Origin of the sequence: Gluconacetobacter sacchari, assembly GCF_014174255.1 — a bacterium.
In the GTDB taxonomy this organism is placed as follows: Bacteria; Pseudomonadota; Alphaproteobacteria; order Acetobacterales; family Acetobacteraceae; genus Gluconacetobacter; species Gluconacetobacter sacchari.
Genome location: NZ_JABEQJ010000014.1, coordinates 1 through 57,671, shown reverse-complemented (window position 1 = coordinate 57,671; position 57,671 = coordinate 1). Strand labels below are relative to the sequence as shown.

General features: G+C 70.1%; 50 protein-coding genes. 25 read left to right on the top strand and 25 right to left on the bottom strand.

Going from position 1 to position 57,671, the window contains the following annotated elements; translation table 11 throughout:
• Positions 1–101 precede the first annotated feature (101 nt).
• A complete protein-coding gene (locus tag HLH48_RS11850; protein ID WP_182997719.1) occupies positions 102–833 on the top strand; it encodes an SDR family NAD(P)-dependent oxidoreductase in 732 nt (243 codons plus the stop codon).
• A gap of 46 nt (positions 834–879) precedes the next feature.
• On the opposite strand, the gene mscL is transcribed toward HLH48_RS11850, so the two are convergent.
• A complete protein-coding gene (gene mscL, locus HLH48_RS11845; protein WP_182997718.1) occupies positions 880–1,341 on the bottom strand; it encodes a large conductance mechanosensitive channel protein MscL in 462 nt (153 codons plus the stop codon).
• Between the two features lie 197 nt (positions 1,342–1,538).
• Here mscL and rpmE point away from each other — a divergent pair, with 197 nt between their 5' ends.
• From rpmE to HLH48_RS11830, 3 genes are all read left to right on the top strand, one after another.
• Complete coding sequence (gene rpmE, locus HLH48_RS11840; protein ID WP_114726912.1) at positions 1,539–1,769, top strand: 50S ribosomal protein L31; 231 nt, start codon at positions 1,539–1,541, stop codon at positions 1,767–1,769.
• 195 nt (positions 1,770–1,964) lie between these two features.
• Positions 1,965–2,453 (top strand): Hsp20 family protein, encoded by a 489-nt coding sequence (locus HLH48_RS11835; RefSeq protein ID WP_182997717.1) that lies wholly within the window; start codon positions 1,965–1,967, stop codon positions 2,451–2,453.
• A 216-nt stretch (positions 2,454–2,669) separates the two neighbouring features.
• Positions 2,670–3,248 (top strand): DUF1013 domain-containing protein, encoded by a 579-nt coding sequence (locus HLH48_RS11830; protein WP_182997716.1) that lies wholly within the window; start codon positions 2,670–2,672, stop codon positions 3,246–3,248.
• Positions 3,249–3,288: 40 nt separating this feature from the next.
• Here HLH48_RS11830 and HLH48_RS11825 read toward each other — a convergent pair whose 3' ends face one another.
• Entirely contained in the window at positions 3,289–3,459 is a 171-nt protein-coding gene (locus HLH48_RS11825) for a YdcH family protein (RefSeq protein ID WP_182997715.1), read from the bottom strand.
• Positions 3,460–3,634: 175 nt separating this feature from the next.
• On the opposite strand from HLH48_RS11825, the gene HLH48_RS11820 reads away from it, so the two are divergent.
• Genes HLH48_RS11820 through HLH48_RS11810 form a run of 3 tightly spaced genes read left to right on the top strand, consistent with a single transcriptional unit; the run spans position 3,635 to position 5,564 of the window.
• Complete coding sequence (locus tag HLH48_RS11820; RefSeq protein WP_182948433.1) at positions 3,635–3,835, top strand: DUF465 domain-containing protein; 201 nt, start codon at positions 3,635–3,637, stop codon at positions 3,833–3,835.
• Positions 3,836–3,888: 53 nt separating this feature from the next.
• The gene (purE, locus tag HLH48_RS11815; RefSeq protein ID WP_264813024.1) at positions 3,889–4,416 is read left to right on the top strand and encodes a 5-(carboxyamino)imidazole ribonucleotide mutase; all 528 of its coding nucleotides are present in this window, start codon (positions 3,889–3,891) and stop codon (positions 4,414–4,416) included.
• Positions 4,413–5,564 (top strand): 5-(carboxyamino)imidazole ribonucleotide synthase, encoded by a 1,152-nt coding sequence (locus HLH48_RS11810; protein WP_182997714.1) that lies wholly within the window; start codon positions 4,413–4,415, stop codon positions 5,562–5,564. Before purE ends, HLH48_RS11810 begins: the two co-directional genes overlap by 4 nt.
• On the opposite strand, the gene HLH48_RS11805 is transcribed toward HLH48_RS11810, so the two are convergent.
• Positions 5,559–6,503: a helix-turn-helix domain-containing protein gene (locus HLH48_RS11805; protein WP_182997713.1), complete on the bottom strand. Its 945-nt coding sequence runs from the start codon at positions 6,501–6,503 to the stop codon at positions 5,559–5,561. The two genes, HLH48_RS11810 and HLH48_RS11805, sit on opposite strands and share 6 nt — an antisense overlap.
• Before the next feature lie 198 nt (positions 6,504–6,701).
• On the opposite strand from HLH48_RS11805, the gene HLH48_RS11800 reads away from it, so the two are divergent.
• The 3 genes from HLH48_RS11800 (at position 6,702) to HLH48_RS11790 (ending at position 9,884) form a co-directional block, all read left to right on the top strand.
• Positions 6,702–7,667, top strand: coding sequence for a thiamine pyrophosphate-dependent dehydrogenase E1 component subunit alpha (locus HLH48_RS11800; protein WP_182997712.1), 966 nt, complete (start codon positions 6,702–6,704; stop codon positions 7,665–7,667).
• A 63-nt stretch (positions 7,668–7,730) separates the two neighbouring features.
• Positions 7,731–8,759 (top strand): alpha-ketoacid dehydrogenase subunit beta, encoded by a 1,029-nt coding sequence (locus tag HLH48_RS11795; RefSeq protein ID WP_182997711.1) that lies wholly within the window; start codon positions 7,731–7,733, stop codon positions 8,757–8,759.
• A 3-nt stretch (positions 8,760–8,762) separates the two neighbouring features.
• A complete protein-coding gene (locus HLH48_RS11790; RefSeq protein WP_182997710.1) occupies positions 8,763–9,884 on the top strand; it encodes an acetoin dehydrogenase dihydrolipoyllysine-residue acetyltransferase subunit in 1,122 nt (373 codons plus the stop codon).
• Positions 9,885–9,924: 40 nt separating this feature from the next.
• On the opposite strand, the gene HLH48_RS11785 is transcribed toward HLH48_RS11790, so the two are convergent.
• The 17 genes from HLH48_RS11785 to HLH48_RS11705 form a co-directional block, all read right to left on the bottom strand.
• Complete coding sequence (locus HLH48_RS11785; RefSeq protein WP_182997709.1) at positions 9,925–10,338, bottom strand: TadE/TadG family type IV pilus assembly protein; 414 nt, start codon at positions 10,336–10,338, stop codon at positions 9,925–9,927.
• The gene (locus HLH48_RS11780) at positions 10,335–10,814 is read right to left on the bottom strand and encodes a TadE/TadG family type IV pilus assembly protein (RefSeq protein WP_182997708.1); all 480 of its coding nucleotides are present in this window, start codon (positions 10,812–10,814) and stop codon (positions 10,335–10,337) included. The genes HLH48_RS11785 and HLH48_RS11780 overlap by 4 nt, the downstream gene beginning before the upstream one ends.
• Positions 10,811–12,046, bottom strand: coding sequence for a pilus assembly protein TadG-related protein (locus tag HLH48_RS11775; protein WP_182997707.1), 1,236 nt, complete (start codon positions 12,044–12,046; stop codon positions 10,811–10,813). Before HLH48_RS11775 ends, HLH48_RS11780 begins: the two co-directional genes overlap by 4 nt.
• A 14-nt stretch (positions 12,047–12,060) precedes the next feature.
• Positions 12,061–12,813, bottom strand: a complete 753-nt coding sequence (locus HLH48_RS11770) for a tetratricopeptide repeat protein (RefSeq protein ID WP_182997706.1) — start codon at positions 12,811–12,813, stop codon at positions 12,061–12,063.
• Positions 12,814–12,847: 34 nt separating this feature from the next.
• A complete protein-coding gene (locus HLH48_RS11765; protein WP_182997705.1) occupies positions 12,848–13,795 on the bottom strand; it encodes a type II secretion system F family protein in 948 nt (315 codons plus the stop codon).
• Positions 13,792–14,754: a type II secretion system F family protein gene (locus HLH48_RS11760; protein ID WP_182997704.1), complete on the bottom strand. Its 963-nt coding sequence runs from the start codon at positions 14,752–14,754 to the stop codon at positions 13,792–13,794. The genes HLH48_RS11765 and HLH48_RS11760 overlap by 4 nt, the downstream gene beginning before the upstream one ends.
• Entirely contained in the window at positions 14,754–16,157 is a 1,404-nt protein-coding gene (locus tag HLH48_RS11755) for a CpaF family protein (RefSeq protein WP_182997703.1), read from the bottom strand. Before HLH48_RS11755 ends, HLH48_RS11760 begins: the two co-directional genes overlap by 1 nt.
• A complete protein-coding gene (locus HLH48_RS11750; RefSeq protein ID WP_182997702.1) occupies positions 16,154–17,392 on the bottom strand; it encodes an AAA family ATPase in 1,239 nt (412 codons plus the stop codon). Before HLH48_RS11750 ends, HLH48_RS11755 begins: the two co-directional genes overlap by 4 nt.
• A gap of 3 nt (positions 17,393–17,395) precedes the next feature.
• Positions 17,396–17,728: a CpaD family pilus assembly lipoprotein gene (locus HLH48_RS11745; protein WP_182997701.1), complete on the bottom strand. Its 333-nt coding sequence runs from the start codon at positions 17,726–17,728 to the stop codon at positions 17,396–17,398.
• 11 nt (positions 17,729–17,739) lie between these two features.
• Positions 17,740–19,119 (bottom strand): type II and III secretion system protein family protein, encoded by a 1,380-nt coding sequence (locus tag HLH48_RS11740; RefSeq protein ID WP_182997700.1) that lies wholly within the window; start codon positions 19,117–19,119, stop codon positions 17,740–17,742.
• Positions 19,116–19,928 carry a Flp pilus assembly protein CpaB gene (gene cpaB, locus HLH48_RS11735; protein WP_182997699.1) on the bottom strand — a complete coding sequence of 271 codons (813 nt, stop codon included), beginning with the start codon at positions 19,926–19,928 and terminating at the stop codon, positions 19,116–19,118. Before cpaB ends, HLH48_RS11740 begins: the two co-directional genes overlap by 4 nt.
• Positions 19,929–19,941: 13 nt before the next feature.
• The gene (locus tag HLH48_RS11730) at positions 19,942–20,490 is read right to left on the bottom strand and encodes an A24 family peptidase (protein WP_182997698.1); all 549 of its coding nucleotides are present in this window, start codon (positions 20,488–20,490) and stop codon (positions 19,942–19,944) included.
• Between the two features lie 19 nt (positions 20,491–20,509).
• Complete coding sequence (locus tag HLH48_RS11725; RefSeq protein ID WP_182997697.1) at positions 20,510–20,740, bottom strand: Flp family type IVb pilin; 231 nt, start codon at positions 20,738–20,740, stop codon at positions 20,510–20,512.
• A gap of 201 nt (positions 20,741–20,941) precedes the next feature.
• Positions 20,942–22,066 (bottom strand): glycosyltransferase family 4 protein, encoded by a 1,125-nt coding sequence (locus HLH48_RS11720; RefSeq protein ID WP_182997696.1) that lies wholly within the window; start codon positions 22,064–22,066, stop codon positions 20,942–20,944.
• Positions 22,067–22,149: 83 nt separating this feature from the next.
• Complete coding sequence (locus HLH48_RS11715; RefSeq protein WP_182997695.1) at positions 22,150–23,889, bottom strand: heparinase II/III family protein; 1,740 nt, start codon at positions 23,887–23,889, stop codon at positions 22,150–22,152.
• A 61-nt stretch (positions 23,890–23,950) separates the two neighbouring features.
• Positions 23,951–24,628 (bottom strand): ribulose-phosphate 3-epimerase, encoded by a 678-nt coding sequence (rpe, locus tag HLH48_RS11710; RefSeq protein ID WP_182997694.1) that lies wholly within the window; start codon positions 24,626–24,628, stop codon positions 23,951–23,953.
• Positions 24,629–24,704: 76 nt separating this feature from the next.
• Positions 24,705–25,997 carry an RsmB/NOP family class I SAM-dependent RNA methyltransferase gene (locus HLH48_RS11705; RefSeq protein ID WP_182997693.1) on the bottom strand — a complete coding sequence of 431 codons (1,293 nt, stop codon included), beginning with the start codon at positions 25,995–25,997 and terminating at the stop codon, positions 24,705–24,707.
• 138 nt (positions 25,998–26,135) lie between these two features.
• Between HLH48_RS11705 and HLH48_RS11700 the strand changes: the two genes are divergently transcribed.
• The 6 genes from HLH48_RS11700 (at position 26,136) to HLH48_RS11675 (ending at position 32,944) form a co-directional block, all read left to right on the top strand.
• Entirely contained in the window at positions 26,136–26,891 is a 756-nt protein-coding gene (locus tag HLH48_RS11700) for a YggS family pyridoxal phosphate-dependent enzyme (protein WP_182997692.1), read from the top strand.
• Positions 26,892–26,957: 66 nt separating this feature from the next.
• A complete protein-coding gene (locus HLH48_RS11695) occupies positions 26,958–28,949 on the top strand; it encodes a potassium transporter Kup (RefSeq protein ID WP_182997691.1) in 1,992 nt (663 codons plus the stop codon).
• The gene (gene hemW / locus HLH48_RS11690) at positions 28,939–30,135 is read left to right on the top strand and encodes a radical SAM family heme chaperone HemW (RefSeq protein WP_246387268.1); all 1,197 of its coding nucleotides are present in this window, start codon (positions 28,939–28,941) and stop codon (positions 30,133–30,135) included. Before HLH48_RS11695 ends, hemW begins: the two co-directional genes overlap by 11 nt.
• Before the next feature lie 38 nt (positions 30,136–30,173).
• Positions 30,174–31,310: a nucleoside hydrolase gene (locus HLH48_RS11685; protein ID WP_182997689.1), complete on the top strand. Its 1,137-nt coding sequence runs from the start codon at positions 30,174–30,176 to the stop codon at positions 31,308–31,310.
• 3 nt (positions 31,311–31,313) lie between these two features.
• Positions 31,314–31,760, top strand: coding sequence for a DUF1489 family protein (locus tag HLH48_RS11680; protein ID WP_182997688.1), 447 nt, complete (start codon positions 31,314–31,316; stop codon positions 31,758–31,760).
• Positions 31,748–32,944 (top strand): lytic transglycosylase domain-containing protein, encoded by a 1,197-nt coding sequence (locus tag HLH48_RS11675; protein WP_182997687.1) that lies wholly within the window; start codon positions 31,748–31,750, stop codon positions 32,942–32,944. Before HLH48_RS11680 ends, HLH48_RS11675 begins: the two co-directional genes overlap by 13 nt.
• A gap of 7 nt (positions 32,945–32,951) precedes the next feature.
• Here HLH48_RS11675 and HLH48_RS11670 read toward each other — a convergent pair whose 3' ends face one another.
• Entirely contained in the window at positions 32,952–34,847 is a 1,896-nt protein-coding gene (locus tag HLH48_RS11670) for a glycoside hydrolase family 3 C-terminal domain-containing protein (RefSeq protein ID WP_343065413.1), read from the bottom strand.
• 302 nt (positions 34,848–35,149) lie between these two features.
• On the opposite strand from HLH48_RS11670, the gene HLH48_RS11665 reads away from it, so the two are divergent.
• The 6 genes from HLH48_RS11665 (at position 35,150) to HLH48_RS11640 (ending at position 49,180) form a co-directional block, all read left to right on the top strand.
• Entirely contained in the window at positions 35,150–35,671 is a 522-nt protein-coding gene (locus HLH48_RS11665; RefSeq protein WP_182997686.1) for a DUF3576 domain-containing protein, read from the top strand.
• A 49-nt stretch (positions 35,672–35,720) separates the two neighbouring features.
• Positions 35,721–38,333, top strand: a complete 2,613-nt coding sequence (leuS, locus tag HLH48_RS11660) for a leucine--tRNA ligase (RefSeq protein WP_182997685.1) — start codon at positions 35,721–35,723, stop codon at positions 38,331–38,333.
• A 4-nt stretch (positions 38,334–38,337) separates the two neighbouring features.
• A complete protein-coding gene (locus HLH48_RS11655) occupies positions 38,338–39,087 on the top strand; it encodes a hypothetical protein (protein WP_264813078.1) in 750 nt (249 codons plus the stop codon).
• On the top strand, positions 39,084–40,100 hold the full coding sequence (gene holA, locus HLH48_RS11650) for a DNA polymerase III subunit delta (protein WP_182997684.1): 1,017 nt from the start codon (positions 39,084–39,086) through the stop codon (positions 40,098–40,100). Before HLH48_RS11655 ends, holA begins: the two co-directional genes overlap by 4 nt.
• Positions 40,101–40,841: 741 nt before the next feature.
• Positions 40,842–47,897 (top strand): type I polyketide synthase, encoded by a 7,056-nt coding sequence (locus HLH48_RS11645; protein WP_182997683.1) that lies wholly within the window; start codon positions 40,842–40,844, stop codon positions 47,895–47,897.
• Positions 47,894–49,180 carry an aminotransferase class I/II-fold pyridoxal phosphate-dependent enzyme gene (locus HLH48_RS11640; RefSeq protein ID WP_182997682.1) on the top strand — a complete coding sequence of 429 codons (1,287 nt, stop codon included), beginning with the start codon at positions 47,894–47,896 and terminating at the stop codon, positions 49,178–49,180. Before HLH48_RS11645 ends, HLH48_RS11640 begins: the two co-directional genes overlap by 4 nt.
• Here HLH48_RS11640 and HLH48_RS11635 read toward each other — a convergent pair.
• The 4 genes from HLH48_RS11635 to HLH48_RS11620 all read right to left on the bottom strand — a co-directional run bounded on the left by HLH48_RS11635 (position 49,153) and on the right by HLH48_RS11620 (position 54,366).
• Positions 49,153–50,346: a capsule biosynthesis protein gene (locus HLH48_RS11635; protein ID WP_182997681.1), complete on the bottom strand. Its 1,194-nt coding sequence runs from the start codon at positions 50,344–50,346 to the stop codon at positions 49,153–49,155. The genes HLH48_RS11640 and HLH48_RS11635 overlap by 28 nt on opposite strands.
• Complete coding sequence (locus HLH48_RS11630) at positions 50,340–51,551, bottom strand: glycosyltransferase family 4 protein (protein ID WP_246387267.1); 1,212 nt, start codon at positions 51,549–51,551, stop codon at positions 50,340–50,342. Before HLH48_RS11630 ends, HLH48_RS11635 begins: the two co-directional genes overlap by 7 nt.
• The gene (locus tag HLH48_RS11625) at positions 51,548–53,239 is read right to left on the bottom strand and encodes a capsular polysaccharide export protein, LipB/KpsS family (RefSeq protein WP_182997680.1); all 1,692 of its coding nucleotides are present in this window, start codon (positions 53,237–53,239) and stop codon (positions 51,548–51,550) included. The genes HLH48_RS11630 and HLH48_RS11625 overlap by 4 nt, the downstream gene beginning before the upstream one ends.
• 119 nt (positions 53,240–53,358) lie before the next feature.
• Positions 53,359–54,366, bottom strand: coding sequence for an NAD-dependent epimerase/dehydratase family protein (locus HLH48_RS11620; RefSeq protein ID WP_182997679.1), 1,008 nt, complete (start codon positions 54,364–54,366; stop codon positions 53,359–53,361).
• A 244-nt stretch (positions 54,367–54,610) separates the two neighbouring features.
• On the opposite strand from HLH48_RS11620, the gene HLH48_RS11615 reads away from it, so the two are divergent.
• The 3 genes from HLH48_RS11615 to HLH48_RS11605 all read left to right on the top strand — a co-directional run.
• The gene (locus tag HLH48_RS11615; RefSeq protein ID WP_182997678.1) at positions 54,611–56,137 is read left to right on the top strand and encodes an LTA synthase family protein; all 1,527 of its coding nucleotides are present in this window, start codon (positions 54,611–54,613) and stop codon (positions 56,135–56,137) included.
• Between the two features lie 323 nt (positions 56,138–56,460).
• The gene (rfbB, locus tag HLH48_RS11610; RefSeq protein WP_182997677.1) at positions 56,461–57,531 is read left to right on the top strand and encodes a dTDP-glucose 4,6-dehydratase; all 1,071 of its coding nucleotides are present in this window, start codon (positions 56,461–56,463) and stop codon (positions 57,529–57,531) included.
• A 35-nt stretch (positions 57,532–57,566) separates the two neighbouring features.
• Positions 57,567–57,671, top strand: a 105-nt coding sequence (locus tag HLH48_RS11605) for a sugar phosphate nucleotidyltransferase (RefSeq protein WP_246387275.1), incomplete at its 3' end; no start/stop codon positions are given.

Genomic DNA, 57,671 nt, shown 5'->3' with positions numbered 1-57,671 from the left:
CTGGTGGACGATGGCTGACGGGGCCGGTACCCTGTCAACTCCCGACAGGACGGGGCGTTTGCGTGACGTTCCCTGCTACCCTGATGCCAAGGATGAAATCCATGACCCAACGCGTCGCCCTCGTGACCGGCGGCAGCCGTGGAATCGGTGCCGCCATCGCCGCGAAACTGGCGGAAGACGGCTTCGACGTCGCCGTGACCTATGCCAGCAACGCCGTCGCCGCCGCCCAGCTCGTGAGCCGGGCGGAAGCCCTGGGGCGCCGGGCGGTGGCGATCCAGGCCGACGGCGCCACCATTCAGGGCAATATCGACGCGATCGGCCAGACCGTGGCGGCGCTGGGCCGGCTGGATGTGCTGGTGTGCAATGCCGGAACCTATCCGTACGGACCGATCGGCGAGATGAGCGTGGAGCAGATCGACCGGACTCTGCACCTGAACCTGCGCGCGGCGATGGTGGAAACCATGGAGGCCGTGAAGCATATGGGGGCCGGGGGCCGGCTGGTCTATATCGGCTCGGCCTTCGGCGCGCGCGCGCCCCTTGCCGGGATCTCGCTCTATTCCGCCACCAAGGCGGCGCTGGGCGGGTTTGCCCGGGGGGTGGCGCGGGACCTGGGCGGGCGGGGCATTACCGCCAACGTGGTGGAGCCCGGCCCGATCGACACCGACCTGAACCCGGCGGACGGGCAAGGGGCGGACCTCATCCGGAGCTTCACCGCCACCGGCAGCTATGGGACGGTGTCCGACATCGCGGAGATGGTGTCGTTCCTGGCCAGCCCGCGCGCCGGCTACGTCACCGGTGCCTGCATCGCCGTGGATGGCGGCCTGACGGCATGATGTCCCTGCCGCCATCCGCCAGGGCGGATGGCGGCGGCGCCCCGTCTCAGGGCGTGGTCTTCTGCGCGGCCAGCAGGTCGCGAATGTCTTCCAGCAGCACCTCGCTGCGCGGCGGCGGCGGCGGCGCGGCCGGGGTCGCCGGCTTCGCGGTCAGCCGGTTCACGACCTTGACCACCCAGAAGATGACGAAGCCGATGATGATGAACTGGATCAGCGCGTTGAGGAACAGCCCGACATTGATCGTCACCGCACCGGCCTTCTGCGCTTCGGCCAGGGTCGCCAGATGCGGCCCGCGCAGGGTGAAGAAGACGTTGGTGAAGTCGATGCCGCCGATCAGCAGCCCGATGAACGGGGTGAAGATATCCTTGACCAGGCTGTTGACGATCGCGGTGAAGGCCGCGCCGATGATGACGCCGACCGCCAGGTCGACGACGTTTCCGCGCATCAGGAAAGTGCGGAATTCCAGAAGCCATCCCGGGGTATGGATGGACGGGGCCTTGACGGACATGAAGCCTCCTTGTGCATTGCAGGCAGACGATTGATAGCAACGCGGACGATACCATATGAAAGGGAAAATGCCGTACGAGACCGTGCAGCGCGATATTTCGCGTGGCAGATAGGCGTTGATCCGGCGCGGTGCGTCATCTATACGGCCATGCAAACGCCCCCGGTCGGCATCGGCGGGCCCAGCATGAAGGTTTGATGATGAAATCCGGCATTCACCCCGACTATCACGAAATCAACGTCATCATGACCGATGGCACCGAATACAAGACCCGGTCGTGCTACGGCCAGCCCGGCGCGACGCTGCGCCTGGACATCGACCCCAAGTCGCATCCCGCGTGGACCGGCGTCCAGCGCATGCTCGACACCGGGGGCCAGGTGGCCAAGTTCAACAAGAAGTTCGGGGGCCTCGGCCGCCGCGCCAAGGCGTAAGCCCCACGGGGGCGACGCCCCCGCCGCCACGTTATCATGTTCGCGGAACCCTGCCCCTTGAACCGGGGGGCGGGGTTTCTCACATCAGGGATACGGAAACGCCATCCGGGTTTCCGCCAGCCAGGCGCCGGTCCGCTCGTCGAGGGGCCATCATCGCGCCTGCTGAATCGAACCTTGCTGTCGAGGAGGTTGACCATGACCTATGATTTCGCGCCGCTGTTCCGCACCGCCATCGGTTTCGACCGTCTGGCCCGGCTGGTGGACAATGCGGCCCAGAACCCGGCCGCGCCGTCCTATCCCCCGTACAATATCGAGAAACTGGGCGAGGACAGCTATGTCCTGACGATGGCTGTCGCGGGTTTCGGCCCCGAGGATATCGAGCTGACGGTGCAGGACAACATGCTGGTGGTGGCCGGCCGGCTGGCCAGCGCCACGCCGGAAGGCGAGGTGCTGCATCGCGGCATCGCCACGCGTGCGTTCGAGCGCCGGTTCGTGCTTGCCGACCATATCGTGGTCGACAGCGCGGACATGACCAACGGCCTGCTACGCGTCGCCGTGCGGCGCTTCGTGCCCGAGGCGCTGAAGCCGCGCCGCATTCCCGTCGGCAGCGGAGCGCCCAGGCTTCCGGCCGATGCCGCGTCGGCGCCCGCCAATGACGGCGCCACGGCAGAACACGCGGCCTGAAACGCAGGCGATCGACTGGGGCCGGATGCATGTCCGGCCCCTTTTTCGTGGAACGAACGGCCCGGGCGCCCTTGACCCCTCGCCCCGAACGGCCCCATATCCATGGTCAAGTCATTGCGCGTCTTGCAGGCACGCAGGGGTGGACCGGGTTTCGGTACGCTGACATGGAACGGGTGCCTGCGTGGCGCCACCATAGCGCAGTTAGGACCCGTTATCATGAATGCACTGCCCCTGATGCCGAAGGCCACCGCCGTGTGGCTGATCGAGAAGACGGCTTTGACCTTTACCCAGATCGCCGAATTCTGCGGCATGCATCCGCTGGAAGTCCAGGCCATCGCCGATGGCGAGGTCGCGCAGGGCATCGTCGGGTACGACCCGGTAGCCAACCATCAGGTACGCCCGGAAGACATCGCGCGGTGCGAGGCCAACCCCGACCTGCGGCTGAAAGTGCTGTCGACGCCCAACCCGATCCATCGCCGCGCCAAGGGCGCGCGCTATACCCCCGTCGCCAAGCGCAACGACCGCCCCGATGCGATCGCCTTCATCCTGCGCAACTTTCCGCAGCTTTCCGAGCCGCAGATCGTCAAGCTGCTGGGCACCACCAAGGATACCATCGCCAAGGTCCGCGACCGCCAGCATTGGAACAGCACGAACATCAAGCCGCGCGACCCGGTGATCCTGGGCCTGTGCAGCCAGACCGACCTGAATGCGATGGTCCAGGCGGCGAACGAGCGCCTGACCCGCGACGGGCAGGCCGTCCCCCTGCCGGTGGAAATCGGCGAGGAGGCCGGCTGATCGAGAGGCTGGGCGGGCATGTCATGCCCGCCCGGGCCGGTCACGCCGGATGGGAGAGCCGCTCGATCTCTTCCTTGATCCGCAGTTTCTCCACCTTCAGGCGGTGCAGGACGCCGTGATCGGGCGCGGGGCGATGGTCTTCGTCGACGATCCTGTCATCGAGGCGCGCGTGGCGCAGGCGCAGACTACGGATTCTGGGTTCGTGGGACATGATGCCTCCAGCGAGTTTGCGTTTCCGACACCCGGCAGCCTAAGCCAGCCGCGCCGGGACGGCGCATGTTAAAATCGCAGGACTGGCGGAGGTGGCCATGCGCGCCGCCCGGGGATCTCGCCATACCGGCAGGAATCGATAGAATGGACGCCGACCACCAGCCAGACGGGGTACCATGCTGACCGACCGGGACACCGTGCTTCGCAAGCTGCACGAACTGCGCAGCGAACATCGCGACCTTGATACCGTCATCAGCCGGCTGGCGCTGCATCCGATGGATCAGCTCCAGCTCCAGCGGCTGAAGAAGCGCAAGCTGCTGCTGAAGGACGAGATCGCGTGGCTGGAAAGCCACCTGATCCCCGACAGCATCGCCTGACGCCGCCGGTCCGCCGCCCCCTTCCCTCTCCGCCGTCTCGAAAGCCTGCCAGCGTGACCGATACGCCTCTCTCCCCTTCCCCCCATTCCGCCGCGCCGTCCGGGCCCCGGGTCGGGCTGATCATGGGCAGCCAGTCCGACTGGGAGACGATGCGGCATGCCGTGTCGGTGCTGGAGGCGCTGGGTGTCGCGCACGAGGTGCGGATCGTCTCGGCGCACCGCACGCCGGACCGGCTGGCCGATTATGCCCGGACCGCCGCCGGGCGCGGGCTGTCGGTCATCATCGCCGGGGCCGGCGGGGCTGCCCATCTGCCGGGCATGTGCGCGGCCTGGACCATCCTGCCGGTCCTGGGCGTACCGGTGGAATCCCACGCCCTGAAGGGGATGGACAGCCTGCTGTCGATCGTCCAGATGCCCGGCGGCGTGCCCGTGGGCACGCTGGCCATCGGCAAGGCGGGCGCGACCAATGCCGGCCTGATGGCCGCCTCGATCCTGGCGCTGAACGATGCCGCCCTGTCGGCCCGCCTGGCGGCCTGGCGCCAGGCGCAGACGGATGCGGTCGCGGACGGCCCGGCCCGATGAGCACGCCTGCCCCCCTGCCGCCCGGCGCGGTGCTGGGCATCGTCGGCGGCGGCCAGTTGGGCCGGATGTCCGCCATCGCCGCCGCTCGGCTGGGCTATCGCGCCCATATCCTGACCAGCGAGCCGGACGGCCCGGCGGCGCAGGTCGCCCATGCCGTCACCATCGGCGGCTATGACGACCCCGACACCTTGCGCCGCTTCGCGACGGCGGTGGATGTCGTGACCTTCGAATTCGAGAATGTCAGCGCCGACGGGCTGGAACTGCTGGCCGCCCTGCGGCCGGTGCGCCCGTCGGGCGATATCCTGCGCATCAGCCAGGACCGGGTGGCCGAAAAGACGTTCCTGGCCGGGGCCGGCATCCCGGTGGCGCCCTGGCGCGCGATCGGCGCGCCGGACGACCTGCCGGCCGCCCGGGCCGGGCTCGGGCTGCCCTTCATCCTCAAGACCACGCGCCTGGGCTATGACGGCAAGGGGCAGCGCCGTGTCCATCGCGACGAGGACATGCGGGACGCCTTCGACGCGCTGGCACCGCATCCGCTGGTCGCGGAGGGGATGGTCGATTTCGCCTGCGAGGTCAGCGTGATGGTCGCGCGCGGGCTGGACGGCGCGGCGGTGACTTTCGACGTGACGGAAAACCGCCATCGCGACGGCATCCTGGACCTCAGCCTCGCCCCGGCGCGCGTGCCGGAGGCGGTCAGCGAGCAGGCGCGCGCGATCGCGCTGCGCGTCGCCGCCGCGCTGGACCTGGTGGGCCTGCTGGGCGTGGAGATGTTCGTCGATCGCGACGGGCGGGTGCTGGTCAACGAGATCGCGCCGCGTCCGCACAATTCCGGCCACTGGACCATGGACGCCTGCCCGGTCGACCAGTTCGCCATGCATGTGCGCGCCGTCGCCGGCCTGCCGCTGCCGCCGGCCGTGCGGCATTCCGACGCGGTGATGAAGAACCTGGTCGGCCCCGGCGACATGGCGCTATGGCCGGCCATCCTGGCGACTCCGGGCCTGCTGCCGCACCATTACGGCAAGCAGGAGGCCCGGGCCGGCCGCAAGATGGGGCATGTCAACGTGCTGTTCCCGGCCGGCGCGCTGCCGGGGGAATTCGGGGTCGATGCCGCCCTGGGGCCGCTGGGTGGAGATTGCGGCCTGTTATAGATCGGCCTCGATCGACAGCGCCCTGATCTTGCGGTGCAGGGTCGAGCGGCTGATGCCCAGTTGCCGCGCCGCCGCGCTGACATTGCCCCGCGCCGAGGCCAGGGCGGTCTCGACCACCGCCTTTTCGGCCGCGCGGAAGCCGTCCGGACGCGGCCCCCGCTCGTCCAGAAGGCAGAATTCCAGCGCGTCGCCGTCCTTCAGGCCCATGTCCCGGCGCGCTGCATGGGTGGCCCCCACGACCCGCCGGTCGGCGTCCAGCGCCAGCAACGGGGCGGAACTGCCGTCATCCGCCCCCATCGTCACGATCATATGGCCGCGATAGAGGTCGCCGAAGCAGCGTGCCTCGATCCGCCGGGCGGCCTCGGTGATCGTGTTGCGGATCAACGCCACATCGCGGGCATCGGGATCGGGGTGGTACGAGCTGGCATCCAGCGCCCCGGCCAGGCGGCCCAGCGCGTCATAGACCGGGACCGCGGTACAGGTCAGATAGCGCAGGTTCACCCGCCAGTGCTGGTTCATATGCACCGTGACCGGCCGCTGCTCCGCCAGGCAGGTGCCGATGCCGTTGGTGCCTTCCTCGCGCTCGTCCCACCGCGCGCCGGGCCACAGGTGCCAGCGCCGGCAGCCGCGCTCGGTGTCCCGCGCCGTGCGGCGGGTCAGCACCGTGCCCGTCCGATCGGCGAGCAGGACCGCGTAGTCCATGTCGCGCACGATCGCGTGCAGCCGGTCCAGTTCGGCATCGGCGAAGCGCAGCAGCGGCCCGGCCTCGTCGCAGGACTGACGCAGTTCGAAACATGACAGCAGGTCCGACAGGCCCGACTGGGCGGGGTCGAGGGCGTAATCGCCCTCGCAGCGTTGCCAGGACGCGGCGAGCAGCGTCCGGGCGGCAGCGGCCGGAACGGGGCCGGCCATTCGGAGGGAGAGGGTCTGCGACATCATCCGTCTCTTTCGTACGGTTACGGTCGATGCCTGTTTAACCCGTCCGGTCTGTCGCAGGAACGCGACAGGCCGGACGGATGGCGTCACATATTCGTTAGGTGAATGGCAGTCTTTCTTGTCGCCGGGCGCGATCGGCGTTCCCCTCTGCACGACGGATATCGGAATTCGATATCCCCGGAATAACAGGGAAGATTTCCAATGCAGATCGCACGGGAAACATTGCTTCGCTCCTATCGCGCCATGCGTACGATCCGCGACTTCGAGGAGCGGCTGCATGTCGAATTCGCCACCGGCGAGATCCCCGGCTTCGTCCATCTCTATTGCGGCGAGGAGGCCTCGGGCGTCGGCGTCTGCGCCAACCTGACGGACAGCGACACCATTTCCAGCACGCATCGCGGCCATGGCCACTGCATCGCCAAGGGGGTCGAGGTTTCGGGCATGATGGCCGAGATCTATGGCAAGAGCACAGGCGTCTGCCGGGGCAAGGGCGGATCGATGCATATCGCCGACCTGTCGCGCGGCATGCTGGGCGCCAACGGCATCGTCGGCGGCGGGCCGCCGCTGATGTGCGGCGCCGCCCTGTCGCACAAGGTCCTGAAGGACGGCGGCGTCGCGGTCGCCTTCTATGGCGACGGCGCGTCGAACGAGGGCAGCACGCTGGAGAGCCTGAACCTGGCCACGGTGTGGAAACTGCCGGTGGTCTTCGTGGTCGAGGATAACGGTTATGGCGAGGCCACCGGGTCGTCCTTCGCCGTGGCGGGCACGCAGAAGGCGCGCGCCGAAGGGTTCGGCATGCCGTACATGGAATGCGACGGCTCGGATTTCTTCGCGGTCCACCAGACGGCCGGCGAGGCCATCGCCCATGCCCGCGCCGGCAACGGGCCGGTCATGCTGCATGTGCATCTGGCTCGCTGGTACGGCCATTTCGAAGGCGACGCCATGTCCTATCGCGCCGCCGGCGAGGTCGCCGAAGCCCGGCGCGACCATGATTGCCTGGTGCTGTTCCGCCGGAAGGTGACCGAGGCCGGCCTGCTGGACGATGCGGAACTGGACGCGATCGACGAATCGGTCCGCGACGAGATCGAAAGCTCGGTCGTCGCCGCCAAGGCGGCGCCGCTGCCCGAGGCCGCCGACCTGCTCGCCGACGTCTATGTCCGCTACTGAGCGCCCCGCCGCCCTCTCCCGCGCGCCGGAAAAGAGACCCAGACAAGAGACAATGAGACAATCATGAGCAAGAAGAGCTTTCGGCAGGCCATCAACGAGGCCCTGCGACTGGAAATGCGCCGCGATCCGCGCGTGATCCTGATGGGCGAGGACGTCGCCGGCGGCCAGGGCGGCTCGGCCGGCACGGTGGATGCCTGGGGCGGCGTGCTGGGCGTCACCAAGGGCCTGTATACGGAATTCGGTCCCGAGCGGGTGTTCGATACCCCGATCACCGAGGCATCCTATATCGGGGCCGCCGCCGGGGCCGCCGCCACGGGCCTGCGCCCGGTGGCCGAACTGATGTTCGTCGATTTCGTCGGGTGCTGCCTGGACCAGATCATGAACCAGGCCGCCAAGTTCCGCTACATGTTCGGCGGCAAGGCCCGCACGCCGCTGGTGATCCGCGCCATGTTCGGCGCCGGCTTCAACGCGGCCGCCCAGCACAGCCAGGCGCTGTATCCGCTGTTCACGCATATTCCGGGCCTGAAGGTCGTCATCCCGTCCTCGCCCTACGAGGCCAAAGGCCTGCTGATCGAGGCGATCCGCGATGACGACCCGGTGATCTTCCTGGAACACAAAGTGATGTACGACGACGAGGAGGAGGTGCCCGACGAGGCCTATACCATCCCGTTCGGCGAGGCGAACCTGACGCGCGAGGGCGACGACGTGACCATCGTGGCCTTCGGCCGGATGGTGAAGCTGGCGAACGAGGCGGCCGACCGGCTGGAACGCCAGGGCATCGGTTGCACCGTGATCGACCCCCGCACCACCTCGCCGCTGGACCGCGACACCATCCTGGACTGCGTGGCCGATACCGGGCGGCTGGTGATCGTCGATGAATCCAGCCCGCGCTGCAACATGGCCGCCGATATCTCGGCCCTGGTGGCGGAGGAGGCGTTCGACGCCCTGAAGGCGCCGATCCGCCGGGTGATCCCGCCCCATACGCCGGTGCCCTTCGCGTCGGTGCTGGAGGCGCTGTACCTGCCCGACGCCGCGAAGATCGAGGCGGCCGTGAAGGCCGTCATGAACCATAACGTCACCGAGGCGGCCTGAACCATGAATGCTTCCATCACCCCCATCACCATGCCCAAATTCGGTCTGGCGATGACCGAGGGCAAGCTGGCCGGCTGGATGGTGCGCCCCGGCGCGACCGTGCGCGCGGGCGACGACCTGGCCGACATCGAGACCAGCAAGATCACCAACGCCTATGAGAGCCCGGCGGCCGGCATCCTGCGCCGGCAGGTGGCGCAGGAAGGCGAGACGCTGGCGGTCGGCGCGCTGATCGGCGTGCTGGCCGACGCCGAGGCCACCGACGCGGAGATCGATGCCTTTATCGCGCGGTTCAACGCCGAATTCTCGGCCGGGTCGGCCGAGGACGCCGAGGAGGCGCCGCCCGAGCCGAGCGTGATCGACGTCAAGGGCCGCGCGCTGCGGGTGCTGGATATCGGGCATGGCGATGGCGACCCGATCGTGCTGATCCACGGCTTTGGCGGCGATATCGGCAACTGGCTGTTCAACCATGCCGCCCTGGCGGAAGGCCGGCGCGTCATTGCCTTCGACCTGCCCGGCCATGGTGGGTCGGGCAAGGATGTCGGGGACGGAACGCTGGCGTTCTTCTCCACGGTGGTGGTCGACCTGCTGGACACGCTGGGCATCGACCGTGCCCATCTGGTGGGCCACTCGCTGGGCGGCGGCGTCGCGCTGACCACCGTGAAGAACGCGCCGTCGCGCGTGGCCTCGCTGGCCCTGCTGGCGCCGGCCGGGCTGGGTCCGGACGTCAACATGGCCTTCATCGACGGGTTCATCACCGCCGACCGGCAGAAGACGCTGATCCCGGTCCTGTCCTATCTGGTCCATGACAAGGGGCTGATCGGCCGCAAGATGGCGGACGACGTGCTGCGCTACAAGCGGCTGGACGGTGCCGTCGATGCCCTGCGCCGGGTCGCGGCGGCGAATTTCGCCGATGGAAAGCAGACCGACACCCTGCGGCCGGTGCTGGAGAGCGCGCCGCCGACCCTGATCATCTGGGGCAAGGACGACGAGATCCTGCCCGCCAGCCACGCGGCGGGCCTGCCGGAGGCGGTTACGGTGGTGATCCTGCCCGACACCGGCCATATGCCGCAGATGGAGCGGTCGGACGACGTCAACGGCCGGATCCGGGCCTTTCTGGCACGCTGAGGCTGGACGGCCGGGCGTTGCCCCCTGGGGCGGCGCCCGGTCACGGCACTGACGGATAACAGGCGGAAACCGACAGCGACGGCGACACGAACGGGAAGGACAGGCCGGACCAGAGGTCCGACCGGATGCGGACGATGACGAACCATCCGCCCTGGATGGACACGCCGTGGCAGGACGGGGCGCTATCATCCACCGACAGGGCCGCGACCGCGCCCGGCAGCGCCCAGTCCGCCGCCTGGGCCGAGGCGAAGGCGAGCGGATCGTCGCGGCACGGACCCACGGCCACGCAGCGGGCCGTCAGGTCGGCCGTCATTTGCAGGCAGTCGCGGGTCCACCATTGCAGCCCCAGTTCGATCCCGCCCACCAGCATCATCAGGAGAACGCCGGCCACGAGGGCGAATTCGATGGCGGCCGCCGCGCGCCCGTCGCGTGCCAGGCCGCGCCCGTGCTTCATTGCAGCCTGACCGTCGCCGCCCCGGTCAGGTCCGTCGGCGCCACCATCGCATAGACCGGCATCAGCGGGCTGTAGCTGTAGGAGGCCGCGATGGACATGTAGGTGCCGGGGCTGGTCCCGTCGGCGCAGGTTCCGTCCGCCGGGACCGCGACCAGGCGGCTGACCGGTCCCGGCTGGATGCAGTTCGTGGTGGCGGAACCGACCGTGGCCCGCATCCCCGGCAGGCCGCCGATGGCCAGCACCACGTTCCGGACCGCGCCGGGCGAGAGCGACGCCTGCGTGCCCGACTCGTTCTGCTCCACCGCGAAGGCATAATGCGCCCCGCCTTCGACCGCCGAGAGCACGACCATCCGATACCAGAAGGCCAGCGGGAAATCCGCCAGCGCCGCGAGCATGGCCAGCAGGACCGGGGTGACCAGGGCGAATTCCAGCAGGGCCACGCCGGCCCCGCGCCGGCGATTGTGGACCTCGCTCATTCCACCAGGCTCGCGACGCCCGGCAGGTCGGGGATCGGCGTCATGCCCGGCGCCTGACAGTCGGCATCGGCGAAGCCGGCGCCGCCGGGAAGCGTTATCGAGGCGGCGACGGCATAGAGGCAATCGCCCGCCGCCGCGTTGTCGCCGTCGAGGACCAGGCTGGCCCGTGGGGCGTACAGCGTGCCGGTCAAAACGGTGGCCGCCCCGCCGGCGAGCTGGAACAGCCCGCCGGTCGCGGCGAACAGCAGCCCGGCGGCGGGACCCGTGGCGGGCGCCGCCAGATGGAGCGCGGCATTACCGTCGATGGTGACGTTGCCGTTGACGATGAACGTCACCCCCGTCCCGGTCAGCGTCGTGCCCGCATGCACGCTGAAATCTCCGTCGATGTCGTAGATGCCGGGGGCCAGCGTATATGACCCGGCATCGGGCGGCCACGCATAGGCCGCCCCGGCCGGGGGCGGCGTCAGCATCGTCTGCCCCCGCGGCAGGCCGACGGTGCGGGACGGGACGGCCAGCAGCGGACCATAGAGAGCCGCATAGGGATCGGCCGCCTGCGCCGCGTATTGGATGCAGGTCAGCGCCGGGCAGACATCGTTGCCCTCCGGCCCGATCGTGCCGCCCGCGACCAGGTTCGCGACATCGACGGCGGAAACCGCGCCCAGGGTCATGGTGCCGTTGGCGCGCAGGTCGCACCCGGCCATCCGCAGGCTGGCGCCGTCGTCCAGAACCGTTTCGCCCGCGCCGGACAGGGCGAGGAGGCAGGCATGGCCGCCATGGGCGCGCGGCAGGAGCCGCGCCACCGCGCGGGCCGCGACCGGCTGGGTGCCCGAGGTCAGGAACAGGGCACTGAACAGGCGCGGCACGGTCTTGACGATCGTGACCGCGAGGGTGGCCGGCGCGATGAACGTGATGGTCGCCGCGTAGGCCCCCGCCGTGTCGGTCAGGGTCGTCGCGCCGTCCCCGCCCCGGAGTCCGGCCGGCAGGCCGTTCAGCTCGGCCACCGACGCCGCGACGTTCAGCGCCTCGGACGCCTGGCCGCCGGCCCCGTAGCGCGCGACGCCCGCCAGGGCCGCGAGATCGGCGATGCGCTGCACCTCCTGGCGCGTCATCGCCCAGTAGGCGATATCGATCCCGAGGCCCAGCACGGCCAGCAGCGCCGGCAGGGCCAGCGCGACCAGCAGCGTCACCGATCCGCGCGATCGCCTGCCGCCCTTGCCCCTGCCCCTGGTCACCTCGCCGTGCATCGTCAGGGCGTGGCGTTGCGGGACGGCGCTCCGGCGGCGCGCGCCGCCATGTAGCCCGACAGGGCATCGGCGACCTGTCGCGGCGACAGGTCCGACGACAGGATGCGCGCGGCCGCGTCATGCTGGCCGCCCATCGCCAGCACCGCCGCCAGGTCGTGCCGTAGCTTGGCGCCCGCGCCGGCATCGTCCGCGAAGGGGCGCACCAGGCGTTCGGCGGCGCCGGCATTGCCGCTCATCGCCAGGGACAGCGCCAGGTTGACCTGCGCGCCGATCATCTGCGGGTTTGCCGCCAGGGCCCGGCGATAGGCCGCCTGGGCATCGTCATGGCGGCGCAGCAGGTCGCGCGCCACGCCCATATCGTTCCATGCGGCGGCGTTGCCCGGGTCCCGGTCGATCGCGGACTGGAACTGCCGTTCGGCCTCGGCCGGATAGGTCGCCAGCAGGCACCGGCCCAGCCCCAGATGGGCGGCGGCGAGGTCAGGGCGGCGATGCAGGGCGGCACGATAGCTCCATTCGGCCTGTTCCAGCCGCCCCAGCGCGGTCAGCGCGTCGCCCTGGATCAGGGAGGCCGCCGCATCCGTCGGGTCGTCGGCCAGGCGGGCGGTGGCGGCGCGCAGGGCGATCTGCGGCGCGCCGCCGCGCAGCGCCGCCCGCGCGACGTCGAGGGAGGCGCCCTCGCCCCGATCCTGTCCGCCGCCGGCACAGGCGGAAAGGAGCCCGGCCATGAGCGCCATGACAGCCCATTTCGTATTCATGACCCGTTTCACGAAGGATTTCCCATCCACGGACTCACCGGCCCTGATGGTGAAGCACATGCATCACCTGAATTCCGGCGGGGCCGCCGGCGATGAGGAACACGCAGGGCATGATGAACAGCACGGTCGGCAGGGTCAGAAGTACGCCGAGCCGCGCGGCCCCGGCCTCGTAGCGGGTCAGGATATCCTGGCGCAACTCGGCCGCCAGCCCGCGCAACGCATCGGTGAGCGGGGTGCCGTATTGCTGCGTCTGGAGCAGGGTGGCCGACAGTCGCCTCAGCCCGTCGATCCCGGTGCGGGTGCCCAGATTGGCCAGCACCTGGCCCGTATCGGCGGTCACGGCCAGTTCGCCGGCCGTCACGGCGAATTCGCCGGCGATCGCGGGACAGGCATCCTGCAATTCGATGCCGACCTGCGCGATCGCCGGCCCCAGCCCGATACCGGCCTGGGTGCAGATCACCATCACGTCCAGCGCGTCGGGCAGGCCGCGCTCGACCTGCCGCAGGTAGCGGCGGCGCCGCGCCCGCAGGATCGTGTCCGGCAGCAGCAGGCCGCCGATCGCGGCGGCGGCCACGAACGCCCGGTGGAGCAGCGGCGGCATGCCGCCCCCCACCCGGGAGAGGAGGAGCGCCATCAGCAGCGGCGACAGCGTCGCCAGCAGGATCTTGAGCCCGATGAGCAGGCCGATGGCGCCGGCGCCCCGCACGCCCGTCGCGGCCAGCGAGGCGCGCAGTTCGTCCAGCGTGCCGGCGGACAGCAGGCCCCGCTGGACGATCCATTGCCCCATCGCCGCGATCAAGCGCAGCGACGACCGGCCCAGTTCCCTGACGCCGGCCACGGCGGGGCGTGCCGCCGGGCGCCCGCGCAGGTCGCGCAGTCGTCGCCCGATCCGCCGCTGCCGCCGCGCGTGCGCGCCCAGCAGCGCGGCAGCCAGCAGCGTGGCGCCGGTCGCGACGCAGAGCGCGGGGCGCAGGCCGGTCATGTCAGCGTCCGGCGGATGATCGCGCGCATTGTGACGACACCCATCGCCAGCGATCCGGCGGCGAGGGACAGGATCGCGTGCCCCGCCGGGTCGGAAAACAGCAGGCGGATATAGGACCGGTTCGTCAGCCACAGCAGCAGGCCCAGCACGGCCGGCAGCACGGCCAGCACGGCGGCGCTGGCCCGTGCCTCCGACGCCAGGGCATAGCCGCGGGCCTTCAGGGCCAGGCGTTTGCGAATGACATCGGCCAGCCCTTCCAGCGTCGCGCGCGGCGACGCGCCGGTCTGGGCCTGCAATGCCAGGGCGGTGGCGAAGAACCGATATTCCGGCAGGCCCGACCGGGCGGCCATCTCGCGCAGGCATTCGTCGAGCGGCACGCCGATGGAAAATTGATGCAGCATGCGGGACATTTCCGGCCCAGTCGGCTCCGGCGCCTCGCGCGCCGCGCCGCGCATCGCCTCCAGCACCGGAATGCCGACACTGACGGCACGGACGATCGCCGCCAGTATGTCGGGGAACTGCCGTAACTGCCGCGCCTGCCGCCGTTCGGTCATCCAGCCGAAGGCGGCGCGGCACAGCAGGACGCCGCCGGCGATCGAAAGCGGAATGGAAACAATGCCCGGAATGTCGGTCGTCACGGTCAGGAAGGCGCCCGCCGCGACGGCCGCGACGGCCGGCACGATCCACCAGGGAACGGGGTACAGATCCGCCCGCGCCAGATCGGCGCCCAGCAGCCCCAGCGCCCGCACGGCCAGCGGACGGCGCTCGCGACGCCGCGGCCTGAATGCCGACAGTTCGGTCGCCCGGGCCGGGCGGCCGGCGCGCGCCACCGCCGCCACCCGTGCGTCGCGCCTGCGGTCGCGCGCCCGCGATCGCAGGGCCAGCAGCACGCAGGCCATCATGGCCGCGAGCCACAGGCCCCACGGAAGCCACGGCAGCGCCGCGGGAAGCCCGCCCATCAGCATGCCTCGCCGGCCTGTTCGAGCGCCGCCTGCCAGTCATGCTCCAGGCCCGAATAGAGCAGCCGCCGCAGAAAGGCCGGCGGCCCGCGATTGACCCGATAGCGGCCCGCCAGGCGGCCATCTTCCTCCCCGCCCTGGATCTCGAAGCGGAAAATGTCGTTCAGGGTCACGATATCGCCGTCCAGCCCGCAGATTTCGGTGACCTGGACGATGCGCCGGCCGCCGTCGCGGTGGCGTTCCATCTGGATGACCAGGTCGACGGCGCCGACGATCTGGGCGCGGATCGCGCGTGGGGGCAGGCCCATATTGCCCATCTGCACCATGTTCTCGATCCGCGTCAGCGCGTCGCGGGCGGTGTTGGCGTGGACCGTCGACATGCTGCCGTCATGGCCGGTATTCATCGCCTGCAACATGTCGAAGGCCTCCTGCCCCCGGCATTCGCCGATGATGATGCGGTCGGGGCGCATGCGCAGCGCGTTGCGCATCAGGTCCCGCTGGGTGACTTCCCCGCCGCCTTCCAGGTTGGCCGGCCGGGTTTCCAGGCGCACCACATGCGGCTGCTGCAAGCGCAGTTCGGCGGCGTCCTCGATCGTGACCACCCGCTCGCCGGCATCGATCATGCGCGACAGGGCGTTCAGCAGCGTCGTCTTGCCCGCGCCCGTGCCGCCGGAGACGAGGATGTTGAGCCGCGCCCGGGCAGCGAGCCGCAGGACGCGCGCGACCGGCGCGCTCAACGAGCCCAGTGCGATCAGCCGATCGAAATCGATGATCGCGCCGCCGAATTTCCGGATCGTCAGGTAGGGACCATTCAGCGCCAGCGGCGGGAAGACGATATTGACGCGCGAGCCGTCGCGCAGTCGCGCGTCGACCATCGGGCTGGATTCATCGACCCGCCGCCCGACGGCGGAGGCGATCCTCTGGCAGACCGCCGCCAGGTGGGCGGCGTCGCGGAAGCGCACTCCCGACGCGACCAGCCGGCCTCCGGTCTCGACGAAGACCTGGTCGGGCCCGTTCACCATGATTTCGCTGATCGCCTCGTTGTCGAGCAGCGGCTCCAGCGGCCCCAGCCCGAGCATGTCGAAGACCAGGCCCTCGGCCAGCGCCCGCTGCTCGCGGCTGTTCAACTGGATGCGCCGCTCGGTCGCGATCTCGGCGACCAGGCGCTCCATATCCGTCAGAAGCCGCTCCGGCGCCATGACGGCGACGGCCGCCGGATCCAGCCGGTCGAGACAGATCGCGCGCAGGTCGGCAAGAATCGGCGGCGGCACGCCAGGCTCGGGCGATGCGTCCTGGCGTGGAAACGTCCGCGCGCGGTCGGCCCGCGCAACCGGACCCGGCGCGGGCGGCGGGGCGCCGCCGACCGCGCGGCGGCCGAAGGCGGGCGGGCGAAATCCCGTCATCGCCGGCCCCGCGACAGCAGGCGGCGCCCCAGCCCGCCGGCCGCCCCCCTTCCGGGCGCCACCGACATGCCGGCCCCGCCATCGAGCATGCCCACCCCATCGACCTGGCGTGCCAGTTCGAGCATCGCATCGCGAAACGGACCGCGCGTGGCCACCGCCGCCTCGCCCAGCGTTTCGGCCGTTCCGACCTGGCGCGGCAGGTCGGGAATGCTGAGATCGACATGGCTTTTCAGGGCGTCCTCCACCTGGCGACGGTTGAGCGCGCCCGGCCGGCCCGTGCGGTTCAGGACCAGGACCGGCCGCTGTTTCTGCATGGGGCCGGGCGGCAGCGCCAGCAGGCGCAGCGTCTCGCGCACCGAGGCCAGGGTCGGCTCCAGGACCAGTACCCGCTGATGCACCTCCATCAGCAGGTCGCGGCCGAACCGGTTGGGGACGAACGGCACGTCCGCCACCACGACGTTGTAGCGATGCCGCAGCACGCCCAGCAATGCGCCCGTCGCGCCGGGCGCGCAGGCGACGTCGGCCATGAAATCGAGGCGGCCCGCCAGCACGTGCAGTCTCTCGGCCACCGGGACGGCCGCGCGCTCGACCAGCAGGACGTCGATCCGCTCCGGCGCTTCCAGCGCCTGGCACAAGCCCGTCCCGGCCTCCACGTCCAGCAGCAGGGCGGTCATGCCCCGATAGAGGTCGGCATCCAGCAGCGCCGTATGGCGATGCATCGCCACGCCGAACAGCCACGCCAGATTGGTCGCGATGGTCGAGGCACCCACCCCGCCCCGGGCGCCGGTCACCGTCACGCATCGTCCGCCGGTGTCGCGCTCGGGACTCTGCCCCACCAGCACGGGACCGAATTCACGCGCGATCTTCTCGCGCGTCAGCGGGCGCGGCAGATATTCCAGCACGCCCAGGCCGCGCGTGACCTCGCGGTAGAAATCCGCGCTGTCCAGGCTGCCAACCAGCAGCACCGACAGGTCGGGCTCGACGACATGGGCCAGTTCGCGCAGGGCGCTGATCGGCTGCTTTTCGTCCCCGATATCCACGATGAGGATTCGCGGCGTCGGTTGCCGGCGCAGTACGGCGGTGGCGGTGCGGACGGAACCGCGGCGCAGGTCGATCGGGGGGCCGACGAAGGTGCCAAGACCCTCGCGAATGAGCGCCTCGGTCGCCGCGTCGCCGACGAAGCCCATCAGGAACGGCCTGTCATGCCGGCCCGCGCTGTCCATCCCGCCCGTCATCGCTCAATATCCGTACGCGGCGGCGGACGCGCCGCCATTGCCGCCGATGGCGGACCCCGATCCCATGACCCCGGTGGTGATTCCGCTGGTGACCGGCAGCCGCTTCGGCTTGTCCTGCCGGATCCGGTCGATGGCCAGGACGGGTGCCTCCGCGTCCGTTCCTTGCGCCGACTGGCCGTGCGCCAGATCGCGCGGGTCGGCCACCATCGCCGCCAGGTTCGCCTGGTTGGCACCGGAGGGATGCCATGCATCGGGCCTGCGATAAGGGTCCAGCACGGCGCAGCCGGCAAGAAGGGCGAGGACACAGGAAAGCGCGATGCGCCGGGACTGTCTCATGCCGCGCTCCTTCATTCGACGAAGAAACCCGCGCTGCCGGGAACGGGGACGGGTCGGGCGGGCTGCGTGGGCGCGACCTGCCGCAGCATCAGCAGGCGGTCCAGTTCGCCGGGGATGCCCGCCAGGTCGGTCGGGGCCGCCATGCGGGCGCGGTCGGCGACCGGCCGCACCAGGTAGGGCGTGACCAGGATGACCAGTTCGGTCTCCTGTCTGTTGAAATGGCCGGACCGGAACAGCGAACCCAGCACCGGGATGTCGCCGGCGCCGGGAATCGCCCTGGTCGAATCGGTCAGCGAATCCTCCATCAGACCGGCGATGGCGAAGGTTTCGCCGCTGCCCAGTTCCACCGTCGTTTCCGCCCGCCGGACCGTCAGCGCGGGAATGACGGACGTGGCGCCCGAGGCGGTGACCGAGACGCTGTTCTGGTTGCTCAACTGGCTGACCTCGGGCACCACGTGCAGGTTGATCCGCCCGTTGCTGAAGACCGTCGGCAGGAATGTCAGGCTGACCCCGTAGCTCTTGAAAGCGACCGAGATCGCGCCGGCCTGCTGCGCCAGGGGGATGGGATACTGGCCGCCGACCTGGAAGCTGGCGCTTTGCCCGCTCATCACCGTCAGGTTCGGCTCGGCCAGCAGGCGTACCAGATTGTCCTGGGCCAGCGCGTCGACCACGCCATTGACGTTGCTGCCCAGGCAGAACGGATTGCGCGTCGCGACGCACGCGGCGGTGCTGGCGTTCATGTTCAGGGTCAGCGCGGGGAAGCTGCCGAATTTTCCCATATTGCCGACCGCCTGCCAGTCGATGCCCAGTTGGCGCACCACGTTGCGGTCCATCTCGGCGATCCGCACGGCCAGCGTGACCTGGGTGGCCGAACGGATGGCGATCCGGTCGGTGACCCCCTGGCCGCCGGTCAGGAAGCCCCGCGCGATGTCCTCGGCCTTCGCCGCGTCCTCGGGGGCCTCGACCGTGCCGGTCAGGACCAGATTGTGCAGATCGGCCTGGATGCGGACCTGGCTGCCGGGCACCTGGCGCGCGATTTCGGCCTCGGCCCGCGAGGCGCCGTAGCGCGACGGCGCCACGTCGACCGTGAACTGCGCGATCGTCCGGCCATCGGCGTCGCTCGCCATCACCGTCGTCCGGCCGGCCGCCACGCCGTACAGCGCGATGCTGGTGCCGCTGGCGGGACGAACCCGCACGATCCCGGGATCGACGACGAAGATCCGGGCCGCGGGAACGGGCAGGCTTTCCATCCGCCCTCTGCCGGCCTCCAGGGTGAGCCCGTGGACGGCTTCGTCCTGGGCCAGGGGCCGTGCCGCCGGCAGGGCGCACAGGACGCCGGCCGCGAGCAATCGCATGGCGAGCCGGGCCCGTGCCCCGTCGCGCGCGATCAAAACCGCACCTCCTGCCCTTCCGCGCTGCCCTGGTAGACCGTGACCGAACGGGCGGAGGGGGCCGCGACCATGCCGTCGCGCACGATCCGCGAGACATCGCCCGCCCAGGCGGCGCCCGGCGCCGGTTCGGGTTCGTCATCCGAACGGGCGGAACGCACCACCAGCGACAGCCGCCCCATGCGGGTGGCCACGGACACCTGTTCGGCCTGAAGCGCGGTCAGTTCCAGCGTGGCCGTCCGCGCCGCGGGCTCCTTCGCGGCATCATCGCCCTGGACCAGGCGGCGGTCGATGGCGATGACCCGCACGTTCGACAGGACCGTCTCGGCCGCCACGCGGCGTTCGGGCCTCGGCTCGGCCGGAAAGAGCTGGGTCAGGATCAGGTCCACATGGTCGCCGGGCCAGATCAGGCCCGCCGTGCCCGTGATCGTATCGACGCCGATGGTGACGGCCCGCATGCCGCCATGGAGCGCGACGGCCAGGAAACCCCGGTCGCCCGGCCGCAGCAGGTCGCCGGCGCGCAGGATCGCGCCTGGGCTGACGGCGTGCAGCATCATCGCGCCCGCCAGCGCCTCGGGCGACGCCGCGATGGCATCGGGCCCTTCCCGCCCCCGGGGCACGGCGATCGTCGTCATGTCCGCCGGTTTCAGCAGATATCCGCCACCCAGCGCGCGGGAGGCGGCCACGACCTGGACCATGATCGCTTTCCGGGCCGGCGGACCGGCCGCCGGGGGGTGGATCGCGATCCAGGCCGCGGTTCCGAATCCCCCCAGCCCGATCGCCAAAAGAACGAAGACAATAAAACGAAACATCACGTGGCCCCGGTTACAGGAGAGCGACCAGGCTTCCTCCCGCTATGGCGCAGACATAGGGAAGCGGGCATCCGCGATGCAGCCGCCAGCGCTCGACCCGCAGGACGCGCCCGACAGCGGTGCGCGGCGTCGCCACGCCGTGAGGTGGCGGCAGGCTGGCCCGCCCCAGCAGATAGAGCAGCGCCAGCACGCCGCCAGCCAGCGCGATGTCCACGACCAGCGCGGGGACCTGCCCGGGCCGCAGCGCCACGCCGACCGCCCCCAGCAGCTTGGCGTCGCCACCCCCCATCCAGCCACGCGACCAGCAGGTTACCCCCAGGGCGAACAGGCCGAGGCCGGACAGCAGCCCGCGCCAGGGATAACCGCCCAGCCAGGCCAGCATTCCGTCCAGCAGCGCGACACCCAGCACCAGCCGGTCGGAGACCTGCCGGGTCGCGATATCATGCAGCGCGGCCCGGAGCAGAAGAACCGCCACGGCACCCATGCAGGCCGGCACCAGCGGCCACCGGGCCGTGTCGGCGAGCACATGGGCCATCACCCGCGCGACCGGCCTGCGAGACACGGGCCGAAGCCGGGCATGATCAGCCGGCTCCGGAACTCGGCGACGTCGTGCCGTCGGAACCGCCATTGCCCGTGGTGTTCGTCGGAAGCTTGCTTGCCACGCTGCCGAACGTGCCGTTGAGGGACGAGCCCAGGGTCGTCAGGCCGGTAATGGCCACCACGGCGACCAGTGCCGCGATCAGCCCGTATTCCAGCATCGTCACGCCGCGACGATCGCGCGTCAGGGTCACAATTTCCCGCGGGAAACGCATGATATTCGCCCTCTCTTATATTCTTTGAGAGCCTACAAATCCGCTGAACAGACTCGATACCAATTGCATCTGGGATGTTCGGAGCCTGAGACGGGCTGGCTTTTCCTTCGACTTCTTAAGTCAATATTAACACTTTACCGATCGGCGGCATGCGTGTCCAGACGCCGCCCATAGAAAAGCGCCCCATGCCGGACAAGGCTTTCAGGCAGGCGGCTCGGCATCCAGCAGGGACGCGACGGTTCGGGCGGTTACCGTCGCTTCATCATACCGGTTCCGGGCGCGTTGCCGCCCGGCCTCGCCCATCTGGTACCGCAGGGTCGTATCGCGGACCAGGCGCAGCAGGGCGCGGGCCAGCGGCGCGACCTCGCCAGGCGGGACCAGCAGGCCGGTGCGGCCGGTCACGACCTGTTCGCGCGGGCCGCGAATGTCGGTCGCCACGACCGGCAGGCCGGTCAGCATCGCCTCGATCACCGACATCGGCAGGCCTTCGAAATGACTGGGCAGGACGAAGATATCCGCCGCCGCCATCAGGGCCGGAATGTCCCGACGATAGCCGAGGCGGCGCAGACGTCCGCCAAGCGCGTGCTCCGCGCGGGCGAAATTCTCGTCCAGCGAGGGGCCGTGATCCGAGGCCAGGCGCTCGCCCACCACCCATAATTCCGCCCCGGGCACCTCTTCCATGGCTTCCAGCAGTTCCGGGTAGCCCTTGTGGCGTACCAGGCGCGACACCGCGATGATCACGACCCTGTCGGGGGGCACGCCCAGTTCGGCCCGGATCCGGCCGCGCGCCTCGGCGTCGGGATGAAAGCTGGCCGGATCGCGGCCGTTGCCCAGAGCGATCGGATTGGGGTGGATGCCCAGGCGCCGCGCATCCTCGGCCTCCTGCGTGGAGACGGTGAAATACCGGTCGGTCATCCGGCCGGCCATCCATTCCAGCGCCAGCGACAGGCCGCGCCTGGGAATCACGCCGGGCTGGTTGAACAGGAAGCCGTGGCAGGTATAGGCCACGCATGGAACACCGCACACTTTGCCCGCCAGCCGCGACAGCAGGCCGCTGATCGGCATGTGCGCATGCACGATGTCCGGCCGCTCGCGCTGGATGAGCTGTATCAGAGCCGTCAGCGCCTGGGCCTGGGCCAGCGGCGAGAACGAGCGCGCCATCGGCACCGTCTCGACGCGAAACCCTTCCTCTCGCACCTCGGCCAGCAGCGGGCCGTCCGCGCAGGCGCCGATGACCTCGTGCCCCGCGTCCCGCAAGCCGCGCATCAGGGGGAGAATAAAGTGCCGTAGGGAAAAATCGACGTTGGTTACTTCAAGAATCTTCATCGTCGTTCGCGGGCCTTCCGTGCCGTGGGCCTCTCTTAGCACCACGTCGCGCCCTTGCGGAAGGAGCGGGGGGCGACCGCGCCCTATTCTTCCATCCGCATCAATCCCCAGCGGATGACCTGGCGCGTCCGTTCCGCGTTGCCGCTTCGCGCGGCGCGGGGATGCGGGGGCGGAGGCTCCGGCCTGTCGGTTTCGGGTTCCGGCTTATCGCCGTCCCTGTCCGGCGCGGCGGCTTCGGCGGGCGCGGGTTCCGCCGCCTCGGGCGCCGCGTCGTCGCCCGGGCGCACATGGATGACGATCTGGCGCGTGCGCTCGGGCTTTCCGCTGCCGCAATAGATGCTTTCCTCGACCGCCAGGGTGCCGCCTTCGGCGCGGAATTTCCAGATGCGTCCTCCCACGTCCAGGACGACGATCTGTCCTTCCGCGTCCCATTCCGCCCCGACCGTGGGGTGCAGGTGAAAACGCAGATCGAAGGATTGCGACCGTTCGCCCTCGACGATTTCCTCGCCGCGCAGGTCCTCGCCCCCGTCCCCCAGATAGAGCCGGCGCCGCCAGGAGGCACCGAACGCCGCGTGATAGCCGTCATGCGACAGGTCGAGCCAATGGGCCCCGTCCTGGCCCATCTGCTCCGCCGTCACATGCGCGGGACGACGCTGGATCGCGCCGTCGGGCCCGATATCGGAGGACGACCGGCCTTCCAGCACCAGCAGCGAGTGCGCGGCGCTTTCCCGCAGCGCGCGCTGCCAGGCCGCCGTCTGCCCGCCGCCGCAATTGACGATCACCCGCTGGCGGGCCACCGAGAATTCGAACGACAGCGTGCCCGCATGGGCCTGGGAATCGAAGCCGGGCGGCGGGGGGGGAGCCGCATCGACCAGCAGCAGGGACCGCCCGACCTGCAACCGGATAAAGCCCCCGTCGGGCATGGCGGTCGCCACCACCCGCGAGCGGGTGGATTGCGCCAGGACCATCTCGATCGTCGCCACGGTGCCGGCATTGCCGCCGTTGAACAGCGCCAGCCCCCCGTCGCCATGGCGCATGGCCCGCAGCACCGGGCTCATCCGGTCGAGCGCCAGCGCCAGCGAATCCGGCAGCGGCACCTGGGCCGCGTTCAGCATCGCCCGCATCTCGGCCAGTTCGCGCAGCGCCAGAAGCTGGATTTCGGGACTGCGCTGGATATGGCAGCCATCCTGGAGGATCTGCCGCCCCAGTTCGGCATCGAGATAGCGCATGAACCGCGACAGGAAGCCGCTATGGTCCGGCATCGCGATCGCGGCGGCCAGCAGGCCCTTGAAGGCGATCAGTGCCCGCCAGTCATGCGTCTCGGGCGGCAGCAGGGCCGCGATCGTCCGCCCCTCGGCCAGCAGCCGCTGCATCAGGCGGTGGCGAAACCCGTCATCGGCCGAGGCGGCGAAGAAATCGTAATGGCCCAGCCACGCGGCCAGCCGGGCGCCGGTGACCGCGCAGTCGCGCATCATCGGGTCGGTCGGCGGGTGGGCCAGCCAGTCATTGACCAGCGCGCGGGCCTGGAGCCGCGCCGCGTCGGTGCCCACCGCGCGCAGGTCCCGCAGCCAGGTGAAGCCGTGCAGACAGGCGCGAAACGACTCGGGATAGGACGGGTCCTCCCACCGGCCGGGGCCGATGCGCCGCGTGACCCCGCGATGGGTCAGGCTGCCGAGCGCCAGTTGCGCCCCCGCGACCGGGTCGCCCGGCCACAGGTCGCGCACGGTGTGGACCGGCGCCGCCGGCACCCGCCCGAGCCCCGCCAGCGACGGCAGGCGGGCCAGCGAAAGGCGCGCGTCCTGGCTCCAGCGTCGCAGGACCATCAGGCCCCTCTCATTTCATGAGGCTGGTCCGTCCCCATCATGCATGACGGTGCGCCCTGGATCATTCGGGCCGTCGGGCCGCCCCGCGCAGGGCGGCGATGGCCCGCTCGTAGTCCGGCTGGCCGTAGACCGAGGTTCCCGCCACCAGCATGTCGGCCCCGGCGGCGGTCGCCAGGGCGGCGGTCTCGACATCGACGCCGCCATCGACGCCGATGCGGATGTCGCGGCCCGTCGCGTCCGCCATCCGCCGCAGCGTGCGGATCTTTTCCAGTTGGCTGGTCAGGAATTTCTGGCCGCCGAAGCCCGGGTTGACGGTCATGACCAGGATCACGTCCACCAGGTCCAGCACCTCCTCCACCGCCTGCGGCGGGGTCGCGGGGCACAGGGCGATGCCCGGCTTCACGCCCAGCGCGCGGATCTGCTGCAAGGTCCGGTGGGTATGGGGGCCGGCTTCGACATGCACATGGATGTGATCGGCCCCGGCCTGGGCGAACATTTCCAGATAGGGATCGACCGGCGTCATCATCAGATGCACGTCGAACGCCAGCCCCGATTGCGGGCGCAGCGCCTTGATCAGTTGCGCGCCGAAGGACAGGTTCGGCACGAAATGGCCGTCCATCACGTCGAGATGCAGCCAGTCGGCCCCGGCCCGCTCGACGGCGATGACTTCCTCCGCCATGCGGGAAAAATCGGCCGAGAGGACGCTGGGTGCGATGAGGGGGGGGAAATGAGTGGGCATGGCGCCAGTGTAACAGGAAAGCACGGGCGGCATGCAAGCAGTTGCATGCCGCCCGCCACGGCCGATCACGGGAAGGTCAGATGCGGCGGAAGCGCGCGGCGAAGAATCCGTCCATCCCGCCGCTATCCGCCCACAGCGCCGGATGGGTGCGCAGCCAGCCCTCCGGGGTCAGGGCCTCGGGCAGCATGGCCAGTTCCTCGGCCGAGAACGGATCGGGCTCCAGCCCCATCGCGCGCGCGGCGCGGGCGCGTTCCGGCCCTTCCTCGGGCTGGAGCGAGCAGACGGCATAGACCAGCCGGCCGCCCGGACGCAGCATGTCGCGCGCGGCCGCCAGCAGCCGGTCCTGCCCCTCGGTCAGGGCCAGCAGGTCGCGCGGGCGCTTGATCCACAGCACGTCGGGGTGGCGCCGCGCGGTGCCCGTCGCCGAGCAGGGCGCGTCCAGCAGCACGCCGTCCAGGGGCGCGTCGGGCCGCCAGGCGGTGGCGTCGCCCAGCACGGTCGTCACCCGGTCCGTCAGGCCGAGGCGCGCCAGATTCTCGTTCAACCGCGCCATGCGGGCGGGCTCGCGCTCGACGGCGGTGACGTCGGCCCCGGCGAAGGCCAGTTGCGCCGTCTTGCCGCCCGGCGCCGCGCACAGGTCGGCGATCCGCTCGCCGGGCCGCGCCGCCAGCAGGCGGGCGGGCAGCGAGGCCGCCGCGTCCTGCACCCAGAACGTGCCCTCGGCGTAACCCGGCAGGTCCGCCACCCGGGTCCCGGCCGGCAGGCGTGCCGTGCCGGTGGGCAGCGGGTCGGCGCCGGGCGGGTATTCGGCGCCGGGACGCAATGTCAGGTCCAGCGGGGCCTCGCGCCCCAGGGCCCCGGCGATCGGGCGCGCCAGGTCGCCCCACGCCCCCCACAGCCAGGGCGGCACATCCAGCCGATCCTGGTCCAGCCCGTCCAGCGCGCCGGCGCCGGCCTGCGCGATGCGGCGCAGCACGGCGTTCACCAGCCCCGCGAACGGCGTCAGGCCGCGCCGGCGGGCCAGGGAGACCGCCGTGCCGACCGCCGCGTGGGCGGGCGTGTCCAGGAACAGGATCTGCGCCACGCCGATCAGCAGCACCGTACGCACCGGCAGCGGCGGCTCCTTCTTCAGGAACGGTTCCAGCACCATGCCGGCGGTGCCCATATGGCGCAGCACGGTCGCGGCCAGCCGGTGCGCGGCGGCACGGTCGCGCGCGTCCGCGCCGCGCGCCGCCGGCGACTGGTCCAGGCTGTTTTCCAGCATGCGGCGATGTTCCAGGACGCCCTGCACGATATCGAAGGCGATATCCCGCGTCGGATCCGCCCCCGCCCCGCGCTGTCTCCGCCCGTCTGGTGCGCCCTGAATCATGGTGCGTCCGCTCCTCCCGTCCTGGTTCCTATGCCGCGTGCTGATGGCATGCCAGCCTTTGCGCCGCCACCCCCACATTTTCGGCCAGGCGCCGAGAGGCCCCTTGACCGGGGGGCGTGCCCGGCCAACCGTAACGCCATGACGACGATGTTCCCCGCCGGTAACCCGGCCTGCCCGCCCCCGATCGCCGCCGCCCTGGCCGGCATCCGGCGGCGCATCGCGGCGGCGGCCCGCCGCGCCGGCCGCGCGCCCGACGCGGTCACGCTGGTCGCGGTCTCGAAATTCCATCCCCAGTCCAGCGTGCTGGACGCGCTGCGGGCCGGCCAGACCGTGTTCGGCGAAAATCGCGTACAGGAGGCGGCGGAGAAATTTCCCGCCCTGCGCGGCGACTGGCCCGCCCTGCGCCTGCATGTCATCGGCGGCCTGCAAACGAACAAGGCGCTGGAGGCGGTGCGGATCGCCGACATGATCGAAAGCCTGGACCGCCCGGCACTGGCCGACGCGCTGGCCCGCGCCGCCGATCGCGCCGGGCGCCTGCCGGATCTGCTGGTGCAGGTGAATACCGGCGACGAATCGCAGAAATCCGGCGTTCCGCGCGCGCTGGCCGACGCGTTCATCGACTCATGCCGCCAGCGTTTCGGCGATGCCGTGCGCGGGCTGATGTGCATCCCACCCGCCGAGGCGGACCCGGTGCCGCATTTCCGCTACCTGGCGGAGCTGGGGCGGACGCACGGCCTGGCGCTGCTGTCGATGGGCATGTCGGCGGATTTCGAGGCCGCGATCGCGGCCGGCGCCACCCATGTCCGCGTGGGCAGCGCGATCTTCGGCCATCGACCTGCCGGCCCACCGAATGGCGCCATCCCGCCCGCTTGCCTTGCTGCCCCCGAATCATGACGCTATGCCGGAAGACAACGCGGCCGGCGCGCCGTTGCCTGCCAACAGTCTTCGGAGACGTCCCGCATGACGCCTGACCCGGTCGACCTGCCTGCCGGATCGACGCCGCCCGCCCACGCGGCCGCCGAAACCGGCGGCCACTCGGAAACGACGTCCAAGATTACCGAATTCGGTGCCGACCAGTACGAACACGCGGCCGGTCCGGTCGGGTTCGCGGCCCTGCTGGCGGTCCTGGGCGTGGTCTTCGGCGATATCGGCACCAGCCCGCTCTACGCCCTGCGCTCCACCATCCTCGTCGTCTCGCAGCATCACCGGATCAATGCCTGGGAGGTCATGGGGGTCGAAAGCCTGATCCTCTGGTCGCTGATCCTGATCGTGACCGTGAAATACGTGCTGCTGATCATGCGCGCCGACCATAACGGCGAAGGCGGGATCATCTCGCTGATGGCGCTGGCGCAGAAAGTGTCACAGGATACCCGGCTGAAACTGGTCATGGGCATGGCGGGCATCGCCGGCGCCTGCCTGTTCTTCGGCGACGGGCTGATCACGCCCGCGATTTCGGTCCTGTCGGCCGTCGAGGGGCTGGAGGTCAGCTTTCCCGCCGCGCGCGAATTGATCATTCCCATCGCGATCGTCGTGCTGATCGGGCTGTTCAGCGTGCAATCCTACGGCACCGGCAAGGTCGGCACGATCTTCGGGCCGGTCATGGTGGTCTGGTTCAGCATGCTCGGCATTCTCGGGCTGCTGGCGATCCTGCGCCATCCGCATATCCTGCTGGCGGTTTCGCCGATCTATGCCGTGCAGTTCATCATCTTTCACGGCTGGCTGTCCTTCATCGCGCTGGGCTCGGTCGTGCTGTCGGTCACCGGGGCGGAAGCGCTGTATGCCGATATGGGCCATTTCGGGCGCCAGCCGATCCGCTATGCGTGGCTGTTCTGCGTGCTGCCGTGCCTGGCGCTGAACTATATGGGCCAGGGCGCGCTGATCATTTCGGACCCGTCGGCGATCAGCAACCCGTTCTTCCTGCTCGGGCCACACTGGATGCAGATCCCGATGATCGTCCTGTCGACGATGGCGACCGTCATCGCCAGCCAGGCCGGGATCTCGGGCGGGTTCTCGCTGTGCCGCCAGTTGATCCAGCTTGGCTACCTGCCGCGCATGCGCATCACCCACACCAACAAGGACGAGGAAGGGCAGATCTACCTGCCCGAATTCAACCGCTTCCTGATGGTCGGCGCGCTGCTGCTGGTGGTGTCCTTCCGCAGTTCCGACGCCCTGGCCTCGGCCTATGGCATCGCCGTGACCGGCACCTTCATGTGTACCTGCGCCCTGGCGATGGTGGTGTTCCGCCGCCAGTATCACTGGTCGAAGACCGCCTCGGTTGCGACGTTCGGCGGCTTCTTCGTCATGGACAGCGTCTTCTTCGCATCGAACGCGCTCAAGATTCCGCAGGGCGGCTGGGTGCCCGTGCTGCTGGGCACCGCGCTGACCCTGATGATGACGACCTGGAAGCGTGGCCGCAGCCTGATCATGGCCCGGCAGAAGCTGGACAGCCTGCCCGTCAATTCCTTCCTGGCGCGCCTGCCGCAATCGCGCACGATCCGCGTGCCCGGCATGGCCGTCTTCATGACCGCCACGCCGGATTTCGTGCCGACCTGCCTGCTGCACAACCTGAAGCATAACAAGGTGCTGCACGAGCATGTGCTGTTCGTCACCGTCCAGACCCTGGACCAGCCGGAGGCCACGCGCGGCCACCGTGTCGCCTTGCAGCAACTGGCCCCCAACATCTATCGCGTGATCCTGCGCTACGGCTTCATGGAGACGCCGAACCTGCCCCGCGCCCTGGAGGAACTGAAGGCCAACGGGGTCGAGTTCGACGCCATGCAGGCCTCGTATTTCACCAGCCGCGAATTGCTGGTCCGCTCCTCGGTGCCCAAGATGTCGCGCTGGCGGATGTCGCTGTTCCTGCTGATGGCGCGCAATGCCATCCCGGCCACCGAATTCTTCCGCATTCCGCCGGACCGGGTGGTGGAACTGGGCGTGCGGCTTGCCATCTGACGCCCCGGCTCCCGACCCGATTCCCCTGGCACTCTACGTCCATTGGCCGTTCTGCCTGGCCAAATGTCCGTACTGCGATTTCAACAGCCATGTCCGCGACGCCATTCCCCAGGCGCGGTTCGCCGCCGCCCTGCGGCGCGAACTGGCGCACGAGGCCGACCGGCTGACGGCCCATGGCCCGCGTCGGCTGGGCTCGATCTTCTTCGGCGGGGGCACGCCGTCGCTGATGGCGCCGGAGACGGTGGCCGCGCTGATCGCCGACGCGCGCGCCATGTTCGCCGCCGTGCCCGATCTGGAAATCACGCTGGAAGCCAACCCCACCAGTGTCGAGATCGGGCGGTTGCGCGCCTTTCGCGATGCCGGGGTCAACCGGGTGTCGCTGGGGATCCAGAGCCTGGACGACGATGCGCTGCGCCTGCTGGGGCGGCAGCATTCCGCCGGGCAGGCGATCGCGGCGCTGGAGAGCGCGCGCGCGTTGTTCGGGCGGATCTCGTTCGACCTGATCTATGCGCGGCCGGGCCAGTCGCCCGCCGCGTGGCGGGCCGAACTGGACCGGGCGCTGGGCCTGGTGTCGGACCATCTGTCGCTGTACCAGTTGACCATCGAGCCCGGCACCCGTTTCGAGGGGCTGCATCGCCAGGGGCTGCTCGCGCTGCCCGACGACGAATCGGCGGCGCGGATGTATGAGGACACAGCCTGCGTCGCCGCCGGCCACGGGCTGGATGCGTACGAGGTGTCGAACTATGCCCGGCCGGGGGCGGAAAGCCGCCATAACCTGACCTACTGGCGCTATGGCGACTATCTGGGAATCGGCCCCGGCGCGCATGGGCGGATGACGCTGGCGGACGGGCTGCACGCCACCCGCCGCCACCGTGCCCCCGAGCCCTGGGCCGAACGGGTGGAGCGGACGGGCAGCGGCCTGATGCAGGACGAACGGCTGAGCGCGCGCGACCGTGCCCGCGAGATGCTGCTGATGGGCCTGCGCCTGACCGAGGGCGTGCCCGAGGCGCGATTCGCGCGGCGCACCGGGATGGCGATGCCCGAGGCGATCGATCCGGTGATTCTGGCGGCGGCGCTGGAAGAAGGGTATCTTGTCCGCGACGAGACGACGGACGGGGCCGTCCTGCGCGCCACGGCATCGGGCCGCCTCCGGCTGGAGGCCCTGCTCGGCGCCATGGTGCTGTAGGCCGCCGGACGCTCGGCCCCATTCAGACAGGACCCGGCATGGCTTTCCCTTTCTCCCGCACCAGGACTCCCCGCCCCCTCCTGCCCGCCGTGCTGCGGGCGCTCGCGCTGGGGGTCGGCCTGCTGGCCGCCGCCCCGCCGGTGGCCGAGGCGGCCGAACCGCGCCTGGTGATCGAGGACAATGATTTCCTCGGGCCGGGCGGCTCCGACCAGCAATCGATCATCCCGCTGCTGTTCAACCCCGCCGTCAGGGTGCTGGGCTTTACCGTCGCGACCGGCGACGGCTGGGAAAACCAGGAATCCGCCCATCTGCGCCGCTTCCTGGAGATTATCGGCCGGACCGACGTGCCGGTGGCCGACGGCGCCGTCTATCCGCTGATCAACAGCGTGCCCGTGATGCGCCTGCGCGAAAAGCAGTTCGGCACCATCCCGTGGAAGGGCGCCTGGGGCGGGCTCGGGTCGATGGACAAGGTGCCCGCCGAACAGCCGCCGCTGCCGCCGATGAAGGACGGCGCGCCGACCATGAAACCGGCGGCGGAATGCGCCGCCCTGTTCCTGATCCGCCAGGTCCATGCCCATCCGCACCAGGTGACCATCGTCGAGGCCGGGCCGATGACCAACCTGGCGCTGGCGATCCGGATCGACCCGACCTTCGCCGCCACGGCGAAGGAACTGATCTTCATGGGCGGGCTGCTGGACACCAGCATGCGCTCGCTGACCGGCAACGTCGATTTCGCCTCGGATTTCAACATGATCTTCGACCCCGAGGCGGCGCATATCGCGCTGACCGCGCCGTGGCCGTCGATTACCGTCGTCGGCAACGTGTCCAACGACCTGATGATGACGCGCGACTACCTGAAGCGCATCCGGCAGAAGCGCACGCCGATGACCGATTATATCGGCACCTATTACGACCCGCTGCCGATGTGGGACGAGATGGCGACCGCGATCGCCGCCGATCCGACCCTGATCACCGCCTCGCTGGAGGCCTATATGGACATCGACATCGCCAACGGGCCGCATTACGGCCATGTCGTGGTCTGGCCCGATTCCACCGCGCCCACCGGGACGGGGATCCGCAAGGTGCGGATCGTGCAGTCGATCGACGCCCCGCGCTTTCTGGACACATTCCTGCGCGAGGCGCAAAGCGACGTGCATCCCGTGGGACGTCCCTGATCCATGCTGCATCTGGTCAAGCTCGCGGTCGGAATCGCGTCGGTCGAGGAATTGGCGCACCGGCAGCGCACCATGGCGGAGGGCGCCGGGGACGGGCTGGACGGGACGCAGCCATCCGGCCGCCCCTGGTTGCGGACCCGCATGTTCCCGCGCCGGGCGGCGGAGATCGTGGATGGCGGCTCGCTCTACCGGGTCATCGGCGGGCTGATCCTGTGCCGCCAGCGGGTGGTCGAGATCCGCCCCGACACGCGCGAGGACGGGGTGGCCTGCGCGCTGGTGGTGCTGGCGCCCGAGATCGTCGCGGTTTCGCCGCGCCCGATGCGGCCGTTCCAGGGCTGGCGCTATCTGTCGCCCGCCGACGCGCCGGCCGACCTGGCGGCCGGTGGCGGCGAGAGCGGGATGCTGCCCGAGGCGCTGCGGCGGGACCTGGCCGGGCTATGCCTGATCTAGCGTCCGGCCGTCGGCGCGGCCGCCAGGCCGCCCTGATCGGGCTGGCCCTGATCGGGGTCGCCTCGCTGGCGGCATGCGGCGGCACGCCCGGCTCGCGCTATTCCCGCTATTACGCCCGGAACGGCGCCTATCGCGCGCCCGGGCCGCCCGGGGACCCGTGGCGGCCCTATATCGCCGATGCCTCGACCCGCTTCTCGGTCCCGCAGGAATGGGTGCGTGCGGTGATCCAGCAGGAATCGGGCGGCCATGAATATCTGGACGGCCAGCCGATCACGTCCTCGGCCGGGGCGATGGGGCTGATGCAACTGATGCCGCAGACCTATGCCGACATGCAGGCGCAGAACGGGCTGGGGCCGGACCCGTACGAGCCGCACGACAATATCCTGGCCGGCACCGCCTATATCCGGCTGATGTATGACCGCTACGGCGCGCCGGGCTTTCTCGCGGCCTATAATGCCGGCCCGCAGCGGCTGGACGATTATCTTCAGACCGGGCGGCAATTGCCGAACGAGACGATCAACTACCTGGCCTCGGTCACGCCGCATCTGGGCACGGCGGTCGCCCTCAGCGGCCCGCTGGCCGCCTATGGCAGCGACAGCCAGATGGTGTCGGCCACGCCGGCCAGCCTGCCGGTGGCCATGGCATCGGCCGCCCCCGCCGCGCAGCCGGTCGTCGTCACTCCCACCATCGCCGACCCGACTGGCGGCCAGCCGGTGCAGTACGCCGCCTATGTGCCGCGCGGGGCCCCCGCCGGACAATGCGCGCATGATCCCGATGCGGCCTACGATCCCGACGCACCGTGCCAGCCGCTGGCGCCCCCCATGCCGGCGCCGCTGCCGCCACCCGCGCCGGTCGCCGCCGTGCCAGCCGCAGCCATGCCTGTTGCCGCGCGCCCGCCCCTGGCCGGTGGCGCGGCGTCGGGCGTGAATTACGGCCAGTGGGCGATCCAGGTCGGCGCCTTTACCTCGGAAGGGCAGGCCCGTTTCGCCAACACCATGGCGCGCCAGGCGGCCTTCGACGCCCTGAACGGCGCGCGCAGCATCGTGCAGCCCGTGCCCGCGTTCAACGGGCGTTCGCTTTATCGCGCCCGGCTGGCGGGCCTGGCTCGCGCCAGTGCCGCCAGCGCCTGTTCGTCGATGCATCGGCAGGGGCTGGACTGCATGATCGTGCGTCCGGGCCAATAGGCACGTCCTAGCCGGCCTCGCCCTCCGGCAGGGCGGCGGGGACGTGCAGTTCCGGCAGATGGATCATCACCTGCCGGGCCAGGTTGGCGGAATGACCGCCCAGCGAGACCCCGTAATCGCCGGCCGGCGCCACCCATTCCAGCGCCGCGGGATTCCATCGGCCCAGCATCCGCGCGTCGATCCCCACCGCCAGCCGCGCGCTCTGGCCGGGCGCGAGTTGCACGGTGCGCCAGCCGATCAGCCGTTTCGGTGCCTCGCCACTGCCGTCCGGCAGGTCGAGATAGATCTGCGGCACGTCGCGCCCGGGCGCGGTGCCGCGATTGGTCACGCTGAAGGCGACCAGCAGCCGGGAGCCGTCCCGCGTCACCTTCAGGTCGCCATAGGCGAAGCGCGCGTGAATCGCCAGCCCGTACCCGAACGGGAACAGCGGCGCGACATGCGCCCGGTCGAATGCCTTGTAGCCCGCCGGATGCGCCGGCGCCGCGCCGCCGGTCAGGGTCACGGGCAGCCGCCCGGAGAAATCGCGCTGCCCGCCCAGGAGCGCCGCGAGCGCGTCCTCGCCTCCGTCGCGCCACGACCAGGCCTGGACCACGCCGTCGACCTGGTCCAGCCAGGGCATGGGGCGGTCGGGATCGTCCGACAGCAGGACGACGACCACATGCGCGCCGCTGTCGGCCACCGCGCCGATCAGCCGATCGTCCTCGGACCCTGCGGAAAAAATGACGACCGGACCGGCCTGCGCGACGTCGGGCGGGAGTGCTGTGCCATTTGGCGCGTCGGCGGCCAGTCGCGCGGCGTGGCCGGCGCGGCCCAGTGCGTCGGCCATCGCGCGCGCGGCCGTGCGGGCCGGCCCCGCCCCCAGGACGAGGATCGGCGCGGCGGCCGTACCGGCAAGCGGCAGGACCGCGTTTTCGTTCCGCAGCAGCACCGTGCCCTCGGCGACCTCGTCCCCGACCAGTGGCCCCTGGTAGGGGGCCGGGGCGCGCAACGCGCCGAACGGCGGGGGATGCTCGGTCACGCCGGCCGCGTCCATCGCCTGCATGATGTGGGCGGCCATGCGGTCGAGCCTGACGGGCGGCACCGCACCGCCCTTCAACGCCTGGCGCAGGGTCGCGCCGAACAGCGCCGTTTCGGCTGTTCCGGGCTCGCCCTCCACATCGACACCGGCCGCCAGGGCGGACAGCACCAGCGTGCGATGCATCGCCGGCGGGGCCTCGGGCGTCGCGCGGTCCGCCATCAGGGCGATCATGCCGCCATAGCGCCATCCGTCGCGCAGCGTGCGTTCCATGCCCTCGAGCGCGCCGCAGGGCCGCATCGCCACGGTCGCGACATGGCACAGCATCCCGGCCCCGGCGGCATGCTCCAGCGCGACATGGAGCGCCAGCAGCCGGTCCTGTTCCATCCCGTCGGGTCCGGGCTGGCCCAGCCCGCCGAACAGGGGCAGCACATGGCCCGCGATCAGCCCCGCCGCGACCTCGCCCATCATCCGGCCGGACAATAGCGGGTCCTCGCCGTCGCGCGTGCGGCCGGCCGGCAGGGGGCCGATTCCGCCGAGGGCCGCGAGCGCGCGGCCGCCGGCCCGGATGGCGCGGGCCCGGGCCTGCCCGACCCGCCGCGCCAGGTCGCGGTCCCAGCTTGCCATCAGCGCCAGCGGCGAGGGTTGGGATGCCCCGTCGACCAACGCCATGCGCAGGGCGGGCAGGCCGGCGCGCGGCACGCCCGGCAGCGTCACGATCGACACGCCCCGGGCCGATGCGGGCGCGACATCGGCGCGGACCAGCGTCAATTTCTCCGCCGGCGTCAGGCGGGCGGCCATGCCGGGCCGAGGCGCCGCCGACAGCGACAGGACGGCCAGGACGATCGCGCCGCCCCATGCTTTCCACCCTTCCGCGATCCCTGCCACGCCGCGCCTCCCGATCCCGCATTTCGTCACGTGCCGCCCCCCTGTGCCGCCGCGCGGGGCCGCTCTCTTGAAACCCCCTGGAACGGGGAAGGCAAGGCGCGGAATCCGGGGGGCCGCACGCCATTTCGCCGGCCCGGCAGAAAATCACCGCCCGACTTGGCGGGGATGCCGGGGCGGGATATGAAGACGGCATTGCAACCGGCTGAACCGTGGTCCGACCGCCGGCCCCGGACGGGCAGGAAACGCCACGGCCGCCGATCCATCATCAGCGGGGCCAGACCCGAGGGGACCACAGGGGCACCATGACCGTTCGACCGCCATCCGCCATTCGCCGCCTTCCGTCATCGGCCCGCCTGCTGGGCGTGCTGGCGCTGTCCCCGCTTCTTGGCCTGACCGCCTGTTCGTCGCCGCGCCGCGCCGACGCGGGACTGGCGACGCCACAGAACCACCTGATCAGCCAGGATCGGTCCGCCAGCGGCGGAGACGACCAGATCGGCAAGAGCGGCGTCAATGCCTATCTGTGGCGCGGCGCGATCGATACGCTGTCCTTCATGCCGTTCGCCTCGGCCGATGCCATCGGCGGCGTGATCCTGACCGACTGGTACGCCCCGCCGGCGAGCAAGAACGAACGGTTCAAGATCACCGCCTATGTCCTGTCGCGCAACCTGCGCTCGGACGCGATCCGCGTATCGGTCTTCCGCCAGGCCCTGACCGACGGCCAGTGGGTCGATACGCCCGTCGCGCCGAACACGGTGTCGGACATCACGTCGCGGATCCTGGCCCGGGCGCGCCAGCTTCGCGCCGACAGCGGCGGCGGCAAGTAAGCCACGTCCGCCCCGGCATTCCTTCTTCGTTTCGGCCCCTGGACCTGCAATGACTGACATGACCCCCGCTTCCTACGATTTCCGCACGGCCGAACCGCGCTGGCAGGCCGAGTGGGAGCGGGCCGGCACCTTCGACGTGCCCGACGTGCCGCCGGCCGACCGGCCGAAATATTACGTGCTGGAGATGTTCCCCTATCCGTCGGGGCAGCTCCATATGGGGCATGTGCGCAACTATACGCTGGGCGATGTGGTTGCGCGCTACAAGCGGGCCAGGGGCTTTTCTGTCCTGCATCCGATGGGGTGGGACGCGTTCGGCCTGCCGGCGGAAAACGCGGCGCGGGAGCGCGGCGTGCATCCGCAGGCGTGGACGCTGGACAATATCGCCGCCATGCGCGGCACGCTCAAGCGCCTGGGCTTTTCGTTCAACTGGGACCGCGAGATCGCGACCTGCCTGCCGGACTATTACGGCAAGCAGCAGAAGCTGTTCCTGGACATGCTCCAGGCCGACCTGGTCGAGCGGCGCGAAAGCTGGGTGAACTGGGACCCGGTGGACCACACCGTGCTGGCGAACGAGCAGGTGGTGGACGGGCGCGGCTGGCGGTCGGGCGCGCTGATCGAGAAGAAGAAACTGTCGCAGTGGTTCCTGCGCATCACCAAATTCGCCCCCGACCTGCTGGAGGGCCTGTCGCACCTGCCGCGCTGGCCGGAGCGGGTGCGCGTGATGCAGGAGCGCTGGATCGGCCGGTCGGTCGGCGCGCGCGTGCGCTTTGGCCTGCATAGCCCGCCCGAGGGGTTCGACACCGACCTGGATTCGGTCGAGGTCTATACCACCCGGCCCGACACCCTGTTCGGCATGGCGTTCCTGGCCGTCGCGGCCGATCATCCGCTGGCCGCGAAGGTTGCCGCGCAAAATGCCGGCGCCGCCGCCTTCATCGCCGAATGCCGCCGCCTGGGCACCTCCGAGGAGGCGATCGAAAAGGCCGAGAAGCGCGGCTTCGACACCGGGCTGCGCGTGTCGCATCCCTTCCTGCCCGACCAGAGCTTTCCGGTCTGGATCGCCAATTTCGTGCTGATGGACTACGGCACCGGCGCCATCTTCGGCTGCCCGTGCGGCGACCAGCGCGACCTGGACTTCGCCAATGCCTATCACCTGCCCTTCCGCCCGGTGATCCTGCCGCCGGGAGAGGACGAGGCGACCTTCGCCATTACCGCCAAGGCGTGGGATGGCGACGGCACGCTGATCAATTCCGGCTTCCTGGACGGGCTGGATACCCGGGCCGCGCGGGCCGAGGCGATCAGTCGCCTGGAGGGGCTCGGTGTCGGGCGCGGCGTGGAGAACTGGCGGCTGCGCGACTGGGGGATCTCGCGCCAGCGCTATTGGGGCTGCCCGATTCCGATTATTCATTGCGCCGCGTGCGGCCCCGTTCCGGTGCCCGACGACCGGTTGCCCGTCACGCTGCCCGAGGACGTGACGTTCGACCGGCCCGGCAACCCGCTGGATCATCATCCGACCTGGAAACATGTCGCCTGCCCGCGCTGCGGCGCCGATGCCACGCGCGAGACCGATACGTTCGACACCTTCGTCGACAGTTCGTGGTATTTCGCCCGCTTCACCGCGCCGCACGCCGCCGCGCCGACCGTGCGCCCAGCGGCGGATGGCTGGCTGCCGGTCGACCAGTATATCGGCGGGATCGAGCATGCGATCCTGCATCTGCTCTATGCCCGCTTCTTTACCCGCGCGATGCGCGAGACCGGGCATCTGGGCCTGGAGGAGCCGTTCGACGGGCTGTTCACCCAGGGCATGGTCAATCACGAAAGCTATCGCGACACCGACGGGCTGTGGCTGTATCCCGAGGAGGTCGAGCGGCGCGGCGACGGCGCGGTGCATCGTGCCACCGGGGCGCCGGTGACGATCGGCCGGGTCGAGAAGATGTCGAAATCCAAGCGCAATACCGTGGCGCCGGTGGCGATCATCGAACGGTTCGGTGCCGATACCGCGCGCTGGTTCGTGCTGTCCGACAGCCCGCCGGAACGTGACATGGAATGGACCGAGGCCGGCGTTGCCGGTGCCGCGCGCTTTCTGCAACGGCTCTATCGCGTGGTGCGGACGGTGGCCGAGAGCGTTGCCGTATCCGCCCCGGAAGCCGCGCCCTCCGACGCCGCCGACGGGCTGCGCCGCGCCACCCATCGGGCCATCGCCGCCGTCAGCGAGGCGCTGGAAGGGTTCGCGATCAATGTCGCGGTGGCCCGCCTGCACGAACTGACCTCGGCCCTGGCCGAGGCCGAGCGCGCGGCGGCCGATGCCGGCATGGCGCATGCGCGGCGCGAGGCCGCGCTGGCCCTGTGCCTGCTGGCCGCGCCGATGGTTCCCCACCAGGCGGAAGAGATGCTGGCGCTGCTGGAGCCGGGCGGGGCGCCGGCCGTCGATCGGGCCTGGCCGGTGGCCGAGCCCGACCTGCTGGTGGCGCGCGAGCTGACCATCGCGGTCCAGATCATGGGCAAGCTGCGCGGCACCGTCGCCGCCGCGCCCGACGCGCCGGCCGAGACGGTGATCGCCCTGGCGGAGCATGAACCCAATGTCGCGCGCCTGCTGGAGGGCAAGCGCATCGTCAAGCGTATCCATGTGCCCAACCGTATCGTCAATTTCGTGATCGCGGGCTGAGCGCGTGCCCGCCCTGCCCCTTTCCACCTCGTGCCGTCGGCCTCGCGGCCCGTGCCGCGCGATGCTGCTGGCGATGGTGACGATGCTGGGCGGGTGCGGCTTCCAGCCGCTCTACGGAACGCCGGGAGGGGGCGACACCGCGAGCGGCACGATCCCCGACCAGTTGCGCCAGGTCTACGTGGCCAGCATCCCCGAGCGCTACGGGCAGGAATTGCGGCTGTTCCTGCAACAGAACCTGGCCGGCGCCGGGCAGGAAGATCCGACCGGCTATACGCTGCGCGTCAGTTCCTATGTGATGAACGAAGCGATCGACATCCATTCGGACAATACGACCGGCCGCACCCGGGCCTCGGCCCACGCGCACTGGATGCTCTATACCGTCGCGCCGGTCCCCGCGCTGCTGACCCAGGGCGACGCCCAGGTGATCGATGGCGAGAACGAGACGTTCGAGCAATATTTCGCCCAGAACCTGAACCAGGCCACGCTGGCGCGCCGGGTGGCCCAGGCCGTCGCCGACCGGCTGACACAGCAGCTCGCGATCTGGTTCAGGACCAGGGCAGCGCCCGCCCGGCACGCGGCCATGCCGCAGGCCACCTATGTCGACCCGAACGTCATGCCCAATTCCAGCACCGAGATCCCGCGCCAGGCGGTCGGCGAGGACGGCATGCCCGGCATGGCCATCGGCCGGTCCTCCCCCGATCCGTCCGGGACGGCGGGGGGCGTGCCGGCCAACGGAACAGTCAACAGCCAGTGAAGATCGACGCCCGATCGGTCGCCCGGATCCTGCGCGAGCCCGGCGCGCTGCGGGCGATCGTGCTGCATGGCGAGGATACGGGCCTGATTCGCGAGCGCGCGCGCCAGGCCGCCACCGCCATCGCCCCGCAACTGGACGATCCGTTCCGCGTCGCGGTGCTGGACCGCGATGCGGCGGAACGGCTGGAAGAGGAAATCTTCTCGCTCTCCCTGAGCGGCGGGCGGCGGGTGGTGTGGGTGCGCGACGGCGGCGACAGCCTGACCGCCCCGCTGAAGGCCAGCCTGGCGCGCGATTCCGACACGCTGGTCATTATCGAGGCCCCCGGCCTGGCCAGCCGGTCGCGGCTGCGCGCCCTGGCCGAAGCCCAGGACCATTGCGCCGCGATCGGCTGCTATCCGGAGGAAGGGCGGGCGCTGGAAGCCACGATCCGCCAGGTTCTGGGAGAGGAGGAGATCCGCATCGACGCCGATGCGCTGTCCTGGTTCGCCGGCCTGCTGGGCCCCGATCGCGCGGCGATGCGCGGCGAAGTCGAGAAGCTGGCCCTGTATGCCGGCCGGGGCGGGCATCTGACGCTGGACGACGTGCGTACCTGCATCGGCGACGCCGCCGGCGTGTCGCTGGAGGACGCGGCCTATGCCGCCACCGCCGGCGACCGGGCCGGCGCGGATACCGCGATCGAACGCGCCCTGGCCGAGGGCACCAGCCCGATCGCCGTCGCGCGGGCGCTGCTGTCGCACCTGCACCGGCTGCGCCGGGCACGGATCGCGATGGATTCGGGGCAGAGCCGGGCGGAGGCGATGCGCGGATTGCGGCCGCCGGTCTTCTTCAAACGGACCGAGTCCTTTGGCCAGGCGCTATCGCTGTGGACCGGCGAGCGCCTGATGGAGGCCGCCGAACAGACCCAGGCGCTGGAGAAGGACTGCAAGCAGACCGGCGCCCCCGACCTGGCCTTGTGCCGCCGCCACATCGCCCGGCTGGCCGCGACCGCGGCGATCCTGCGCCGCGAGCGGTGACACCTTTGCCCCGTGCGGGCGCTTGCTCCGGGCCGCGCGCTCGGTTAGAAGCGGGGAGTGTGTCCGCGTAGCTCAGCAGGATAGAGCACAGGATTCCTGGTTTTCAAATTGGGCGTCATGGCGGGAAACCTCATGACGGATCCGCTCAAATTCGGGGAACGCTCTGACACCGTGTGTCGTGCCGATCCCGAGCCAAGCCCGGCCCTGCCGGGACGGTGTAGAGACTGGACGGGCGGCACCTGTCGGCTTTCGGGCCCAGGGTGAAGGGACAGTCCAGACCACGAACGCCATTTCCGGATGGCGGCGGCGAAAGCCGAAGTGGGATGAATCCTGGGGCCGTGGGTTCGAATCCCGCCGCGGACACCACCCTGCGCTCGCGGAGCGTTTTCCGCCCCGATCGCGCTACGTCCCCGGCCGCCGTTCGAACCCGCCATCCGTTTTTCATGCCCGGCGGGGCGAAGGACATAAAAAAGACGCAGAAACCGTGGCTATTGCGGGTGAATAAACGCGACATGCACGGCGGTCATGGGGATATCCGGGCAGAATAATGGAGTGACGTTTCGTCTTTCACCTGTGCTTCCGGCTCCATGCACATGGGCATGGAGCCTTGATCCGATCTTTGCGAAGGCAGGGGCGCATGAAACGAGCTGAACTATTTTTTCAATGCCGATATGGCTTTTCGCCCCGACCCGACCGCGTTACATCGTAGTCCGATCATCGCATTGGGGCACATATCTCTTCATGCATAACAGTTCGACGTCCGAGCCGAATACCATTACTCGGGACGAGCCCATCGCCATCATCGGCGCATCTTGCCGCCTTCCCGGGGCGCCGGACGTTATCAGCCTGTGGCAGCTTCTGGACGAGGAACGCGAGAGCGTGCGCCCGATCCCGGCGAACCGCTTTCCCCTGCGGGATTTCTGGCACCCCCGGCGCGGCGAGACCGGCAAGTTCTATGCCACCCGGGCGGCGACGCTGGATGAGATCGAACTGTTCGACGCCGCCTTCTTCGGCATTTCGGCCCGCGAGGCCCGGCAGATGGACCCGCAGCAGCGGCTGCTGCTGGAACTGGCCTGGGAAGCCCTGGAAGACGCGGGCACGACGGCGGACCAGATCGCCTCGGCCGGTGTCTATGTCGGCGCGTCGGGCCTCGAATACGCCAATATGCGCCTGACCGACCCGTCGTCGGGCAATGCCTATTTCATGCCCGGCAACACGCTGAGCATCTTTTCCAACCGCATCTCCTACGCGCTGGGCCTGCATGGGCCGAGCATGACCATCGATACCGCCTGCTCGTCCTCGCTGTTCGCCCTGCACGAGGCCTGCGAGGATCTGCGCGCCGGACGGACGGAAGTGGCCCTGGTCGGCGGGGTCAGCATGCTGCTGTCGCCCTACCCCTTCATCGGCTTCTGCGCCGCCAGCATGCTGTCCCCGACCGGGCGGTGCCACGCCTTCAGCGCCGATGCCGACGGCTATGTGCGTGGCGAAGGCGGCGTCGTGCTGCTGCTGAAGCCCCTGTCGGCGGCCCGGCGGGACGGCGACGACATCCGCGCGGTGATCATGGCCAGTGGAATCAACGCCGACGGCCGGACGCCGGGCCTGACCTTTCCCAGTGCCCAGGCCCAGGCGGCCCTGCTGCGCGAGGTCTATGGCAAGGCCGGCGTGTCGCCCGACCAGGTCGCTTTCGTCGAGGCGCACGGCACCGGCACCCCGGCAGGCGACCCGGTGGAGACGAATGCGCTGGGCACCGCCCTGGGCCAACTGCGCGACACGCCCCTGCCGATCGGCTCGGTCAAGACCAATCTCGGCCATCTGGAACCGGCGTCGGGCCTGGTCAGCATGCTCAAGGCCATGCTGGCGCTCCAGAACCGGCGCCTGCCGGCCTCGCTGCATTGCGCGACCCCCAATCCGGCGATTCCCTTCGCCGAACTCAACCTGGAAATCGTCACCGAAGCCCGGCCTCTGGCGGAGGGGACGCTGATCGCCGGCGTCAACAATTTCGGCTTCGGCGGCGCCAATGCCCATGTGGTCCTGGCCAGCGCGCCGGCGCCAGCGGCCGCCCCGGACTCCACCACGACCGCCGCACCGGACGAAGCGGTGCCGCTGCTGCTGTCCGCGCGGTCCGAGGCCGGCCTGGCCAGCCTCGCGCGGGTCTGGTCCACCCGGACCTGGACCGATGCCGACCTGCGCGGTGCTGCGACCCGCCGCGCGCAGTTGACCCATCGCCTGGGCGTGCCGGGCGGAGACCCCGCGGAGATGCGCGCGGCGCTGGCCGCCTGGGTCGAGACACGCGCCCATTCGGACATCGTGACCGGGCAGGCGCTGGCCCAGGCGCGCACCGTGTTCGTGTTTTCGGGCAATGGCAGCCAGTTCTCGGGCATGGGGCAGGACCTGCTGACGATCAGCCCCGTCTTCGCCGCCGGCGTGGCCGAGGCGGATGCCGCGCTGCGCCCGCATCTCGGCTGGTCGGTGCTGGAGGCGATGCGCTCGGGCGACTGGTCGGCCGATCCGGCCGATATCGCCCAGCCCATGCTGTTCGCGTTCCAGATCGGCGCCCTGCGCGGGCTTGAGCATCAGGGGCTGAAGGCCGATATCGTCGTCGGCCACAGCGTCGGGGAAATCGCGGCCGGCGTGCATGCCGGCATGCTCGACATGGCCGAAGCGGCGCGCATCGTCGCCCTGCGCAGCCGCCATCAGGCCACCGCGCCCGGCGGCGGCATGGCCGCGATCCATGGCGATGCCGAGGCGGCCGCGCGCCTGCTGGCCGAGGCCGCGCCGAGCCTGGAAATCGCCGCCTTCAACGCCCCGAGCGCGCTGGCGGTGGCCGGAGCGGCCGAAGCGCTCGATCGCCTTGAGGCGGCGAAGGACGCTTCCACGCTGCTGATCCATCGCCTGAAGGTGGGATATGCCTATCACAGCAGCCAGATGGACCCGATCGCCGAGGCGCTGATCCGCGACCTGGGCGAGATCACCGCTCGCCTGCCGGACCGGCTGATGATCTCGACCGTGACCAGCCAGCCCTTTGCCACCCTTCCCGACGCCGATTACTGGTGGCGCAATGTCCGCGCGCCGGTGCTGTTTGCCGAATCGGTGCGCCGGGCGGCCGCCGAGGGCGGCACGGTTTTCGTCGAGATCGCTCCCCGGCCGGTGCTGCAACATTATCTGCGCGACATCCTGAAAGGTGGCGACGCACAGACCCGCGTCATGCCGGCGGTGCCGGCGAAGATCACCGCCGATCCGTTCCCCCGCACCGCGCTGAGCTGTTTCGCCGCGGGCTGCGACATCCTGTCCGCGCCGCGTTTCGCCGGCCCCGCCCGCGCCCGGGGCCTGCCCGGCGTGCAGTGGCAGCGCGAGCGGCACTGGTACGAGCCGACCGAGGAAGCGCTGGCGGTATTGTGGAACCAGCAGGACACGCATCCGCTGCTGGGCGACCATGGCAAGCGGGAATCCAACGAATGGACCGCGCATCTGGACGGCGCGGTGCAGCCCTGGCTGGCCGATCACAAGGTCGGCGACACCATTGTCCTGGCCGCCGCCTGCCTGATCGAATTCGCCTTTACCGCCGCCCGCGCGACATGGCCGGACGCGCCGTTGCTGGAACTGCGCGATTTCCAGATCCTGCGCCCCGTCATCATCGAACAGGCGCATCTGCGTGAAATCCGGGTCCGGCTGGCGGCGGATGGCGCCGTGACCATCGACAGCCGGCCCCGGCTGTCGCACGCGGTCTGGACGCGCCATGCCACCGCCCGCGCCGGCGTGGCCTCCGTTGCCCCCGCCGCCCTGCCGCCGGCCGCCACCGGCAGCGGCCTGACGGGCGAGGCGTTGTATGCGATCGCCCGCGCCGCCGGGCTGGCCTATGGACCGGCTTTCCGCCGGGTCGATGCGATCGCGATGGCGCCGGGGCATGTCGAGGCCAGCCTGACCGGCCAGGCGCCGATCGAGGGCCTGACCCTGGATCCGACGGCGTTGGACGGCACCTTCCAGGCCCTGGTCGGACTGGCCGTCAACCATGCCGACGCCGGAGCCGCCGAGGCGCCGCTGCCGCGCAAGTTCGGCGTCATCCGGCTGGACCTGACGGCCGGGCCGCCCGCGCGCGGCCAGGCCGCCGTCACGATGTCGGGCCCGCGCGAGACCGAGGCCGACATCGTGATGCTGGACGCCGCCGGCCGGGCGGTGCTGTCGGCCACCGGCTGCTGGTTCACCCGCATGCCGGGCGAACGCCCCGTTCCGGTCGCCGAGCGCAGCTTCCACGAAATCTGGCTGCCGTCGCCGGTCTCGCCGCCCCTGCTGTCCGACGAGCGGTTCCTGGCCCTGCGGCCGGCCATGGAAACGCCGGTGGGCGATGACGACGACCGGGATGCCGGGCTGCTGGCCCATACGATCCTGGCCGGACGCACTGCGCAGCCGGCGCCTGCCGCCACCGATGCGCCCGACCCGGCCCGGCTGTGGCAGACGCTGTTCCTCGACCTGCCGCAATGGCTGCCCGCGGCGTTGCTGCTGGCGTGGGTCGACGAACGGACGGGCGCCGAGCCGGATGCCGCGCGCGGCGACGATGCCTTTCCCGATATCGCGTTCCGCCAGTTGCTGTCGGGCCGCAGCGTGGAACTGGCGGCCGAGCAGATCGCCGGCACCATCGCCGCCTATACGCGCGACTGGCCGGAGGACCGTCCGGTGCGCGTGCTGGAACTGCATGCCGACCGGGCAGCCCTGACCCGCCAGCTGGTCCCGCGGCTGGCGGGCCTGGCGTGTCGCCTCGACTACACGATCCTGGAACCGAATCGCGAGCGGCAGGCCCGGCTGCGCCCCGCCGTGCTGGCCCATCTGCCCGGTATCGTCATGGCCGAGACCGTGCCGGAGGGCGCGTATGACGTTCTGGTGGCCTATGCTCCCGGCCTGCACGGCATGGTGCCGGCGGTGACGCTCGCCCATGCCGACCGGCTGGCGCCGGGCGGGCTGATCCTGGTTGCCGAGGCGGCCGACGATGCGGGCTGGACGGCCCTGCGCGACCTGTCGCCCGAGCCGCTGCTGACGATCGCCGCATGGCGCGACCTGCCGCATCGCCTGCGCGCGGTGGCCGAGAGCGTTCCCGCCCGGGCGCCCTTCCCGCTCGCCCTGCTGGCGGCGGTCGCGGTCGAGGCGGAGGAAACGGAGGCGGAGGCGGAGGCGGAGGCGGCGCCCGTGTCCGCGCCGCCGGTGCTGCGCCTGTCCCATGCCCCGGCGCAGGATGAGGATTCGGACGACGCCGTCCGTACCATCCGCGCGGTGCTGGCCCTGGCCCGGGACGCCCGCGCGGCGGCCGAGGCCGGAGACTGGCTGGCGATCGTTACCCGCGACGCCGCCGCCACCCCGCATGAGGCGGCGCGCGCCGCCCTGGGGCGGACGATCGCCAACGAATTCCCTGCCCTGCGCTGCCGTCGGATCGACCTGGCGGCCTCCTTGACCGAGGCCGCCATCGCGGCCGCGCTGGAGGCGGAACGCCATGCCACCGACGGCGAGCGCGACGTGCGCTGGACGGCGGAAGGCCGGCTGGTCCGCCGCCTGCGCGAGGGCCTGCCGGCCCGCGCCACGGAAGCGAAGACGGATGTGCGGCTGATCCAGCCGGTTCCCGGTCCGCTGGACCGGCTGTGCTGGATGCCGGAGCCAAGGGTGCCGCCCGGCCCGCGCGAGGTGGTGATCGACGTCCGGGCCAGCGGACTGAATTATCGCGACGTGCTGTCGGCCATCGGCATGCTGCCCGATGAATTGCTGCTGGACGGGTTCGCCGGCGCCACGCTGGGCATGGAGTGCGCGGGAACCGTGCTGGACGTGGGCGCGGAGGTCACCGACCTGGCTCCCGGCGACCGGGTCATGGCGCTGGCCGCCGCCGCGCATGCCAGCCGCGTGGTCACCGACCGGCGCAGCGTCTTCGCCCTGCCGGACTGGCTGTCCTTCGCGGCCGGCGCCACCATTCCGGTCACCTATCTGACGGTGCTGTACGCGCTGGAGACCGTCGGCACGCTGCGGGCCGGCGAAACGGTGCTGATCCATGGCGCGGCCGGCGGTGTCGGCCTGGCCGCGATCCAGTATGCCAGCCATGTCGGCGCGCGCATCGTCGCCACCGCCGGGTCGCCCGCCAAGCGCGCGGCGCTGCGGGAGCTTGGGATCGAAACCGTGCTGGACAGCCGTTCGCTGCGCTTCGGCGCCGATGTGCTGGCCGCCACCGACGGGCAGGGCGTGGACGTGGTGCTCAATGCCCTCAGCGGCGAGGCCATGGAACGCAGCCTGGAACTGGTACGTCCGTTCGGCAGGTTCCTGGAACTGGGCAAGCGCGACTTCCTGGCCAATACCCGCGTCGGCGTCGGCCCGCTGCGGCAGAATGTCAGCTATCATGCGATCGATGTCGACGCGCTGGTGCGCCATCGTCCGGACTTGGTCTCGACCGTGACGGACCGGCTGCACGCACTGCTGGAAGACGGCGCGGTCGGGCCGCTGCCCTATACCGCCTTCCCTGCCTCCGCCGCGACCGATGCCTTCGCGCTGATGCGGAGTTCGGCCCATGTCGGCAAGATCGTGCTGACGATGGGGCCGGTCCAGGTGCCGGCGGCGCTGGAGGTGCCTGCCGATCGCACAATGCTGGTCACCGGCGGCACCGGCGGCTTCGGCGCGCGCGCCGCGCGGTGGCTGGTGAGCCGTGGCGCCCGCCACCTGGTGCTGGTCAGCCGGCGCGGGCCGGCGGCCGACGGCGTCGCCGCGTTGCGCGACGCATTGCTGGATGCCGGGGCCCTGACCGTGGAAATCCGGGCCTGCGACGTGACCGACCATGACCGGCTGGCGAGCCTGCTCGACGACATCCGGGCCACCATGCCGCCGCTGGGCGGGATCGTGCATGCCGCCGTCACGGTGGCGGACGGGCTGGTCGCCACCCTGTCCGAGGAACAGGTGACGGCATCGGTCCAGGCCAAGCTGGCCGGCGCGCTGTCGCTGGACCGGCTGACCCGCGACGATCCGCTGTCGCTGTTCCTGGTCTTCTCGTCCGCCACCATCACGCTGGGGGCGCCCGGCCAGGGAGCCTATGTCGCGGCCAATGCGGCGGTCGAGGCGCTGATCCAGCGCCGGCGCGACGCCGGGCTGCCCGGCTGCGCCGTCCGCTGGGGGCCGATCGCCGATGCCGGTTTCCTGGAACGCAACGAGGCGGCGCGCGAGGCGCTGGACCGGCGGCTGGGCGCGCGGTCGATGCGATCGATGGCGGCGCTGGACGCCCTGCCCGACCTGCTGGCCTCGTCCGACCCGTGGCCGGTGCTGGCCGAAATGGACTGGCAGGCCACGGGCAGCCTGCCGATCCTGAGCGAGCCCCTGTTCGGCGCCGTCACGCGCCGCCGGGACGAGGACGGCGATACCGGCGACCTGATGAGCCTGCTGGCCACGGCCGGCACGGAACGGCGGGAGGAAATCGTCGCCGACCTGATCCTGGGCGAACTGACCCGCATCATGCAGACCGACCGCGAGGCCCTGCCGCTGGACCAGCCTTTGGCCGAGCTGGGCATGGATTCGCTGACGGCGGTCGAACTGGCGCTGGGGCTGGAGCGCCGGCTGGGCGTGTCGCTGCCCGGCTTTGCCTGGCAGGAAATGACGGTTCGCCGCGTCGCGCGCCAGGTATCCACCCTGCTGGGCAACAAGGGTGGGCAGGAGACCGCCGCCGCCACGCCGGATGAAGCCGTGATGGCGCGCCACCTGTCGGATGAGGAACGCCACGCCGTGGCGGAAACCGCGGACATTCCCGAACCCGCGCTTTCGAACGAAGAAGAAATGACTCGATGACGGGACCCAAATTCGGCCGCCGGCTGGGCGAGCGCATCAAGCTGATGGCCAGCTTGGCGGGTGCGGCGCCGGCGACGGGGGGCACCCGCGGCTGGTCCCTGCCGGGTGTGGAGGAAATGGCGTTCATGGAGAAGCGGGCGGCGGCGCTGGGCGTCGCCGATCCGTTCTTCCGCCAGCATGACGGGCTGGCCGGGGCCACGACCCGGATCGACGGGCACGACTACATCAATTTCTCGTCCTACGACTATCTGGGCCTGAACGGCGATTCGCGGGTGATTGCCCGCGTGGAGGATGCGCTCCACCGCTTCGGCACCACGGTATCGGCCAGCCGCATGGTGTCGGGCGAGCGCCCGTTCCATCGCGAACTGGAAGGCGCGCTGGCCGACTGGCACGGTGCGGAGGATTGCGTGGTGATGGTATCGGGCCATGCGACCAACGTGACCACGCTGTCGCAGCTCATGCGGCCGGGCGACCTGATCGTCCATGATGCGTTGGCCCATAACAGCCTGATCCAGGGCGCCATCCTGTCTGGCGCGCGGCGCATCGCCTTCACCCATAACGACGTCGCGGCGGCGCGCGAGCAGTTATGGATGCATCGCCGGGCCCACAAGCGCGCGCTGCTGGTCCTGGAAGGCCATTACAGCATGGACGGCGACATTCCCGACCTTGCCGCCTTCGTCGACCTGGCCCGCGAATTCGACTGCATGACCCTGGTGGACGAGGCCCATTCGACCGGCGTGCTGGGCGCGCGCGGGCACGGCATCGCCGAAGAGGCCGGTGTGGCCCCGGATGCGATCGACCTGTGGATGGGCACGTTGAGCAAGAGCCTGATCTCCTGCGGCGGGTATATCGCGGGGCGCGCCGACATCGTCACCTATCTGAAGCGTACCGCCGCCGGCTTCGTCTATTCCGTCGGGCTGCCGCCGACCAACGCCGCGGCCTCGATGGCCGCGCTGGACATCATCCGCGAGGAACCCTGGCGCATCGCGCGCCTGCGCGAGAATGCCATGCATCTGCTGCGCCTGTTCAAGGAAGCCGGCTTCGATACCGGCACCTCGGAGGGCTATGGTATCGTGCCGCTGGTCACCGGCAGTTCGCTGCTGGCCGGCCGGCTGTCGCAGGCCCTGTTCGAACGCGGGCTGAATGTCCAGCCCATCATCCACCCGGCGGTGCCGGAAAAGGCGGCGCGCCTGCGCTTCTTCGTCAGCGCGTCCCATACGCCCGAGCAGATCGCGCAGACCGCGTCGCTGGTCGGTCAGGCACTCCGCGCCCTGTCGGAATAGGCGGACAGGATCCGCCGCACCGAGCCTTCGACCGCGAGGGCGCGGCCTTCGGGGGTGAAGAAATCGCCTTCGACCAGGACCTCCTGGATCAGCATGCGGCAGAACGCATCCAGCAATTCGGCATCCGGCCGCCTCGCCTCCTGCCAGAAGCGGTCCAGAGGGGCCTGGAACGTCAGTCCCGCGACATCATAGATGGCTTCGCCCAGGATCTTGACCGGCCGGTCGCGCCGCAGCGCCAGCAATCCGACCGTGCTGTTGACGGTCACGATCCCCTGGCTGGCGCCCAGGACGGGCTCCAGCGGACCTTCGGCCATGAAATGGACCCGCGTTGCGATGCCCAGCGCGCGGGCATGCCGGGCGATCAGCCCCTCCCAGTCGGTCAGGCGCGGATCGAGCGGATGCCGGCGGACGAGCAGCGACAGCGATGGCGGCGCATGGGTGGCGAAGGAGACCAGGATACGCTCCAGCGCCTCGGCCATGCTGCGGAACGGGGAATGAACCCGCAACTGGTAATCGCCATCCAGTTGCATCGGCACCAGCATGAACGGACCGCTCGGCAGGGGCGCCTGTTTCGGCTTGCGGACCAGACGGCCGCCCCAGTCCCGCAGCCAGCCCGCATATTCCACGAAGGGGCTGACCACCGCATGGAAGCGCGCGTGGGGAAACAGCGCCGACAGGGCCACGCGCAGCCCGTGATAGGACACGTCATAGACCGCGCGGCGCAGGAAATCGGGGTGCGGGTTGTAGTGCATGGCCGGCCACGGGGCCCGGCCCCGTTCGCGGATGGCGTCGGCATCGCGCGGCAGGGCCGAAAACCCGTTGACGCCGTGCGGCTCCAGCGTGATCCAGCCGGGCCTGAGATAGCCTTCCTCGAACACCCAGATGGCGATGCCGTGCGCCCGGGCGATGTCGGTCGCCACGAGGTGGATCGGGCGGCAATCGCCGAACAGGATGATCGCATCCGGCCTGTCCTGGGCGACGATCTTTTCGAGAAAGGCGGGCAGCGCCTCCTGGCGGCCGCGAAACCAGGTGGCGTCGTGGGAAAAGACGACATCGCCGCCATTGAAGGCGATGCGGCGGACATGATGGCCGGCGGCCCGGAGCGCGATCGCCAGTTCGGAGAAGAACGGTGTGGCGTTCCCCTGCAACATCAGAAAACTCAGCAAGCCGTCTCGACCTTCCCGTTCGTCACGCCCAGGGCCGCCAGGCCGGCCGCCACCTGGGTCGGCCAGTCGGCGAATGACGGGGCCGGGACCGGCCGCCGGTCATGCCCGCTCAATTCCGCGATCGCACGCCGCCAGCCGGGCCCGTCCAGGGGATCGAGATAGACGGGGAAATCACCGGCGATTTCGCGAAAGACCGGCAGGTCGCTGCACAGGCACGGGATGCCCATCGCCAGGACCTCCAGCAGCGGCAGGCCGAACCCCTCGGCGAAGGATGGAAACAGCAGGGCGCGCGCGCCGCCGATCAGGGCTGCGACCCCGCGATCGGACAGGGTGGCATGTTCATGCACGATGCCCCGCAGCGCCGGGCAGCGTTCGATCATGTCCAGGATATTCTCGTTTTCCCACCCGCGCCGCCCGATGATCACCAGATGCGGCAACGGGGCCGAGCCGCCCTCGGTCGCCATCTGGCGCCAGAGATTCAGCAGTAGCAGATGATTCTTGCGCGGCTCGATGGTGCCCAGGATGACGAAGTAAGGGGCGTCGGGCGCCAGCGGGCCGGCTGAGGCCGGGATGCCGGAGGGAACGAGGCACCCGTGATGCACCACGCTGACCGGCGGGCAATGCCCGCGCGGCGCCAGATAATGCCGCAGGGAGTCTCCCACCGGCCGGGACGGCACGATCACGCTTTCCGCCAGCCGGCCCACTGTGTCCATGCGCCGGCGATGGCGGTCGGGTTCGGTGGGCCGGGCATATTCGGGATATTCGATCGGGATCAGGTCATGGACCATGACCGCCATCGCGGCATGTGCCCGCTTCAGGAACGCGGCGATCACGTCCTGTCGCATCAGATGGTGATGCGACAGCAGGAGATATGTCCGGCGGTGTTTCGTATCGCCGACCGCGCCGAAGGCCGCCGCCTGCAACAGCGCGCCGGCCAGCAGCGACGATGCGCGCGACGGGCGCGTCCCGCTTGCCCAGGCGCGCGCCAGGACCCGCAGGAACGATGCCGCCGCGCGACGCGGCAGGATGCCGATCCGCCCGACCGGATGATAGGCCACGAACGCGACCTGCGACGCGGGAACGCGCATGAGATACAGCGCATATTCCAGTTCCACGCGATCGATCCCGGTCGGTACCGCGCTGTCAGCGCGGGAGAGCAGGCGCGAGATATCCATCAGGACGGGATGGCGCAGGCCGCCGGTCATGCCGCCCGGACCGTGCGTAGCCGGGCCCAGGCCTTGCGCAATGCCGTCTGCACGGCCAGCGCGCGCATCCAGGGTGTCGGCCGCCAGAGATCGGGGGTCTGCAATCGGTCGATCAGGATCTCCGGCCCGCATGGCAGTCGGGTGAGCGGATCGAGATAACGCGGAAACAGGATCAGCACTCCGGCAACGAGGTCTTCCAGGGACAGGCGCCGTGTCCGGCGTGCGGGAACATCCCCCAGATCCACCGTGAGGCCCCACCCCGCATAGAACGGGACGCCATATGTCACAACCCGCCGTCCGCGCATAAGAGCCTCGAACCCCGCGAGCGAGGTCAGGGTATGCACCTCGTCCACCCGGGCGATCGTATCGAGAATCGCGCCCCCCCGATCGATCCGGTCGGCCAGTCGCATGACAAGGGAATCGTCCATATGGCCCAATCGGTGAGTCGCCTCGACATCCGGGTGCGGCCTGTAGACGATGAACGCGTCAGGATTATGGTCCCGGACGGCCTGCAACAATTCCAGGTTGCCCCCGATCCGGCCGCCGCCGCACCGCACCGACTGGTCGTCCGCCACCTGTCCGGGCACCAGGATCGTCCGCCGTCCGCCGGTATCCCACGATTCGGCCGCATGGTCCGCGCGGGTGGCGCCGTATTTGGAAATGCCCAGCCGGACCAGCGAGTCGACCAGCCGCGCGGCGCGGGCACGCAGCGCCGGGGGAAAGGCGGCGGTCGCCAGGATATGCTCCAGGTCGCTCTCCCGCGCCGGGTCGTAATAGATGCCCCGCGTGTCGATGGTGATCGAGGAGGGCGGCATCAGCGCGCTGCCCAGCCCGATGGAGCGGACGAAGCCGTCCTCGACGCGCCAGACGGGCGTCCCGCACGCGCGCGCCGCCTGCTCCAGCCCTGGCGGCTGGCGGGTTGCCCAGACGGCCACGGCGCCCGGCAGACCGGGACGGAAATCCTGGAGAAAGGGCGGCGCGCCGGGTGCCGTCGCCAGGAAATCGGCGATCCGCCGCCGTTTCCATCGCGACATGCCCAGACAGGCCCCGACCTGGCGGTTGACGGCGATGGTGCGCCGCCAGTCGGCCAGCAACGCGATCGCCTCGGCGCACGGGATCGGGGCGGAGGTAAACGGACTGTGGTAGGCCGTGCGGTCGAGGATATCCGCCAGCACGTCGGCGCGCAGGAAGGGCGCCTCTCCCTGATCGTCCAGCATGCCCCCCGGCCCGAACAGGATGGCGGGCACGCCGCGCAGGGCCGTCAGGCGGACGATATCCCCCACGGCGTCGGCATACACGCGCACCGCGCCGTCCAGCAATGCATGGGGATCGCGCTCCCACGGCACATGCGCGATGCCGAGTCGCCGCGCCAGCGCGGCGGTCGGCCGGCATGGCCCCCGCCGCACCAGCAGGACATCGCGCGCGTCATGCGCCGCCAGTACCTGTTCCAGCAGGGCCGCGACATGCCGGCGTTCGCGTCCTTTGCCGGACAGCACGACCAGGATCGGACGAACATGTTCGGGACGCGGTGCCCAGAAGCTGCCGCCGACCCGCTCGCGCCGGATCTGCCCGGCCAGTTGCGCGCGCTCGGACTCCGCGACGGGAAACGGGGGCGGCGTCGGGCCGCAGCGGCGGGCCAGGACAGGGATGGACCGGTGGAAAGGCGGTATCCGCAGTAATGTCGTCATGCGCGGTATCCGCCCCCGACGCCCCGGACTGTTCCTGTCAGCATATTAACCCCCCGATCCCGGCAGGCTGGTAGCATGTCTGCCCCGACACGAAAAATCGTCCGTTGCGAACAATGGCGTCATTGCTGGAGGGACGCCGCGTAATGGGTCCTGTACCAGGCGACGAACGCGTCGACGCCCGCCTGGAGCGGTGTCGAGGGGCGGAAGCCGGTCAGCGCCAGAAGGGCGGAACAGTCGGCCCAGGTGCGCGGCACGTCACCGGGCTGCATCGGCAGATAACGGCGCACGCATGTCAGGCCGGTCGCGTTTTCGATCGCCTCGATGAACGCCATGAGACTGACGGGCTGGCTGTTGCCGATATTGACCACGCGATAGGGCGCCACGGGGCTGGCCCCCGGATCGGCCTCGCCCGCCCTGCGGGGCGGCACGCGGGAGAGCAGGCGGACGGCCTCGACCAGATCGTCGATATAGGTGAAATCGCGCGCCATATCGCCGTTATTGTACACATCGATCGGCTTGCCGGCGTACATGTCGGCGATGAACTTGAAGAGCGCCATGTCCGGCCGCCCCCACGGGCCGTAGACGGTGAAGAACCGGAAGACCGTGGTCGGAATTGTCCAGTTATAGGCATAGGCATGCGCCAGGTCCTCGGTCGCCTTCTTGGTCGCCGCGTACAGGCTGAGGGGATGATCGCATCGATGAGCCTCGGAAAACGGCAATAGCGCGTTCGCCCCGTAGACCGAGGAGGTGGATGCCATCATGAAATGAAGGGGCCGATGCCGGCGGAGCGCTTCCAGCAGCGTGGAGGTGCCGACGATGTTGGAGCCGATATAGGTGCCGGGGGCTTCGAGACTGTAGCGCACGCCCGCCTGGGCCGCGAGGTGGATGACCATTTCCGGCTCCGCCCGCGCGAAGACCACCTCCAGCGCCTCCGCGTCCTGCATCATGACTTCATGGGCGGTGAAATTGTCGTGCGCTTGCAGGATGGCATGGCGCTGCCGCTTCAACGAAACGTCGTAATAATCGGTCATGCCGTCGATACCGATGACCGTGCATCCGTCCTCCAGCAATCGCCGGGCCACATGAAACCCGATAAATCCGGCCGAGCCGGTCACGAGAATACGCATCTGAACCTCCAGAAAGACCGGACGGCCCACCCGCGCCGCCCGCCACACCGATGCCACGCTTGCCGTTCATGGTGCGGCAGTCCGGTCGGATCATCCGGCATGGCACAAATTCCGTCTTGTCTGTATGAGACATGCCCCATCGATCATCTGGCGACGAGAACCGCAATTTTGCCGAGCACGATCCCGACAGCCAGGACGCGACATTTGCCCAGGTCGCGCCGTGCTCGGACGACAGGGGACTAGGATGCAGCACTGGGCCATCGCCGCCGTCGCCGGTCTGGCGATCCTCGCACTCGTTATCCTCCGGATAACCAGCGGCCGGCCGTTCAGGCCGCTATGGAACGACCTGCCCGACGTGGCGGTCGCCATCATCCTGTGGCTCTCGCTTGCGCTGCTGACCGGGCGCCCGGTCTCGTCGGCGCTGCTGTGGGTGGTGCTGGCCGCCGGATTGCTGCTGGCCGACCATACCAAGCGCGAGGTCCTGCGCGAACCGATCGTGTTCGCCGATGCCAGTGAACTCCTGCTGGTCTTCACCCATCCGAAATTCTATCTGCCCTATGTCCATCCCGCCCTCTTCTACGGCATCGGCGGCCTGCTGGTCGTGGCGACGGCGGCGCTGTTTTCCATCGAGCCTCCGTCCATGCCTGGCGATCCGGTGCTGTCGCGGCTCGTCGGGGCGTTATTGCTGATCGTGCCGATCGCCGCCTATTTCTGGCGGCCGTCGCTGAACGTCATGGCGCGCGTGATCCGGCTGCTGCGCCCCAGCGGCGACCCGGTCGAGGATGCGAAGACACTCGGCATGCTGGGCAGCTTCGCCGCCCACACGGTCTGCTCGCGCCAGGAACGGCCGGCCCGGCAGGCCGCATGCCATTTCGGCATCGTGACCGCGCCGCCGGACAAGCCCCCGGTCCTGCTGGTCCAGGCCGAGTCCTTCTTCGATATCGGCCGGCTGGACCCGGCCCTGCCCTCGCCCCTGATGCACTACCAGGCCTGTCGCGCCCGGGCCTGCCGCCATGGCCGCGTCGATGTCGATTCCTGGGGGGCCAACACCACGCGCAGCGAATTCGCGGCCATCAGCGGGGTGTCGTCCGCCGCGCTGGGGCTGGACCGCTTCAATCCCTATTATTCCTTCGCGCGCCGGCCGCTGGACACGCTGGCCGCCCGCATGCGGCAGGCGGGCTATCTGACGGTGTGCGTGCATCCCTATGACCGCCGGTTCTATGGCCGGCACAAGGTCATGCCCAATCTCGGGTTCGATCATTTCGTCGGCGGCGAGGCCTTTGAGGCCCGACGCGGCGAACTGGTCGCCGACGAGGTGCTGGGCGCCTGGATCAACGATTTCATCGACCGCCAGGCCCGGCCCGTCTTTGTGTTCGCCGTCACGGTCGCCAATCATGGTCCCTGGTCCGCCCAGGCGACGACCGACAGCCCCTTCGCTCCGATGCTGGGCGGGTATCTGGACGGTCTGATGGGTACCGACCGGATGATCGGCCAGCTCGCGGGCTCCCGCTGGCTGAACGAGGATGGCGGCATCTTCGCCCTCTATGGCGACCATCAGCCCAGCCTGCCCATCCTGCTCAACGACGGCGCGCATATCGGCGCGTCGACCGATTATTTCATCCTGGACCGCACGCGCGCGGCAGCGGGACGCTGCGATATCCGCGTCGATCAGGTCGGTCGCGCCCTTGCCGAATGTCTGGCGGAGCATGCTCCCATGCCGCGCGCGCCGCGTGCGGCCGACCGCCTCTCGGCCGCGGGGCGACGGTTCTGACGGGGCGGCGGCTTCGGCCTTTGCCGCCCCGATCGCGCAACTCGTCACGATGGCAGCCGTTTCAGTCAGAAGCGAGCATGACGGCCGAAGCCGTTCTCGTGCGATGCATGACAGGGACCGGACCCGGCGCCAGGAGAAATACAATAACCATCCGCTGCGATCGAAGAACGGCTCTTCTCATCCCAAAACATGCCAAGGTTAAATAAATAATAAAAATTTCGATTCCGGAAAAATAAACCCGATGAAACATCTCATGACATTTATTTTCTTGCGACATGATTTTTTGATTGTAGCATGATCGCGTCAACAGGCGAGGCAGGCGTGTGCGTATACTCGTAACAGGCGGGTGCGGTTTCATCGGTTCGGCGGTAGTACGGCATCTGATCGGAGCCACCCCCCATTCCGTCGTCAATATCGATGCCATGACCTATGCCGCGACCCGGGACTCGACGGCCGCCGTCGCGGCGGATCCGCGCTACCTGCATGTCCGGGCCGACATCACCGACGGGGCGGCGATGCGGGCCCTTTTCGCGGCCCATCAGCCGGACGCGGTGATGCATCTGGCGGCCGAGAGCCATGTCGACCGCTCGATCGACGGCCCCGGCGTGTTCATGACGACCAATGTGCTGGGCACGTTCACCCTGCTGGACGCGGCCCGGGACTACTGGTCGGGACTGGACGCGGCGCGGCGGGAGCGCTTTCGCTTCCATCACATCTCGACCGACGAGGTGTTCGGCACGTTGCAGCCGGGCGATCCGTCCTTTACCGAGGACACGCCCTATGACCCGCGCAGCCCCTATTCGGCGTCCAAGGCGGCGTCGGACCATCTGGTGCGGGCATGGCAGCATACATACGGGCTGCCGACCTTCGTAACCAACACCACCAACAATTACGGTTTCTGGCACTTCCCCGAGAAGCTGATCCCGCTGGTGACGATCAACGCCATCGCGGGGCACCCGCTGCCCGTCTATGGCGACGGCAGCAACATGCGCGACTGGCTGTTCGTCGACGATCATGCCGAAGCCCTGGTCCTGGCGCTGGAGCGCGCCCGGCCGGGCGAGACCTACGCCATCGGCGCGCGGCAGCCGCGCAGCAACATCCAGGTCGTTCGGACCATCTGCGCGATCCTGGACGAATTGCGCCCCGATCCGGCCGGGCCGCGCGCGCGGCTGATCCATTACGTCACCGACCGGCCGGGGCATGATTTCCGCTACGAGATCGACCCCTCTCGCGCCGAGACGGCGCTGGGCTGGCGCCCCCGTCATGATTTCGAAACTGGGCTGCGCCGCACGATCCAATGGTATCTGGAGCATCGGGACTGGTGGACCGCGCTCCAGGACCGGCATGACAGCACGAAGCGCCTGGGCATGGCCCCGGCGGAGGGCACGCCATGAGCATGATCGCGGACACGCCGGACACCGAGCCCCCGATGAAGGGCATCCTGCTGGCGGGCGGATCGGGCACGCGCCTGCACCCCATGACGCTTGCGGCCAGCAAGCAGTTGCTGCCGGTCTACGACAAGCCGATGATCTAC

Bases quoted from the DNA above. Each gene is read 5' to 3' on its own strand.
- HLH48_RS11850 (WP_182997719.1), top strand. From the start codon at position 102: ATGACCCAACGCGTCGCCCTCGTGACCGGCGGCAGCCGTGGAATCGGT.
- mscL (WP_182997718.1), bottom strand. From the start codon at position 1,341: ATGTCCGTCAAGGCCCCGTCCATCCATACCCCGGGATGGCTTCTGGAA.
- rpmE (WP_114726912.1), top strand. From the start codon at position 1,539: ATGAAATCCGGCATTCACCCCGACTATCACGAAATCAACGTCATCATG.
- HLH48_RS11835 (WP_182997717.1), top strand. From the start codon at position 1,965: ATGACCTATGATTTCGCGCCGCTGTTCCGCACCGCCATCGGTTTCGAC.
- HLH48_RS11830 (WP_182997716.1), top strand. From the start codon at position 2,670: ATGAATGCACTGCCCCTGATGCCGAAGGCCACCGCCGTGTGGCTGATC.
- HLH48_RS11825 (WP_182997715.1), bottom strand. From the start codon at position 3,459: ATGTCCCACGAACCCAGAATCCGTAGTCTGCGCCTGCGCCACGCGCGC.
- HLH48_RS11820 (WP_182948433.1), top strand. From the start codon at position 3,635: ATGCTGACCGACCGGGACACCGTGCTTCGCAAGCTGCACGAACTGCGC.
- HLH48_RS11810 (WP_182997714.1), top strand. From the start codon at position 4,413: ATGAGCACGCCTGCCCCCCTGCCGCCCGGCGCGGTGCTGGGCATCGTC.
- HLH48_RS11805 (WP_182997713.1), bottom strand. From the start codon at position 6,503: ATGATGTCGCAGACCCTCTCCCTCCGAATGGCCGGCCCCGTTCCGGCC.
- HLH48_RS11800 (WP_182997712.1), top strand. From the start codon at position 6,702: ATGCAGATCGCACGGGAAACATTGCTTCGCTCCTATCGCGCCATGCGT.
- HLH48_RS11795 (WP_182997711.1), top strand. From the start codon at position 7,731: ATGAGCAAGAAGAGCTTTCGGCAGGCCATCAACGAGGCCCTGCGACTG.
- HLH48_RS11790 (WP_182997710.1), top strand. From the start codon at position 8,763: ATGAATGCTTCCATCACCCCCATCACCATGCCCAAATTCGGTCTGGCG.
- HLH48_RS11785 (WP_182997709.1), bottom strand. From the start codon at position 10,338: ATGAAGCACGGGCGCGGCCTGGCACGCGACGGGCGCGCGGCGGCCGCC.
- HLH48_RS11780 (WP_182997708.1), bottom strand. From the start codon at position 10,814: ATGAGCGAGGTCCACAATCGCCGGCGCGGGGCCGGCGTGGCCCTGCTG.
- HLH48_RS11770 (WP_182997706.1), bottom strand. From the start codon at position 12,813: ATGAATACGAAATGGGCTGTCATGGCGCTCATGGCCGGGCTCCTTTCC.
- HLH48_RS11765 (WP_182997705.1), bottom strand. From the start codon at position 13,795: ATGACCGGCCTGCGCCCCGCGCTCTGCGTCGCGACCGGCGCCACGCTG.
- HLH48_RS11760 (WP_182997704.1), bottom strand. From the start codon at position 14,754: ATGGGCGGGCTTCCCGCGGCGCTGCCGTGGCTTCCGTGGGGCCTGTGG.
- HLH48_RS11755 (WP_182997703.1), bottom strand. From the start codon at position 16,157: ATGACGGGATTTCGCCCGCCCGCCTTCGGCCGCCGCGCGGTCGGCGGC.
- HLH48_RS11750 (WP_182997702.1), bottom strand. From the start codon at position 17,392: ATGACGGGCGGGATGGACAGCGCGGGCCGGCATGACAGGCCGTTCCTG.
- HLH48_RS11745 (WP_182997701.1), bottom strand. From the start codon at position 17,728: ATGAGACAGTCCCGGCGCATCGCGCTTTCCTGTGTCCTCGCCCTTCTT.
- cpaB (WP_182997699.1), bottom strand. From the start codon at position 19,928: ATGTTTCGTTTTATTGTCTTCGTTCTTTTGGCGATCGGGCTGGGGGGA.
- HLH48_RS11725 (WP_182997697.1), bottom strand. From the start codon at position 20,740: ATGCGTTTCCCGCGGGAAATTGTGACCCTGACGCGCGATCGTCGCGGC.
- HLH48_RS11720 (WP_182997696.1), bottom strand. From the start codon at position 22,066: ATGAAGATTCTTGAAGTAACCAACGTCGATTTTTCCCTACGGCACTTT.
- HLH48_RS11715 (WP_182997695.1), bottom strand. From the start codon at position 23,889: ATGGTCCTGCGACGCTGGAGCCAGGACGCGCGCCTTTCGCTGGCCCGC.
- rpe (WP_182997694.1), bottom strand. From the start codon at position 24,628: ATGCCCACTCATTTCCCCCCCCTCATCGCACCCAGCGTCCTCTCGGCC.
- HLH48_RS11705 (WP_182997693.1), bottom strand. From the start codon at position 25,997: ATGATTCAGGGCGCACCAGACGGGCGGAGACAGCGCGGGGCGGGGGCG.
- HLH48_RS11700 (WP_182997692.1), top strand. From the start codon at position 26,136: ATGACGACGATGTTCCCCGCCGGTAACCCGGCCTGCCCGCCCCCGATC.
- HLH48_RS11695 (WP_182997691.1), top strand. From the start codon at position 26,958: ATGACGCCTGACCCGGTCGACCTGCCTGCCGGATCGACGCCGCCCGCC.
- HLH48_RS11685 (WP_182997689.1), top strand. From the start codon at position 30,174: ATGGCTTTCCCTTTCTCCCGCACCAGGACTCCCCGCCCCCTCCTGCCC.
- HLH48_RS11680 (WP_182997688.1), top strand. From the start codon at position 31,314: ATGCTGCATCTGGTCAAGCTCGCGGTCGGAATCGCGTCGGTCGAGGAA.
- HLH48_RS11675 (WP_182997687.1), top strand. From the start codon at position 31,748: ATGCCTGATCTAGCGTCCGGCCGTCGGCGCGGCCGCCAGGCCGCCCTG.
- HLH48_RS11665 (WP_182997686.1), top strand. From the start codon at position 35,150: ATGACCGTTCGACCGCCATCCGCCATTCGCCGCCTTCCGTCATCGGCC.
- leuS (WP_182997685.1), top strand. From the start codon at position 35,721: ATGACTGACATGACCCCCGCTTCCTACGATTTCCGCACGGCCGAACCG.
- HLH48_RS11645 (WP_182997683.1), top strand. From the start codon at position 40,842: ATGCATAACAGTTCGACGTCCGAGCCGAATACCATTACTCGGGACGAG.
- HLH48_RS11640 (WP_182997682.1), top strand. From the start codon at position 47,894: ATGACGGGACCCAAATTCGGCCGCCGGCTGGGCGAGCGCATCAAGCTG.
- HLH48_RS11630 (WP_246387267.1), bottom strand. From the start codon at position 51,551: ATGACCGGCGGCCTGCGCCATCCCGTCCTGATGGATATCTCGCGCCTG.
- HLH48_RS11625 (WP_182997680.1), bottom strand. From the start codon at position 53,239: ATGACGACATTACTGCGGATACCGCCTTTCCACCGGTCCATCCCTGTC.
- HLH48_RS11620 (WP_182997679.1), bottom strand. From the start codon at position 54,366: ATGCGTATTCTCGTGACCGGCTCGGCCGGATTTATCGGGTTTCATGTG.
- HLH48_RS11615 (WP_182997678.1), top strand. From the start codon at position 54,611: ATGCAGCACTGGGCCATCGCCGCCGTCGCCGGTCTGGCGATCCTCGCA.